Below are 57671 nucleotides of genomic sequence, written 5' to 3' on the forward strand. Positions count from 1 at the left end.
CGGCAGATGCGCGCCTTGGAACGCAAGGCACGCAAACTTGGATTGCAGCTGGTTAAAGCGGCTTAAATTTTAAGAGCAAAAACAATGAGTTATTTTTTGTTTGATAAGAGCTGGCTTGCCTGCGATGAACGATGACTCGGTTCAACTGACCGCCCACAAAAAAGCGCCCTTCGGGGCGCTTTTTTTCGACCGGAGTCGGCTTACTTAACGGTCACAGTACCTTTCATCATCGAGATGTGGCCTGGGAACGAGCAGAAGAACGCGTAATCAGTACCGGCGGCCAGCTTCGACACGTCGAAGGTTACCGAGTCTTTCTCGCCAGCACCGATGATCTTGGTGTGGGCGATGATGCGGTCATCGCCTGGCTTGAGGTAGTCTTTGTCGATGCCGGCGGCCATGCCGTCAGTGGCGACTGGCTGCATGTTGGCGGCGCTGGTCAGCACCCAGTTGTGGCCCATGACGTTTTTCGGCAGGTTGCCGGAGTGAGTCAGCTCGACGGTGAAGGTCTTGCAGCTCTTGTCGATTTCGATGGCTTTGGTGTTGAAGGACATTTGGTCAGTGGAGTCGACGGTGACCTTGCACTCTGCAGCAAGCAACTGGCCGCTCGCCAGAGTGAGCAGGGAAACAGCAACGAGTTTGGCAAACATGTGAATCTCCAAGGCAGGGTTTAAAAACGCGTATTGCGACTAGGGTGCCTGAAGCAGGCCGAAATGCTTATGATCTGAATCAAAAGATTGTATACAACTTTAGGCTATCAGACCTATCAACACAATCTACCAGCCAAAGTACCGGCACCTGCTTATGATCGGCTCATTCCCCCCTGGAGCCTACGCCATGCACCTCAACCAACTGTTCAACGGCCTGCTGGCTGCCTACGCCTGCGGTAAGTGAGGCACAAGCGCGCTGCTAAGCTGCTACCATAGCGACCCAAGGCAGCTGCCCGCCGCCCACCCTCACCTTCGACCCTAGAGGATCGCCCATGGCCAAACCTAATTACTCCTTCGCCAAACGTCAGAGAGACTTGGCCAAGGAACAGAAGAAAGAGGAAAAACTGCAACGCAAGAAAGCCGCTGCTGACGAAGAAGCGGGCGCACTGAGCCCGGATGCGGAAGGTGAAGTGGCAGTAGACGAAACGGAAACACCGAAAGATCCGGCTGAATAATTTCCTTTGTGCTGAGCCGGCCCGATCGGCGCGACCGGCTCGGCACAATCCACCTCTACTCCAGCGGCATCACCGTCACCCGAACCTCCGGGTCATGACTCCCTCCCCCCAGAATCACCCCTCGCAACGGCGACACATCGGAAAAATCCCGGCCCCAGGCCAGGGTGATGTGCTCCAGAGCCGGCTGCACATTGTTTGTCGGATCAAAATCCACCCAACCTGATACCGGGCAATACACCGAGACCCACGCGTGGGATGCATCGGCGCCGATCAGCCGTGGCTGGCCGGGTGGTGGCTGAGTAAGCAGGTAGCCGCTGATATAGCGCGCCGCCAGGCCCCGTGAGCGCAGGCACGCCAACATCAGGTGAGCAAAGTCCTGGCACACACCGCGCCGGCGCTCCAGCACTTCCACCAACGGCGTCGCGACCTGGGTGGCTTCGGCATCGAAGGTGAATTCGCTGAAGATCTTTTCCATCAGCGCCTGCACGCCCAGCAGTAAAGGCTGGCCAGGCGGGAAACAGCTTTCGGAGAACTCGACGAAGGTCTGCTTCAAGTGCACGTAGGGCGATTCGAAGCGGTAGCGGCACGCTTCGATCAGCTCAGGTGACATGGGATGGCTGCTGTAGGTCAGGCTGTCGCGGGTCTGGTCCCAGGCCGGCGATTGTTGGAAATCCAGCACCGGTCGCGCCAGCACTTCCACGGTCAGCCCGGCATTCACCAGCAATTCGTCATGGGGACGTTCGAACGCAAGACGGGTGATCGGGTTGCCGAACACATCCAGCTCATCACGGCGCGACGTTGGTTCCGGGCTGATCTCCAGCTGCTGCGAGCTGCAACGCTGCCAGGCGCACGGCCGTGGCCACAGGTGCGCCAACTGCTGGGCCAGGGACACCGGGCTGTCGTAGTGGTAATGGGTATCGTGAAAAATCTGGTAGCGCGCACTCATCACACCGACACCGTTTGTTGGCTGACATCATCCACATGGGCAAAGTGGCGCAAGGCCAGGCGATCCGACACTTGCCCACTTTCATCGGCCACCGCTTGCAGCAGGTCGGCCAGGCCGTCCAACGCGGCACGCACGCTGGATTCGCCAAACAGCGGGTTCTCCAGGCAGCCCAGGTCGAAACGCGACAGGCGCTCCACCAACGGCGCGAGACCGGTTTCCCGGGGTACGCCGAAATCGTCGTTGAGACGCCGCAGGGTACGGCTCACCAGTTTGAGCTGGAACAACACCGCATGCGGGTTCTGCTCGTCCAGCAGCAACAGGTCGAGCACAGGGATCAACTGCGGCACCGCCAGGTAGCGCGAGCGATAGGTGATGCTGCTGTTGCCCAGCTCCAACAACCACTCCAGCCCGGCCTGATCGAACACCGCCACACCCCGCAGGAAGGCGGCAAGGCTGCTGCTAAGAAATTGCAGGCGCTCGATGCGCCGGCCCATCATCAAAAAGCGCCAGCCTTCATCGCGTGTCATGTCGTCCAGGGCAAACCCGGACAGCGCCGCCAGGGACATCACCAGGCGGTTGAGGAAATCCAGCAATTCGCCAAAGTCCGGCGTCTCGCTTTCCAGTTCCAGGGCTTCGCGCTGCAGTTCCACCAGGGCCTGCCAGTTTTCCCGGGATAGCTTGCCGCGCACCTGGGACGCCGCCCACTGCAAACGTTGCAGGTTGGCGCGCAGGCTCGAGGGCCAGTCATCACCGAGCAAGGCCGCGAGCAGGCGCTCCGGCAATTCGCCCTCTTCTGGCAGAAGGCGCAGGTTTTCGCCCAACTCGACGGCCGCCTGCAAGGCCAGCGCGTCATCGCCATCGACATACCGCGCCAGCACAACGCGCAACCAGCGAGCGCTGTCATCACAGCGCTCGCAGTAACGACCAAACCAGAACAGGTTTTCCACTACCCGCGACGGCAGATACGGATCGCGGCGCACTAAGTCATGGGCACCAATGGCGCGTTGCGCACGCCAGTGTTCGCTACCGGCTGCGCGTTCGCCGAGCACCCAGGTGTCTTTGCTGGCGCCTCCGCGTTGCATCGACACCACTTCGGCATCGGCCTCGGCGGCCACGCGGGTCAGCCCGCCGGGAAGCACACGATAACCGTCGGCGCTGGCCACGGCATAAACACGCATGCCGATGGCGCGATGTTGCAGGTGGTCATCCACGGTGTGCCACACCGGTGCCTGGGACAATTGCGCCAGTTCCTGGGCGACGTAGGCGTAAGGCCGCGCGCGCATGCGTTCGGCCAGGGCTTGGCGCTCTTCGTCGCTCAGGTCACGGCCGAACACCGGCGCGAAACTTTGCGACGGGAAAGCCGGCTTTATCAGCAGCTCCGGCAACTTTTCCAGAGCCTCGGCCAGCACCGGCGCTTCACCGCACCACCACGTGGCAATGGACGGCAGGATCAGTGTTTCACCGAACAGAAATTCGTTGATCTTCGGCAGGAAGCCGAGCAAACCGGGCGACTCCAGCACACCGCTGCCCAAGGCATTGGCCACCAACACATTGCCTTGGCGCACCGCATCGAGCAGGCCGGGGACGCCGAGGGCTGAATCGGTGCGCAGCTCCAGTGGGTCGCAAAAGTCGTCGTCGAGACGACGCATGATTGCGTGCACCCGGCGCAGGCCGCTGAGGGTTTTCAGGAACACCGTGCTGTCACGCACGGTGAGGTCGCCGCCTTCCACCAGCGGGTAGCCGAGTTGGCGGGCGAGGTAGAGGTGTTCAAAGTAACTTTCGTTGAATCGGCCCGGCGTGAGCAGAACGATCAGTGGCTGTTGATCATTCCCGGGCGCCTGTCGGACCAATGTTTCCTGGAGCGTACGGAAGAACCCCGTGAGGTGCTGCACCTGCAGATCACGGTACAGCTCCGGGAACGCGCGGGACACGATGGTGCGGTTCTCCAGCGCGTAACCAGCACCCGACGGCGCCTGTGTGCGGTCGGCGGTGACCCACCAGCGGCCATCCGGGGTGCGCGCCAGGTCCACGGCGTACAGGTGCAGGAAAGCACCGTCCGGCGGCTGGATGCCCTGGCACGGCCACAGGAAGTTGTTGTGCCCAAACACCAGTTCGGCCGGCAGCAAGCCTTCCTTGATCAGGCGCTGCGGGCCATAGAGATCGGCCAGCACGGCATTGAGCAGCCGTGCACGCTGGGCAATACCGGCCGACAGGTGCTGCCACTCATCGGCTGCGAGCACGTGGGGCAACAGGTCAAGTTCCCATGGGCGGTCGGCGCCCTTGGGGTCGGCGTAGACGTTGTAGGTCACGCCGTTTTCCTGGATCTGCCGGGTCAGCAGCGCCTGGCGTTGGGCCAGTTGCGCGGGTGTGCTGCGTTTCAGGTGGTCGAGCAGGCGCTGCCAATGGGCACGCACCGCGCCGCTGTCGTCCAGCAGTTCATGATAGGTGCCCGCGGTCAGCGGGTAACGGTCGAGCAAATCGGACATGGAACGCTCGGCAGAGGCAAGGGGGCTCAGATTAACTCAACAAACACTGCAAATCCCCTCGCGGGAGCGGGTTTGCTCACGAATGCGGTGGGTCAGTCAATACCTGTATCGGCTGATCTACCGCATTCGCGAGCAAGCCCGCTCCCACATCAGGACCGGCGTTTAGTCATTTTTATTGGGGAAACGCCGTAAGTCCAAGGTCATCGGCAACTCATCGTTAATGACGACTGCCGGCACCGGAAGCTTCCCAGGGCTATGCCCCAACCGGAAAAACCTCGCCATGCGCCGGCTCTCCGCTTCATTGGCATTCACCGGCAAGCTGTCGTAATTGCGCCCGCCCGGATGGGCGACATGGTACTGGCAGCCACCCAGCGAGCGTTGCATCCAGGTATCCAGCAAATCGAACACCAACGGCGCATGCACCGCGATGGTCGGTTGCAGGCAGTTGGCCGGTTGCCAGGCACGGTAACGCACGCCCGCCACAAACTCGCCGACTCGCCCGGTGGGTTGCAAGGGCACCGGAATGCCGTTGCAGGTGAGCAGGTAGCGCTGCGGCGGCAGCCCGGTCAATTTCACCTGAAGGCGCTCAAGGGACGAATCGACATAACGCACCGTGCCGCCCACGGCGCCCTCCTCGCCCAGCACATGCCAGGGTTCCAGGGCCTGGCGCAGCTCCAGTTCGATACCGCTGACGGCATAGTCGCCGACTTTGGGAAAACGGAACCCCAGATGCGCCGCAAACCATTCGGCGCGCAGCGGGTAACCGGCGGCGTTAAGTTCGACGATCACGTCGGCAAAGTCTTGCTCGATGAAGTGCGGCAACAGGAAACGGTCGTGCAGCTCGGTGCCCCAGCGCGCCAGTTTCGGCGGCGCATAGGGTTCACGCCAGAAACGCGCGACCAAAGCGCGCAGCAGCAGTTGTTGGGTCAGGCTCATGCGCGCATGGGGCGGCATCTCAAATGCACGCAATTCCAGCAGGCCCAGGCGGCCGGTGGCGCCATCCAGCGAGTAGAGTTTATCGATGCAAAATTCGGCGCGGTGGGTGTTGCCCGTCACATCGATCAGCAGGTTGCGCAGCAGGCGGTCCACCAACCATGGTGGGCACTCTTCGCCGGGCTCCGGCATTTGCGCGAAGGCGATTTCCAGTTCGTACAGCGCGTCGTTGCGCGCCTCGTCCACCCGTGGCGCCTGGGAGGTCGGGCCGATAAACAGCCCGGAAAACAGGTAGGACAAGGAGGGATGGTTATGCCAGTAGCTGATCAGACTGCGCAGCAGGTCGGGCCGGCGCAGGAAGGGTGAGTCCTTGGGCGTCGCGCCACCGAGCACAAAGTGGTTACCGCCGCCGGTGCCGGTGTGGCGCCCGTCGATCATGAATTTCTCGGTGGTGAGGCGGGTTTGCCGCGCTTCCTCGTAGAGAAATTCGGTGCGCTCTACCAGCTCATCCCACGTGGCGGACGGCTGCACATTAACCTCAATCACACCTGGGTCCGGCGTGACGCGGAAGTTGCTCAAGCGTGTATCAGCCGGCGGCTCGTAGCCTTCCAGCAATACCGGGCAATGCAGCTCTTCGGCGGTCGCCTCGATGGCGGCCACCAGTTCCAAGTAGTCCTCGGCGCGCTCCAGCGGCGGCATGAACAGATAAAGGCGCCCGTCCCTAGCCTCCGCGCACAGGGCGGTTCGGGTCAGCCAATCGGCAGACTCGTCGACCTTCGGCACGCGCTCATCGCTGGGAGCGGGTTCGCCGTGGCTTTGCAGCTGAGTGGTGGTCGGCAGCGTCGGCTGATCCTGGTTGGGGTCGGTTGGATGCACAAACGGATATTCCGCCGCCGTGACCCAAGGCTGCGAGGCCAACGGCAGGCGATAGCCCAGCGGCGAATCCCCGGGCACCAGGCGGCAATGGTTATCGCGCAGGTACCAACGACCACTCTGCCAGCGATCATTAGCTGCCGTACGCGCCAGCGGCAGCACTTGGCCGATGACTTTATCCAGGCCCTGACTGAACACTTTGCGCAGGCGTTCGCGCTCCAGGTCGTCGCTCAGGCGCGGGTCTTGGGCGGTGACGTTTTGCGGCAGCGCGCCTTCGCGCCACAGGTAATAGAAATTGTCTTCGAAGGCCGGGAACACAAAGCGCGCCGGCAGCTTCAGGCGCTCGGCGACACTGGCCAGGAAGCGCCCGGCCATGACGCCGTCCGCGCCGTAATCTTCTTGTTCATCGGCAATCAACGCGCTGTTGTGCCAGATCGGCACGCCGTCACGGCGCCAGTAGCAGTTGAGTGACCAGCGCGGCAGTTGTTCGCCGGGGTACCACTTACCCTGCCCGAAGTGCACCAGCCCCTTGGGCGCGTAGTGTTTGCGCATACGCTGAAACAACTCGGCGGACAGGCGACGCTTGTCCGGCCCGAGCGCGGCGGTGTTCCACTCAGCGCCGTCGGGGTCGTCGATCGAGACGAAGGTCGGCTCGCCGCCCATGGTCAGGCGTACATCGTCTTTGAGCAGGTCGCCGTCGATCTGCCGGCCAAGCGCCTGGATCGCCAGCCATTGTTCTTCAGTGTAGGGCTTGGTAACGCGCGGGGCTTCCCAAATCCGCTCTACGGACATTTCGTGGGTGAATTCGCACTCGCATGGTTCCACCAGACCACTGATCGGTGCCGCTGAAGAGGGATCGGGACTACAGGCCAACGGTATGTGACCTTCACCAGCAAACAACCCGGAGGTGGCATCCAGGCCGATCCAACCGGCGCCGGGCAAATACACTTCGCACCAGGCATGCAGGTCGGTGAAGTCCACCTCAGTACCGGACGGGCCATCGAGGGCTTTGACGTCGGCGGTCAGCTGGATCAAATAGCCGGACACAAACCGCGCTGCCAAGCCGAGGTTGCGCAGCAACTGCACCAGCAGCCACGCTGAATCGCGACAGGAGCCGGAGGCGTTTTCCAGGGTGAATTCCGGCGTTTGCACGCCTGGTTCCATGCGTATCAGGTAGCCGATATCGGCCGCCAGACGCTGGTTGAGGCCGACCAGAAAATCCACGGCAGGCAACGGTGTGCGGTCGATGCCGGCCAGGTAGGCGGCAAACTTCGGCGTCAGCGGCAGCGTTTCCAGGTACGGCGCCAGCTCGCGCTGCTCATCGGCGGCGTAGCTGAAAGGGATTTTTTCGGCGTAAGGCTCAAGGAAAAAGTCGAACGGGTTGAACACCGCTATCTCGGCGACCAGGTCGACTTCGATGCGCAGTTCATCGGTCTTTTCCGGAAACACCAACCGCGCCAAGTAATTGCCCTGGGGGTCTTGCTGCCAGTTGATGAAATGCTGCTCGGGCAGCACTTTCAGCGCGTAGGACAAAATCCGCGTGCGGCTATGGGCCGCCGGGCGCAAACGCACAATCTGCGGGCCGAGTTCGACCGCGCGGTCGTAGCGGTAATGCGTAACGTGGTGCAACGCGACATGAATCGACACGGCGGCCTCCTGCGAGCCAGGGCATGGAAACAAAGCGCGCAAGACTTATGCCAGAGCGGCCGTCATTGCGCTTTATCGTGGGACCCGGTGCAGTACAGCACCAAAACGGCGCCAGTGGGGGTGCCGTGGTGCAAGTGACGCACATATTTGTGGCGCATGCATGAGGATGGGTGGTGAATCTACCCAGTCATCGGTGTTTGTGTTGGGCAATTATGGACTGGCGAAGGCGGCGGACTTCGACCAGCTTCTGGCGCATTTCGCGGTGGCGTTTGCTGTTGAGTAGCAGTAGCCCCAGCAGAGGGAAGAGCAGGCTTAATCCATAGGACAGCGGATTCGGACCAAAGGCGATAGTGGGCAGTACCGCCACCACACAAAGTGCGAGCAGCGACACCAGCGGCCATACCCACTGCGGTCGCCCGCGTACGATCATGAAATTGCAGTGCACGATGCCCCACGTCAGCGCGAGGCCGCCCAGGAAGGAATACTTGAGGTTGTCGTCCATCGGCAAGCGTGGGAAATAACTATCGAAAATCAGCGGTACCGCAAACACAAGGCTGAACACCGCCGCGAAAATCGCGCCCATGAAGACCGGAAAATACTGCGTTAGAAAACTACGAATGCCCGGTAGCTCCTTCATCGCTCATTTCCTCATACAGACCAACGGCAATGGTGCGCACAGTGCCCGAAATTGCGCTGCCGGTAAAACCGATGGCAGCGCCCAATGCATCCTGTATCTGGGTCACCGTCGCATGCTTGACCTGGACGGGCGTGAAACGCTTGGTCGCCTCGCGGGACAGTTGCTTCAACTTGAGTAGTTTGGCGCTCATGCGCGGGTCCTGGATGCTGAGCAGCTCTTTCGTAAGCTTGGCGCCCTCTTGCCGGGTTAATCCTCGCAACACGTCCCGCACACTTTTGCCGGTGGTCGCCTGGTTCAACCGCACCAGTTTTATTGTGGTCAACGTCGATGCACCGACCCCGATCAACGACGCCGCATCCAGCGCGATCATCGTGTACTGGTACCACTGCGAGCTATCAAGTTTGTCATTTTTGGAGGGGTCACTGATCTCATTGCTGACGCGATAGCCACTGGCAAAACACTGGAGCGTGCTAGCCGTAGCAGCGGTATAACCGATGGCCGTAATCACACTGCTGGCGCCCGCCGTGAAAGGCACAGCGACGGTGCCGCTGAGCACGACGATCCAACCGATGATCGCGCCCGCACAGGATAAAGAGGTGTTGATCGCCTCCCCCCACCAGGCGCGATTCGCGGGGGTTGTCCTGGACCTGTTGCGCAAACTGTGCCGGGGCGATGTATTTCTTTGCCTCACGCAAAATAATGCGCTTGGGGGGCAATGCTGCAGATGGGCTTGAATTCGCGCAGGGTGATCACGTTGAAATCGGCATCGATATACACGACGCCTGCCCAACGATATCTGGATCGGCGTCGATGGCCGCGAACAGGCGCGGGAGGTTGATCTGGCTTTCAATGCGCTGGCGCGCCATGAATTGGTAGCGATTGGAGTCCATGCCGATGCCGGCCAGGGGGTTGCCCATGTGTGTTCTTCCTTGAAAGTTAGGGTGATCAAACGGGCCCATCGCAGGCAAGCCAGCGATGGCGACCACATCATAGTCCAAGCGAGAATCGGAAAAGATCGCCATCTGATCGTCCCTATGAACGGGAAAACAGCGGGCGAGGAAACCATTTGTCGAAGGCGACTCCTTCACATGCGACTACTTGATCGGACCGCCTGCCGAATGCGACGGATTCCCACGAGTTTCGTGCGCATCTCTCGTTGAACCTTGCTGTTAAGTGTCAATAATCCGAGCAATGGGAATAACAGCGCCAACCCATAAAGGACTTTGTGAGGCTGGAATTGAACCATCGGAACTACAAACAGTAGACAGGCGATGTAGATACCGACCATTACCCACACCCAGGAGGGTCGGCCCCGCAAAATCATAAAGTTGCTATGGACCGTCAACAGAATGAGCAGCGCCCCGGCAGACATGATCTTGAGCCCCACTTGAGCAATGGGCGCATCACGAAAATAGGTGATGAACGCCAGCGCCACAGCCAACGCCAAAGAAAAACACGCAGCAAATACGCCGCCCATAAACGTCAGAAAGTATTGCCTGAAAAAGTCGCGTAGCGTCATCAATTCGCTCATTCGCTTACCTCCTCGTAGAGTCCAATCGCGATGGTGTTGACGTTTCCGGAGTAGGCACTCCCGCCAAACCCAACGCTTGCGCCCAGGACGTCTTTGTTCTGGTTAGTGGTGCTGTGCTTGAGCTGCGTAGGGGTGAAACGCTTGGTGAGTTCGCCCGACGCCTGCCTCAATTTGATCATCTTCGCGGTCAAGCTGGGATGGTTGATGCTCAGCAGCTCTTTCGTCAGCTTGGCTCTTTCCTGGCGATTCAAACCGCGAAGCACATCACGCAGGCTCTTGCCCGTCGATGCTTTGGCGGCCCTGACAAGCTTGACCGTCGTCAGGGCCGAAGCGCCCACGCCTGCCAGTGATACGGCGTCCAGCACGATGGACGCATTCTGGTACCAGCCTTCACTGTCGAGCGAATCCTTGACCTCAGGTTTGGCGACTTCCAGCGCTGTTCGGGCAATGCCGTTAAAGCACTGAAGCGTACTCGCGCCGGCAGCCGCATACCCCACTACAACGATGACGGAACTGGCGCCAGCGCTGAAAGGCACCAGAATGGTTCCACTGGCGATCGCAGCCCAACTGATGACCGCCCCCAAGCAGGAAAGTCCGGTATTCACGGCTTCGCCAATCAGTCTCGATTCTCGAGGATTGCTCACGACATGTTGAGCAAACTGCGTTGGCGCAATGTACTTCCGCGCTTCACGCAAAATGATGCGCTTGGGCTTGATGCTGCAGATGGGCTTGAATTCGCGCAGGGTAATGACGTTGAAGTCGGCGTCGATGTATACGACGCCTGCGCGAACGATACCTGGGTCGGCGTCGATGGCCGCAAACAGGCGCGGCAGGTTGATCTGGCTGTCGATGCGCTGGCGCGCCATGAATTGCGAGCGGTTGGAGTCCATGCCGATGCTGAGCAGGGGGTTGCCCAAGGGGTGATCTTCCTTGAAATAGGTGGTGTCTGAACTGACGCCTTCGCGAGCAAGCCCGCTCCCACAGTTGACCGGGTTTCAACATTGGAATGCGGTCCATTGCGGGAGCGGGCTTGCCTGCGATAGCAATCTAATGCGCGCCACCTTAACAAACAGCCTACCCACCCGCTAGAAAGCAAAACGCCAGCACGAGGCTGGCGTTTTGCATGTTCAGGCCGCGATCAACGCGGCACGACCGGGTTGCTGCCGTCGCTGCCACGTGGCGGCAGGCCGGTGTGCTGAGTGAGGATCTGGGTGGTGGTTTCCTTGGCGACCTTGTGGCTGCCGGCTGGCGTCGAGTTCTAAACGGCGCCGTCGTCAGTGCGACGGTGCATGCGCTGATGTGTGGCGTGCGTATGAGTCTAGGTGGTGAATCTACCCCGTCAGCGGGCTTTGTGCTTGGCGATCATGGCTTCGCGCAGGTGGCGGATCTCCAGTAGCTGACGGCGCATTTCCCGATGGCGTTTACTGTTCAGCAACAACAGTCCAAGCATTGGGAACAGTAACCCTATGACATAGGCAGCCATATGCGGCCGATAGCCATAGGTTGGTAATACGATCAAAAAGCACACCACGTAGAAGGCGACGATGGCCCAAACGCCCCAGGTTCTCCCCCTGATCATGACGAAGTGGCTGAACGCCAAGAGCAGCCCCAAGACAACCGCCGCCACAAAGGAATAACGCGCTCGCTCTGGTTCACCGCGAAAAAAGGTACTCGATGCCAATGAAATGGCAGCGGATAGGGAAAAACAGGCAAGGAAAAATGCGCAAATAAACGCAGGGAAGTACTCAGCCAAAAAAGCTTTTAACGAGACTTGGCGCACCATCACTCAAGCTCCTCGTATAACCCTACTGCAATGGTTCGAATGTTGCCGGACAAGGCACTCCCGGTGAAACCAATGGCGGCACCGAGGGAATCCCTGATCTGCGTAACGGTAGCGTGATTGATCTGCGTCGCCGAATAGCGCTTCACCAACTCACCGGAGCGCTGGCGCAACTTCAACAGCTTATTGCTCAGGCGTGGGTCTTTCAGGCTTAGCAACTCGTTGGTGAGCGCCTTACGTTGCTGCCGGGTCAAGCCCTTGGACAACTCGTACCAGCTTCTACCCGTCGTTGCTTTTCGAGCCTGCAACAGTCGAACAGTTGTCAGGGTAGAGGCGCCGACGCCCAATAGCGAAGCCGCGTCCAATACCGGCATTGCATAGCGATACCATTCCTCGTTGTCCATATCGTCGTTGGCGGTCGGGTCGTTGAGTTCGTTGAACGTTCTCATGCCTCCGACCACGCACTGCGCGGTACTGGCCGCCGCAGCGGTGGCGCCGAGGCCCGCCACTACCAGGCTCGCGCCACCCGTGAACGGTACGGCGACAGTGCCGCTGAACACCACAATCCAGCCCAGAATCGCACCGGCACAAGACAAGGTCGTATTGACGGCCTCCCCCACGAGTCGAGACTCACGCGGATTGTTGGTCACCTGATCGGCAAACTGTGCGGGGGCTATGTACTTCTGCGCTTCACGAAGAATGATGCGCTTGGGCTTGATGCTGCAGATGGGCTTGAATTCGCGCAGCGTCACGACATTGAAGTCGGCGTCGATATACACGACACCTGCGCCGACGATGCCGGGGTCAGCGTCGATGGCCGCAAACAGCCGTGGCAGGTTGATCTGGCTTTCAATGCGCTGGCGGGCCATGAATTGCGAGCGGTTGAAGTCCATGCCGATGTCGAGCAGGGGGTTACCCATGGGGTGATCTTCCTTGAAATAGGTGGTGTCTGAACTGACGCCTTCGCGAGCAAGCCCGCACACAGTTGACCGGGTTTCAACATTGGAAGGCAGTCCACTGTGGGAGGTGGCTTGCCTGCGATAGCAATCTAATGCGCGCCACCTTAACAAACAGCTTACCCACCCGCTAGAAAGCAAAACGCCAGCACGAGGCTGGCGTTTTGCATATTCAGGCTGCGATCAACGCGGCACGACCGGCTTGCGCGCAGGCTTCTTGCCTTTGCCCTTCGCCGCATCGGTGCGTTCTTTGGCCGCCTGCTTATTACGCGCCATGGCCGCAGCCTTGGCTTGCTCACGTTTATCCCACGGGTTGCTGCCGTCGCTGCCGCGCGGTGGCAAGCCGGTGTGCTGGGTGAGGATTTTGGTGGTGGTTTCCTTCGCAACCTTGTGGCTGCCGGCCGGCGTCGAGTTCTTGCGACGCGCGCTCTGGTAGCTGTCGGTGCTCGGCTGATGCAGCGGGATCAGTTGCTCCTTGCCCGGCCCGATCAGGTCGGCACGGCCCATGCGGGTCAGCGCTTCACGTAGCATCGGCCAGCCTTTCGGGTCGTGGTAGCGCAGGAACGCCTTGTGCAGACGGCGCTGATCTTCGCTCTTGACGATGGTCACCGCGTCGCTCTTGTAGGTGACCTTGCGCAGCGGGTTCTTGCCCGAGTGGTACATCGCGGTGGCGGTGGCCATCGGCGACGGGTAAAACGCCTGCACCTGATCGGCGCGGAAGCCGTTGCCCTTGAGCCACAGGGCCAGGTTCATCATGTCTTCATCGGTGGTGCCGGGGTGGGCGGCGATGAAGTACGGGATCAGGTACTGCTCCTTGCCCGCTTCCTTGGTGTACTTCTCGAACATGCGCTTGAACTTGTCATAGCTGCCAATGCCCGGCTTCATCATCTGGTTGAGCGGACCTTCCTCGGTGTGTTCCGGGGCGATCTTGAGGTAGCCACCGACGTGGTGGGTGACCAACTCCTTGACGTACTCCGGCGACTCGACGGCGAGGTCGTAGCGCAGGCCGGAGGCGATCAGAATCTTCTTCACACCCGGCAACGCACGGGCGCTGCGGTACAGCTGGATCAACGACGAGTGGTCGGTGTTCAGGTTCGGGCAAATACCAGGGAATACGCACGACGGCTTGCGGCACGCGGATTCGATTTCCGGGCTCTTGCAGGCGATGCGGTACATGTTCGCGGTCGGGCCGCCGAGGTCGGAGATCACCCCGGTAAAGCCCGGGACCTTGTCGCGGATCTCTTCGATCTCGCGAATGATCGACTCTTCGGAACGGTTCTGGATGATGCGGCCTTCGTGCTCGGTGATCGAGCAGAAGGTACAGCCGCCAAAGCAGCCACGCATGATGTTCACCGAGAAGCGGATCATGTCGTAGGCCGGAATCTTTTCCTTGCCGTACACCGGGTGCGGGACACGTGCGTAAGGCATGCCGAACACGTAGTCCATTTCTTCGGTGGTCATGGGAATGGGCGGCGGGTTGAACCACACATCCACTTCACCATGTTTTTGCACCAGAGCGCGGGCGTTGCCTGGGTTGGTTTCCAGGTGCAACACGCGGTTGGCGTGAGCGTAGAGCACTGCGTCGCCACGGACTTTTTCCACCGACGGCAGGCGGATCACGGTTTTGTCGCGGGTCATGCGCGGGCTGGCCAGGATCTGCACAACCTTGGCTTCGTCCGGATCATCAACCGGACCTTTTTCCTGCTCAATGGCGCAAGCCTGGGTGTCCTGGGTGTTCACGTACGGGTTGATGATTTTGTCGATCTTGCCCGGACGGTCGATACGCGTGGAGTCCACTTCGTACCAGCCAGCCGGGGTGTCACGGCGAATGAACGCAGTGCCACGCACGTCGGTGATGTCTTCGATCTTGTGGCCCCACGACAGGCGCTGGGCAACTTCGACGATGGCCCGCTCGGCGTTGCCGTACAACAGGATGTCTGCGGCGGCGTCGATCAGGATCGAGTTACGAACGCGGTCCTGCCAGTAGTCGTAGTGAGCGATGCGGCGCAGGGAGGCTTCGATGCCACCGAGCACGATCGGCACGTTCTTGTAGGCTTCCTTGCAACGCTGGCTGTACACCAGGCTGGCGCGGTCCGGGCGTTTGCCGGCCATGCCGCCGGGGGTGTAGGCGTCGTCGGAGCGGATTTTCTTGTCGGCGGTGTAACGGTTGATCATCGAGTCCATGTTGCCGGCCGCGACGCCAAAGAACAGATTCGGCTCGCCGAGCTTCATGAAGTCGTCTTTGGACTGCCAGTTCGGCTGCGCAATGATCCCGACGCGGAAGCCCTGAGACTCCAGCAGCCGGCCAATGATCGCCATGCCGAACGACGGATGATCAACGTAGGCATCACCGGTGACGATGATGATGTCGCAGGAATCCCAGCCAAGCTGATCCATCTCCTCCCTGCTCATTGGCAGGAATGGCGCAGGACCGAAACATTCGGCCCAGTACTTGGGATAGTCAAATAACGGCTTGGCTGTTTGCATGACGGTGACCGGTGTTGAGATGAAAAATCGCGGGCGCGGAATATAGCACAAAATTTGACCAATTCCGACCTTTGCAGTCGGAATTGGAGGCGTTCATTTACTCGTCTTCGAAGTTGTAACTGCCTGGCGCAAGGTTTTCGAACCGGGTGTATTTACCGATAAACGCCAGGCGCGTGGTGCCGATCGGGCCGTTACGCTGCTTGCCGATGATGATCTCGGCGATGCCCTTGTGCTCGGTTTCCGGGTGATACACCTCGTCGCGGTACACGAACATGATCACGTCAGCATCCTGCTCGATCGCTCCGGATTCCCGCAAGTCGGAGTTGATCGGGCGCTTGTTGGGCCGTTGTTCCAGGGAACGGTTGAGCTGGGACAGCGCCACCACTGGGCAGTTGAATTCCTTGGCCAGGGCTTTCAACGAGCGAGAAATCTCGGAAATCTCGTTGGTTCGGCTGTCACCGCTGGAGCCGGGGATCTGCATCAACTGCAGGTAGTCGATCATGATCAGGGCAATGTCGCCATGCTCACGCACCAGGCGTCGGGTGCGCGCGCGCATTTCCGACGGGCTGATACCGGCGGTGTCATCGATGAACAGCTTGCGGTCGTTGAGCAGATTGACCGCCGAGGTCAGGCGCGGCCAGTCATCGTCTTCCAGGCGACCGGCACGTACTTTGGTCTGGTCGATGCGGCCCAGGGATGAAAGCATCCGCATGATCAGCGATTCACCTGGCATCTCCAGGGAGTAAACCAGCACCGCCTTTTCACTGCGCAGAACGGCGTTTTCCACCAGATTCATCGCGAACGTGGTTTTACCCATCGACGGACGACCCGCAACGATGATCAAGTCAGACGGTTGCAGGCCGCTGGTCATGCCATCGAGGTCGGTGTAGCCAGTGGACAGGCCGGTGATCGCGTTGTCGGTGTTAAACAGGGTATCGATACGGTCGATGGCTTTGGTCAACAGGTCGTTGACGCTGACCGGGCCGCCCGTTTTCGGCCGCGCTTCGGCGATCTGGAAGATCTGTCGCTCGGCTTCGTCGAGGATTTCCTCGGCTGTACGCCCTTCCGGGTTGAAGGCACTGTCGGCGATTTCAGTGGCAATGCCGATCAATTGACGCAACGTTGCCCGCGCGCGGACGATCTGCGCATAGGCCTTGATGTTGGCGACCGACGGGGTGTTTTTTGCGAGCTCACCCAGGTAGCCGAGACCGCCCACCTGTGAGGTCTGACCTTCCTTGTCCAACTGCTCGGCAAGGGTCACGACGTCGATGGGGGAGTTCTGATCGGCCAGCTTGGCGATGGCGCGGAAGATCAAGCGGTGGTCATGGCGATAGAAGTCACCGTCCGAGACTTGATCCAGCACGCGCTCCCAGGCGTTGTTGTCCAGCATCAAACCACCGAGCACGGCCTGTTCGGCCTCGATGGAGTGCGGCGGCACCTTCAGGGCAGCGGTTTGCAGATCGTATTGCTCGGGAGCTGAAATATCGTTCATGGCCACTTGGAATTAGGGGTGTGTAAAAAAACAAAAGGCACGACCTGTAAACAGGATCGTGCCCGATGTTAACCGGCTGTCACGCAAGGTGCCAGCCAGTTGGGTCTTGCTTAAGCTGCTACCACGACAACGCGTACGGTGGCTTCAACTTCGGCGTGCAGGTGCACGGCTACGTCGAATTCGCCTACGTTGCGGATGGTGCCGTTCGGCAGACGAACTTCGCTCTTCTGCACTTCAACGCCGGAGGCGGTCAGTGCATCAGCGATGTCGTGGGTGCCGATCGAACCGAACAGCTTGCCTTCGTCACCGGCGGTGGCAGTGATAGTCACTTCCAGCTCAGCCAGTTGGGCAGCGCGAGTTTCGGCCGAAGCTTTTTTGTCTGCTGCTGCTTTTTCCAGCTCAGCACGACGCTCTTCAAACGCAGCCAGGTTGGCAGCGGTTGCAGCGGTGGCTTTGCCGTATGGCAGCAGGTAGTTACGACCGTAGCCGGCCTTAACGTTCACTTTGTCGCCCAGGTTGCCCAGGTTGGCGACTTTTTCCAGAAGGATCAGTTGCATGTGAAAATCCTCTAACTTTTAACCTTCACCGTTCGCGTTATCGGCGTCTTTCGGCGCCAGACGACCGCGAAAATCAATCAGGCCGTCGACAATGGCCAGAACCACGAGTAACGGATAGATCAGCTGCATGAACAGCAACATCGTTACGTACAACCCCACTAGCCAAAACTTGGCCAGGCGCTTCTGCGCGACCAGCCCGTGAATCAGGGCCAGTCCGGCGAACATCAGCGGTACGCTGCAAAACAGCACCATCAAGGCCATCTGCGAACCGAGGTTCGGTCCGATAACCATGAGTGCAAGCAGCAACATCGCTGGGCCCACGGGAATTCTGATACTGCGAAACTCGCGACCAAAACCACCCGGGTTGTACAACAACGCCTGCCAATATCGCCCAAGCATCAGGCTCAACAAGCTGACGACCTGCATCATTACCGCCATCAGGCCGATCAGGGCCGGCGTAATCAGTGTTGCCAGTCGCGCTCGCTCATCTACCGACAGCTGCTGGTAGAGTTCCCCGAGGGCCATCGGCAGGATCTTGACGATCTCTTGCGACAGCGCCTCGATTTGCGGGCGGAAAGCCGCGTCAATCAACACCGAAAACACCAACCCCAATGCCACACTGACCAGCAGCGTGCGGACCCAGGACTCACTTGCGCGCAACACCAACGCAAGGCTCGACGAACCCAGCAGCACCAGAAGCACCTTGGGTTCGCCCAGTTGCAGCCACCAGATCAAGGCGGCCAACACTCCCAGGGCCAGGACGCCAACGGCGCCCTGCAAACCGCGCCGCAGGAGCACAAGGCATCCAGCGGCAGCACCCAACCAATACAACAACGGCAATGCTGCACATCCAGCCACTACCAGAGTGGCCTGCACACGACCGCGCATGATGAACTCAGCTAAGGCGCGCATGCATTCAATCCCTTACTACTTGTCGACTGCCCGGTCTCAGCGGCCGTGGCTGTCGGTGTAGGCCAGCAGGGCCAGGAAGCGGGCGCGCTTGATAGCGGTGGCCAGCTGACGCTGATAACGTGCTTTGGTACCGGTGATACGGCTTGGAACGATTTTGCCGGTCTCGGATACGTAGGCTTTCAGAGTGTTGAGATCTTTGTAATCGATCTCTTTCACGTCTTCAGCGGTGAAGCGGCAGAATTTACGACGACGGAAGAAACGTGCCATTTGATAGGCTCCTTAAAAGGTCCGTGGATTACTCGTCAGCGTTATCGCTGTTGTCGCTGTCATCACTATCAGCGCTATCAGCGCCTTCGTGCTCAGGACGGTCGCGACGCTCACGGCGCTCACTGCGGTTTTCTTCAGCCTTGAGCATCTCGGATTGGCCGGTAACGGCTTCTTCGCGACGGATGACCAGGTTACGGATCACTGCATCGTTGTAGCGGAAGTTGTCTTCCAGCTCGGCCAGGGCCTTGCCAGTGCATTCAACGTTCAGCATCACGTAGTGAGCCTTGTGAACATTGTTGATTGCATAGGCCAGTTGACGACGGCCCCAATCTTCCAGACGGTGGATTTTGCCGCCGTCTTCTTCGATCAGCTTGGTGTAACGCTCTACCATGCCGCCGACTTGCTCGCTTTGATCCGGGTGGACCAAAAAGATGATTTCGTAATGACGCATGAATGCTCCTTACGGGTTGTAGCCTGCCGCTCAAAAACGGTCAGACAAGGAGTGAATGACACTTATGGATCTTGCCAAAGGGAGGCACATCGGTGCCCGCCAGGAAGGCAAGGGGCGCAATTGTAGAGAAGGGGGAGGAACGGCGCAAGGTGATTGGTGATTATTTGAACAATCCTCCAAACACCCTAAAACAGATGTGGGGGCGGGCTTGCTCGCTCCCACATTTTCGACCTGCGCCAGACTTGGTTATTTCTTAGGCTTGGTTTTGGCCTTGGCGCCACGCTGGCGCTGGGCTTCAAACAGGCACACGCCGGTAGCAACCGACACGTTCAGACTGCTGACACTACCCGCCATCGGCAAATGCACCAGGTAATCGCAGTGCTCACGGGTCAGGCGACGCATGCCCTTACCCTCGGCACCCATGATCAAAATGGTCGGGCCGGTGAGGTCCTGGTCATAAATGCTGACCTCAGCCTCGCCTGCCGTACCCACGATCCACAGGCCACGCTGCTGGAGTTTCTCCAGGGTGCGCGCCAGGTTGGTCACAGCCACCAGCGGAATCACTTCCGCCGCGCCGCAGGCCACTTTACGCACGACTGGCGTCAGGGTGGCCGACTTGTCTTTAGGCACAATCACTGCCAGCGCGCCGGCAGCATCCGCCGAACGCAGGCAAGCGCCGAGGTTATGCGGGTCGGTCACGCCGTCCAGCACCAGCAACAGCGGGGCACCTTCGGTACGGTCAAGCAGCTCGTCGAGCATGGCTTCGCCCCAGACCTGGCTCGGACTGACGTCTGCAACCACGCCTTGGTGAACGCCCTCAACCCACACGTCCATTTCACGACGCTCAGCCTGACCGATAGCCACCTTGTTTTGGGTGGCCAACTCGACCAGCGATTGCACGCGTGGCTCGCTGCGACCTTCTGCCAGCCACACTTGCTTGACGCGCTTAGGGTGGTGACGCAGCAGTGCTTCTACGGCATGCACGCCGTAGATTTTTTCCAGACTCATGACTTGGCCTTAGGTTTGCGCGACCCACCGCTTTTCGCGGGGGTCGAACCCGCTTTGGGCGGGCCTTTACGGTGCTTACTTGGTTTGCTCGACGGGTTTTCGTCCCCGCGAGACTTTCCCCCAGACACCGCTTTACCACCGCTTTTGGCTTCGTTGAGCAACTGCTGCTTCAACTCGCGGCTTTTGCGCAATTCGGCGTTTTTCGCCGCTGCGTCGCTTGGGCGGTAGGCCTCAGGAGCCTTTTCCTTGGTAGACGAGCGACGACCCGCCTTGGCTGGCGCAGGCTCGGCGGCTGCCGCTTTCGCGGAAGTGCCCCTGCCTTTGCCGGCTGGCGCAGTAGGTTCGCTGCCACGTTTTTTACGGCTGCCCGGCGCCTCGGCAGGCTTCTCAGGCATACCGAAGTCGATCTTGCGCTCGTCAAGGTCGACGCGCATGACCTGCACTTCAACCGTGTCACCCAAACGGAAGCTACGACCGGTGCGCTCGCCCGCGAGGCGGTGATGCACAGGGTCAAAGTGGTAGTAGTCACCCGGCAAGGCGGTGACATGCACCAGACCCTCGACGTAGATATCGGTCAGTTCAACGAACAGACCAAAGCCAGTCACCGCAGTGATCACACCCGGGAACGACTCACCCACGCGATCCTTCATGAACTCGCACTTGAGCCAGTTCACTACGTCGCGAGTGGCTTCGTCGGCACGGCGCTCGCTCATGGAGCATTGCTCGCCCAACTGTTCCAGCGCCGCTTCGTCGTACGGATAGATCCGCGCCTTCGGAATGGTCATCGCACCGGCACGTTTGACGTGCGGGGTGTTTTGCTTGGAATGGATCACGCTACGGATCGCACGGTGCGTGAGCAGGTCCGGGTAACGTCGAATTGGCGAGGTGAAGTGGGTATAGGCTTCGTAATTCAGGCCGAAGTGGCCTTGGTTATCAGCGCTGTACACCGCTTGACTCAGGGAACGCAGCATCACGGTCTGGATCACGTGGTAATCCGGACGGTCCTTGATGCTCGCGAGCAACGCCTGGTAATCCTTCGGCGATGGGCCATCTTTGCCTTTGTGCAGGGACAGGCCCAGCTCACCGAGGAATGCACGCAACTTCTCCAGACGCTCCGGCGGCGGACCGTCGTGCACCCGGTAGAGCGCAGGAATTTCGTGCTTTTTCAGGAATTCAGCAGTGGCCACGTTGGCCGCCAGCATGCATTCCTCGATCAGTTTGTGAGCATCGTTACGCGTGGTCGGGGTGATCGCGGCGATCTTGCGCTCGGAACCGAAGACAATTCGGGTTTCCTGCGTTTCAAAATCGATCGCGCCACGTACGTGACGGGCACCCAGCAACACCTTGTACAGCGCATAGAGCTGCTTGAGGTGCGGAACCACGCCTGCGTACTCGGTACGAAGGGCCTTGGCTTCGCTGGTTTTCGGCGTTTCCAGGATAGTGCTGACCTTGTTGTAGGTCAGGCGCGCCTGGGAGTGGATCACCGCTTCATAGAACTGGTAGTCGGTCATTTCGCCGGTTTTCGAGATGGTCATCTCGCACACCATAGCCAAACGGTCGACTTTCGGGTTCAGGGAGCACAGACCGTTGGACAGCTGCTCAGGCAGCATCGGGATCACGCGCTCAGGGAAGTACACCGAGTTGCCGCGCACCTGGGCTTCGTTGTCCAAGGCCGAACCGATTTTCACGTAGCTGGACACGTCGGCAATGGCTACAAACAGCTTCCAGCCACCCGAGAACAGGCGCAGCTTGCCAGGCTTGGCTTCGCAGTAAACCGCATCGTCGAAGTCGCGGGCATCTTCGCCGTCGATGGTGACAAACGGCAGATGACGCAGGTCGATGCGTTTTTCTTTGTCTTTTTCTTCAACTACCGGCTTGAGCTTGGCGGCTTCTTTCAGCACAGCGTCAGGCCAGACGTGAGGAATATCGTAGGTGCGCAGCGCAACGTCGATTTCCATGCCCGGCGCCATGTAGTTGCCGACCACTTCAACGATATCGCCCTGTGGCTGGAAGCGCGGGGTTGGCCAGTGGGTGATTTTCACCTCGACGAACTGACCAACCTTGGCAGCGCCATTGCGGCCCGGGGTAATCAGCACTTCTTGCTGGACCTTCGGGTTATCCGGCACAACAAAGCCGATACCGCCTTCTTCGAAGTAACGACCGACAATGGACTCGTGGGCGCGGGACACCACTTCAACGATCACACCTTCACGACGACCACGACGGTCCAGGCCGGAAACGCGGGCCAAGGCACGGTCGCCGTCGAACACCAGGCGCATTTGCGCCGGGCTCATGAACAGGTCGTCACTGCCGTCGTCCGGGATCAGGAAGCCGAAGCCGTCACGATGGCCGGCAATGCGGCCCAGGATCAGGTCGAGCTTATCCACAGGCGCGTAGGTGCCACGGCGGGTGTAGATCAGTTGAGCGTCGCGCTCCATGGCACGCAAACGGCGGCGCAGGGCTTCGAGCTGGTCTTCGGTGGTCAGACCGAATTCTTCAACCAGTTGCTCACGGCTAGCAGGCGAACCCCGATCGGCGAGATGCGCCAGGATCAGTTCACGGCTAGGAATAGGGTTTTCATATTTTTCCGCTTCACGAGCGGCCTCGGGATCGAGGGACTGCCAATCGGCCATTAGAGAGTTTTCACCTTGTCTATATACGGGTTAGTTTGGCATACGCGTATTGAAACGGGAAATTTCAGGCACGAACAAGCCGTTAAAAGCACTTTACAGCTTCCGAAATGCAGCTTGCACGCCCGGCGGTGATATTTTCCAGTTTTTTTTGATAGCGGGGGTTTACAGTACAAATACCACTCCGTATAGTGCGCGCCATCGACGACGGCAACGTTGTTGATGCTGCCCAGGTGGTGAAATTGGTAGACACGCCAGCTTCAGGTGCTGGTGATCGCAAGGTCGTGGAAGTTCGAGTCTTCTCCTGGGCACCAAATTCAGATAAAACCCGCGAAAGCGGGTTTTTTCGTTTCAAGCCTTTGATTTTTAAAGCAAAACCCGATTTATTTTTTCGAATCAGGGGTTTACAGATCAAAAACCCCGCCGTATAGTTCGCCCCATCGACAGCGGCAACGTTGCTTGATAATGCCCAGGTGGTGAAATTGGTAGACACGCCAGCTTCAGGTGCTGGTGATCGCAAGGTCGTGGAAGTTCGAGTCTTCTCCTGGGCACCAAATTCAGATAAAACCCGCGAAAGCGGGTTTTTTCGTTTCCGGGGATTGAAAACATTAGCGTGGAAACTTCCCCAGCGATTCCCCCCTCGCCCGCACTTGAGAAGTTTTATCGTTTATCCTTGTAAGTATTTGTTGAATACAAGTGAGGAACAACCCGGATGATGATCCGCGATACCCATCTCAAGACATCCCTTCTGCGTGGCCTGACCATCACTCTGCTCGGCCTGACCCTGCTCTCGCCCACCGCCTATTCCGCCGATAAGGCCTCCCTGACCCTGTACAACGGCCAGCACAAAGAAGTCGGTGATGAACTCGCCAAGGCCTTCGAAGCCAAGACCGGCATTCACGTCAACGTACGCAAAGGCAGCAGCAACCAACTGGCCAGCCAGGTCGTCGAAGAGGGTGACCGCTCCCCTGCCGACGTGATCTACACCGAAGAATCGCCACCACTGAACAAACTCGGCGAACAAGGCCTGCTGGCCAAAATCGACGCGAGCACCCTCAACGTATTGCCCAAGGATTATGTCGGCGCCAATGGCGACTGGATGGGCGTGACCGCACGCACCCGCGTCGTGGCCTTTAACCCAAAACTGATTGCTGAAAAAGACCTGCCGAAATCGGTGTTGGATTTCGCCGGCCCCGAGTGGCAAGGCAAGGTTGGCTTCGTGCCCACCAGTGGCGCATTCCAGGAGCAGGCCGTGGCGATCATCAAGTTGCACGGTCGCGAAGCCGCCGAAGAATGGCTGACCGGCCTGCGTGCCTTCGGCAAGGTGTACAGCAATAATATGGTCGCCCTCAAAGCCGTGGAGAACGGCGAAGTGGCCACTGTGCTGGTGAACAACTACTACTGGTTCGCGCTGAAGAAAGAAAAAACCAACCTGGACTCCCAGTTGCACTACTTCACCAATGGCGATGCTGGCGGCCTGATCACCGTGTCTTCGGCTGCAGCGCTGAAATCCAGCAAGCACCCCAAGGAAGCGCAGCAACTGTTGGCGTTCATGGCCAGCGAAGAAGGCCAACGCGTGATCACCAACACCTCGGCTGAGTACCCGCTGCGCAAAGGCATGGAATCAAAGCGCGGCCTCAAGCCTTTCAGTGAGCTGCAACCTCCGAAAGTCACCCCTGCCGACTTGGGCAACGCCGAAGAAGCCCTGGAACTGGAACGTGACGTTGGCTTGAACTGATGAACCCATCGCTATCCGCCCCTGCCACGCGCAGGGGGTTCAGCCCAAAGCGCAAGCGCCCTTCTATCTGGCTGTTACTGCCCGTGCTGTTGCTGGTTGGCCTGAGCCTGCTGCCGCTGGCGTATGTCGGGCTGAAGGCATGGCAGGCCGGCTGGGCGGAAGCGGTGCACCTGCTGTGGCGCCCGTACGTGTTCGGGCTGCTGCGCAACACCCTGGCGCTGATGGTCGGCGTGACGCTGGCATGCGGCGTGATCGGCCTGTCACTGGCCTGGCTGCTGGAGCGCAGCAACCTGCCGGGACGACGCATATGGGGCGTGATTTTATGCCTGCCATTTGCGGTGCCGGCATTTGTCAGCAGCTTTACCTGGGTCTCGCTGAGCGCCAACTTCGAAGGGCTCGGCGGCGCGATCCTGGTGATGAGCTTGTCGAAATACCCGCTGGTGTTTTTGCCAGTGGCGGCGACGCTGCGCAACCTTGATCCCTCACTGGAAGAGTCGGCCCGCACTCTGGGGCTGAATCGCTGGAGCGTGTTCTTGCGCGTCACATTGCCTTTGCTATGGCCATCGCTGCTGGCCGGGGCACTGTTGATCGCGCTGCACATGCTGGTGGAATTCGGCGCGCTCTCGATTATCGGACTGCAGACCTTTACCACCGCGATCTACCAGCAATTCGAACTGGAATTCAGCAATGCCAACGCCGCAATGCTCTCGGCAGTGCTCCTGGTGATGTGCCTGACGCTGTTGTGGCTGGAGTTGCGCGTGCGCGGCAACGGCCGACATGTGCGCATAGGCCAAGGCGCAGCGCGGCACGCCGAGCAGGTTCGACTAGGTAAGTGGGCACCGCTGGGCCAGGCGTATTGCCTGGTACTGGCGATAATCGGCAGCGGCATACCACTGGGGATGCTCGGTTACTGGTTGGCAGTGGGCTCTTCCGCCGCATTCCCGGTGGATGAGATCAGTGAAGCGTTGTTGTCTTCGTTGGCACTTTCTCTCGGCGGTGCGGCACTGTGCTTAGTATTGGCGGTGCCAGTGGGCCTGCTAGTGGTGCGTTACAAAGGCCAACTGGCAATCTGGGCCGAGCGCCTGCCGTATCTGTTGCACGCCCTGCCCGGGCTGGTGATTGCGCTGACGCTGGTGTATTTCGCCCTGCATTACGTGCCGGCGCTGTATCAGACATCGGCACTGTTGTTGATCGCTTATGCGTTGTTGTTTTTGCCACTGGCCCAGGCGCCGATTCGCACAGCACTGAACAGGGCCGCGCCGCAGCTGGAAGAGGCCGCACGTACGCTGGGGGCGTCGTCGCTCAGTGCGTTTTGCCGAGTGACGTTGCCAATTATTTTCCCGGCATTGGGTGCAGCGTTTGCGCTGGTGTTTCTGGATGCGATGAAGGAATTGACGGCGACGTTGCTGCTGAGCCCGACCGGGTTGAATACATTGGCGACGGCGGTGTGGGCGCACACTTCGAATGTCGAGTTTGCAGCGGCGGCGCCATATGCGGCGTTGTTGATACTGGTGTCGGGGTTGCCGGTGTACCTGCTGACGACCCGGATGTATCTGAGCCGCTGAGACCGCTATCGCGGGCAAGCCCGACACCCACATTTGGAATGCATTCCAAGGCGGGAGCCAGGCCTGCTCGCGATGACGCCGGAACAGGCGACGCTAGGCCCGGAACTGTCCCAGGCTTGCCTTCAATTGCGCCGCCAACCCATCCAGCACCTTGCCACTGGCCGTCGTCTCCACCACCGCCTGCGCAGCACGCTCAGCCTGGGCATGGATCACTTCAACGCGACCACGCACCGCATGCGCGCCCTGCGCCTGATGCTCAGCCGCGCGCGTCGCCAAGCCAATCGCCGCATGGACCTGCTCCACCGAGGCCTGCACCGTCTGCTGCAAGCGCACGCTATCGCGCAGCACCAGCAAACCCTCATCAGCCTGGCGTCCGGCCTTGCCGATGGTTTCCACCGCCTCACGAGCGCCTTGCTGCAACGCCACGATATGCGCCTGGATATCACCGGTGGAGCTCTGGGTTTTACTCGCCAGCGCGCGCACCTCGTCTGCCACTACGGCAAAGCCGCGACCGGTCTCACCCGCGCGGGCCGCTTCGATCGCCGCATTGAGCGCCAGCAGGTTGGTTTGCTCGGCGATGCCGTGAATCACGGTCAGCACCACCTCGATCTGCTCGCTTTGCTGGGCCAGACGCTCAATCACTTGGGAGCCTGCCTGCACCTGGCCCGCCAGCGCCTCGATCAAACTGCCGACCTGCGCCGAAGTCCGCGAGTTCTCATCCGTGGCCTGGCGAATATCCACCACCTGCTGCAGCGCCGCCTGCATCGCATGGCTTTCGGCTTGCGCTTCGTCTGCCATTTGCGACAGCGCGCGCAAGCTCTCGGCCACTTCATCACGCTGCAAGCCCGCCGCCGCATCAGCACCGGCATTGCGCAAGGTCATGGCGCCGATTTCCACGCCAGTACGCTGGGCCACATCCCCCGCCTCGCGGACGATAGGCTGCAACTTATCCACAAAGCGATTGACCGCCGAGGCCATGTCGCCGATTTCATCCTTGCTGCTGATCTGCACACGCTTGGTGAGGTCGCCCTCACCCGCCGCCAGGTCATCCATGGCTGCGATCAGCAGCTTCAAGCGGTTGACGACACGGCGCCCCAACACGATGGCGATCAGCAGCAATACACCAAGACCGACCAGCGCGAGCCCCATGCCGATGCGCCAGCGCAAGGTGCCAGCAGCCTCCTGAACGGCGCTGGCGGTATTGGCCGTCATCTGGGTGGCCGTAGCTTGCGCGGATTGCAGGCGGGCGCCCATGGCGGCCGCGCTATCAGCCGACGCGCCTTTGAGGCTGTCGCCGACCAGTTGATCGCCGCTGGCAATCAGCGCCGCGAAACGCTTGTCCAGTGCCTGCAGGTCGGCTTCAACCGACACGGTCGAAACGCCCATGCGGACTTTGCCAATTTCTACCCCATTGGGGCTGATAGACGCCTCGACGTAGTACACGGAAGGGTCGTTCTTGGCAGCGTCGAGCACCTTATCCAATGCGCGATCACCCACTCCCTTGGCCAGCAGCGCCTGGTTGATCGGATTCTCGCGATTCAGGTAGCGGGTCAAATGCTCACCCGCGGCGTCGTCATAAACTACAAATAGTACGTTGGGATTGCGCTGCGCACGGCGCGCAAACTCCGACAACGTCGGCACGTCGCTGTCCCACATGGCGCGAGGCGCTACAGAGGCCAGTAGTTGCGCCATGTCATTGGCGGAGTCTTGCAGGTCTTTTTCCAGGGTCGCACGCAGCTGCTTCTGCTCTTCTTGCAGACGGGTCGAAAGCCCTGCTGTCAGGCGCTGACGGGTGCTGGTAGACAAGCTATCCAGACTGGACGTGACTTCTTTACCAGCCTGCGCCAGTTCACCAGACAGTTTCTGGCTATCGATGCCCAGGCGATTGCCCAGATCAGCCTCCAGCGCCGTGACCGTGCTGCGTGTGAGAGCAACCGCTACCAGCACTTGCACCAAAAGAGCGATACCTAGGGTAACGAACACCGGCCGCAACAGACGGCTTTGTAACAATGAGAGAACGGCAGACATCGGGAATCCCTCGACCACGGGTGCCATTAATTTGATAGCACCGCGAAAGAGAGAACCAAAGCAAAGGTCGTGCCGCTAAGGCGACAGAAACGACAAAGGGCTCCATTAGGAGCCCTTTGCTTTTTACATCAACAGCTTATTAAGCGAACGGGTGACGCAGAACGATGGTTTCGTTGCGGTCCGGACCTGTCGAAATAATGTCGATGGGTGCTCCGATCAGCTCTTCAACACGCTTGATGTAGGCACGAGCGTTAGCTGGCAGCTCTTCCAGGGTTTTGGCACCCACGGTCGATTCGGTCCAGCCCGGCACTTCTTCGTACACAGGCTGCAGGCCCACGTAGCTGTCAGCGTCAGTCGGGGCAACGTCCTTGCCTTCTGCATCTTTATAGCCGATGCAGATATTGATGGTTTCCAAGCCGTCGAGTACGTCCAGCTTGGTCAGACAGATGCCCGAGATGCTGTTCACATCGATAGCGCGACGCAGGATAACGGCGTCGAACCAGCCACACCGACGAGCACGGCCGGTGGTTGCGCCGAACTCGTGGCCTTGTTTGGCCAGGTGCGCACCGACTTCGTCGAACAACTCAGTCGGGAATGGACCTGAGCCTACACGGGTGGTGTAAGCCTTGGTGATGCCCAGGATGTAGTCCAGGAACATAGGACCAACGCCCGAGCCAGTCGCAACGCCGCCCGCGGTGGTGTTGGAGCTGGTCACGTACGGGTAGGTACCGTGGTCGATGTCCAGCAACGAACCCTGGGCGCCTTCGAACATGATGTCCTTGCCAGCGCGACGCAGGTCGTGCAACTCAGCCGTCACGTCCAGCATCAGCGGCTTGAGCAGCTCAGCGTATTCCTTGCACTCGGCCAAGGTCTTTTCAAACTCGATGGCCGCCTCTTTGTAGTAACCCACCAGCATGAAGTTGTGGTAATCCACCAGCTCACGCAGCTTGTCTTCGAAGCGCGGCATGTTCAGCAGGTCGCCAACACGCAGGCCACGACGAGCCACCTTGTCTTCATACGCAGGGCCGATGCCGCGACCAGTAGTACCGATCTTCAGCTCGCCACGGGCCTTTTCACGGGCCTGGTCCAGCGCTACGTGGAAGGACAGGATCAGCGGGCAGGACGGGCTGATACGCAGGCGCTCGCGCACCGGCACGCCTTTCTCTTCCAGCTTGGTGATCTCGCGCAACAGGGCGTCAGGTGCAACCACCACGCCGTTGCCGATCAGGCACTGCACGCCTTCGCGCAGCACACCCGACGGGATCAGGTGCAAAACGGTTTTTTCGCCATCGATGACCAGGGTGTGGCCAGCGTTGTGGCCACCTTGGTAGCGCACTACGGCGGCAGCATGTTCGGTCAGCAGATCAACGATCTTGCCTTTGCCCTCATCACCCCATTGGGTGCCCAGGACTACGACATTCTTACCCATAACACTTGTCCTCATTCGCGCAAACTTGGTGCCGGCGATGGCCGGCAGGAAAACTCAAGAAGCCAGTGGCGATACTTGCCAAAGCCCGTTCTGCAGAATCAATTGCCGGTCGCAGTCCGCTTCACGGGCGGCGGCCAATGGCTGACCAGGCAAGGCCTGGACAACGCGCTGACCTTCACTGCGCAACTGGCAAACCCGCTGCCAGAGTGCTGCGTCCGTACTGTCGGGCATCCAGATGCCACCAGACGGCAGCTCGACCTCAGCACGCCCCAGGGTCACCAGGGTTTTCAAATCGGTGGAAAAGCCGGTGGCCGGGCGCGCACGGCCAAAATCGGCGCCGATATCGTCATAACGACCGCCTTGGGCGATGGCTTGGCCGACCCCTGGTACAAACACCGCGAACACCACACCGGTGTGGTAGTGATAGCCGCGCAACTCACCCAGGTCAAAATACAGCGGCAGCTGCGGGAACCGTGACGACAACTGCTCGGCAATCGCCAGCACATCGTCCAGCGCAGCCAGTACCGGTGCCGGCGCATTGGCCAGGCGCTCACGCGCAGCCACCAGCACTTCACGGCCGCCGCACAGGTTCACCAGCGCACGCAGCATGTCGGCCAGATCGGCAGGCACGCCAGCGGTCAGGGCAATCACTTCATCGATGGCCTTGCGTTGCAGGGCATCGAACAACTGTTGTTCCACTTCACCGGACAAACCGGCTGCGCGGGCCAGGCCACGGTAGATACCCACGTGGCCCAAGTCCATGTGGACATCAGGTACGTCAGCCAATTGCAGCATGGCCAGCATCAAGCTGATCACCTCAACGTCGCTGCTCGGGCTGGCATCGCCGTACAGTTCGGCACCCAATTGGATCGGGCTGCGCGAAGACGACAGTGCACGCGGTTGCGCATGCAGCACGCTGCCGGCATAGCAGAGGCGGCTCGGGCCTTCGCGACGCAGGGTGTGTGCATCGATGCGCGCCACTTGCGGCGTGATATCGGCACGAAAGCCCATTTGCCGGCCCGATTGCGGGTCGATGACTTTGAAGGTGCGCAGATCCAGGTCCTGGCCCGCGCCGGTCAGCAGGGATTCCAGGTACTCGATATGGGGGGTCACGACAAACTCGTAACCCCAGCTCTGGAACAGATCCAACACCTGGCGACGCGCTACTTCAATGCGCGCAGCCTCCGGTGGCAGTACTTCTTCGATGCCATCTGGCAGCAGCCAGCGGTCTACCGTTGCCATTACGCCATTCCCCTATGATCCGGGCGGCCAGCCCTCGGCCGAGCCTTGAGTAGAGCAGAAAATACCCGCCCCTTGCATAAACCACGCGCAAGAACGACGTGACGAACGACCTATCACCGGCCTCGTCGGGCACTTTCCTCGAAAAACCTGTAACGCCTGCCGAATCAAACATGCAGACGCAAAAAAGCCGGGAATTTCCCGGCTGCCGCATCATACACCCGTTTTCTGAAAGGATCACCCCGCCAGGCGTTTTAGCCGCCCGACGGGAGTGACACCTACAGAATCACAGGCTGGTTACTTGGACTTTTCCAGGTAGCGGAAGAAGTCGCTGCTTGGGTCCAGCACCATGACGTCGGTTTTGTTCGCGAAGCTTTCACGGTAGGCACGCAGGCTACGGTAGAACGCGTAGAACTCCTGGTCCTGGCCGTAGGCCTTGGCGTAGATCGAAGCAGCTTGGGCATCACCATCACCACGGGCCTCTTCAGACTCGCGATAGGCTTCGGCCAACAGTACACGGCGCTGACGATCGGCATCCGCACGGATACCTTCCGCCAACTCGTTACCCTTGGCGCGGTGCTCACGGGCTTCACGCTCACGCTCGGTGCTCATACGCTCGAACACGCTGCGATTCACTTCCTTCGGCAGGTCGATAGCCTTGACCCGAACATCAACCACCTCGATGCCCAGCTCTTTTTCCGCCATCGTGTTCAGCGATCGCGTGATGTCAGCCATCAGCGCATCACGCTCACCGGATACCACCTCGTGCAGGGTGCGCTTACCAAACTGGTCACGCAGGCCCGACTCCAGACGGCGCGACAAACGCTCGTCAGCAATCTGCTTGAGGCCGGAGGTCGCAGTGTAGAAGCGCTCGGCATCCTTGACGCGCCACTTGGCGTAGGCGTCAACCATCACGGCTTTCTTTTCCAGGGTCAGGAAGCGCTGTGTCGGTGCATCCAGGGTCATCAGGCGGGCGTCAAACTTACGCACCTGGTTGACGTAGGGAACTTTCACATGCAAGCCCGGCTGGACATCCGCCTGGACCACGCGACCGAATTGCAGCAGCACCGCACGCTCGGTCTGAGCCACGATGTAGAAGCAGTTCCAGGCAGCGATGACCACGACGACGCCCACAATCAGGGCGGTCAGCGATTTATTGCTCATCAACGACTCTCCCTGGTACGTGTTTGCTGTTGCGACAAGTCAGCGGCCGCACGGGCGCTCGCTTCGTTGGCAGCGGCATTGGAACCGGTGGACGGTGCGCCGGTGCTGCTACGTCCACCTTCGATCATCTTGTCCAGCGGCAGGTAGAGCAGGTTGTTCTGCCCGCCTTTGCTGCCAGTCACGAGAACCTTGCTGGTGTTGCTGAAGACTTCCTGCATGGTGTCCAGGTACAGACGCTCACGCGTAACTTCCGGCGCCTTGCGGTACTCGGCGACCAATTTGGTAAAGCGATCCGCCTCACCCTTGGCACGGGAGACCACTTCGTCGCGGTAACCATTGGCATCCTCAAGGATACGCTGGGCCTGACCACGGGCTTCCGGCACGACGCCGTTGGCGTAGGTTTCAGCCTGGTTGCGCGAACGCTGCTCGTCTTCACGGGCACGGATCACATCATCAAAGGCTTCCTGCACTTCGCGCGGCGCGGCCGCGTTCTGTACGTTGACCTGGGTGACGGTAATACCGGTGCGATAGGTATCGAGGAACCGTTGCAGGCGCTCCTTGATTTCGCTGGCCATCAACTCACGACCTTCGGTCAGCACCTGGTCCATGGCGGTAGAACCCACCACGTGGCGCAGGGCGCTTTCAGTTGCGTGTTGCAGGCTGATTTCCGGCTGGTCAACGTTCAGCACGTAGTCCTGCAGGTTGCTGATCTTGTACTGCACGGTCAGCGGCACTTCGACGATGTTCTCGTCTTCGGTCAGCATCTGGCCCTGCTTGGTGTAGGCACGCTCACGCGTGACATTCTCCATGTACTTCTTATCGATCGGCGGGAAGTAGATGTTCAGGCCCGGGCCGACGGTTTCGTAGTACTTGCCGAAGCGCAGCACCACGGCTTGCTCCTGCTCGTCCACCACGTAAACGGCGCTGTACAGCCATACGGCCGCCAGCACGACAAGACCCAGGCCAAGCAGGCCATAGCCACCGCCCTTGCTTGTGCGACCGCCGTCGTCACCACCACGTTTTTTCCCACCACCGAACAACCCATTCAGGCTTTCCTGCAGCTTTCGGAAGGCCTCGTCGAGATCTGGTGGCCCTTTGCGGTCGCCATTATTGCGGCGTTTACCACCCCAAGGATCCTGATTATTCGAGTTGCCACCCGGCTCATTCCAAGCCATAGCGCTCTCCATCTGATAAAGCAAAGACGCACCCACGGCGCGCCGACCAATGCTACAGAATGCCTGCCACCGCGGCACAACCGCTTTGGGAGGCTTTTATTGCAAAGTGTGTTGTTCGATGAACTCTGCCGGTATAACGCCTTCACGGCTGACCAGCCGATTCAGCTCCGAGCGCGGCAATCGAACGGCCAGCAAGCTGACCCCCTCTTCGTCGTGTTCTTCTTTCTGTACCGCGCCCAATTCGAAAAACTGTGCACGCAGTCGAGCAAAACGCTGCGGCAAGCGCAAGGTGCCAACGAACAAATCGCCGCCGAGCAATTCGGCAATGGCTTGTTCAAGCAACTCAAGACCACTGCCATCACGCGCCGATAGCCAGACCCGCTGGGGCTTGCCGTTCTCGTCGCGCTGGATTTGTGGCTCAACCCCTTCAAGCAAATCGAGTTTGTTATAGACCTCGAGGATCGGCAAGTCCTGGGCACCAATCTCGCCCAGCACCAGCATCACCTGTTCAATCTGCAACATGCGATCCGGTTCAGCCGCATCAATCACATGCAACAGCAGGTCGGAATTGCTCGACTCTTCGAGCGTAGACCGAAATGCCTCGACCAGCTTGTGCGGCAGGTGACGAATGAAACCCACGGTATCGGCCAGGACAATCGGCCCCAGGTCGTCCAGATCCAGACGGCGCAAGGTCGGGTCGAGGGTCGCGAACAGTTGGTCGGCCGCGTACACGTCCGATTTCGTCACGTTATTGAAGAGTGTGGATTTGCCGGCGTTGGTATAACCCACCAGGGACACGGTAGGGATATCCGCACGGGAACGGCCACGTCGCGATTGCTCGCGCTGGCTGCGCACCTTCTCGAGGCGACCCTTGATCTGGCGCAGGCGAACCCGCAGCAGACGTCGGTCGGTTTCGAGCTGGGTCTCACCCGGGCCACGCATGCCGATACCGCCACCTTGGCGCTCAAGGTGAGTCCAGCCGCGAACCAGCCGGGTACTCATGTGGTCAAGCTGGGCCAATTCAACCTGGAGCTTGCCTTCATGGGTACGGGCGCGCTGAGCGAAAATATCCAGAATCAGACCGGTACGGTCGATCACGCGACACTCGAAAACACGTTCGAGGTTACGTTCCTGACTGGGCGTGAGGACGTGATTGAAGATCACCAGATCAGCTTCTTCAGCGTGGACCAAGTCGCGAAGCTCCTCGACCTTGCCGCTGCCGATCAGGTATTTGGCGGTTGGCCGATGACGCGGCACGTTAAAAAACGCAACGGTCTCGGCGCCGGCCGAATTTGCCAACTCCTGAAACTCCTGCGGATCTTCGCGCGCCTCAGGGTCCTGTCCATCCAAGTGAACGAGGATTACTCGCTCACCACCACCGTGGCGCTCAAAGAACAAAGGAGACTCCTATCAGGCGTTACCTGGCTCAGCGTCAACTGCATCTTCACCTGCTGCGCTAGGCAGACGGATTGGACGAACAGGGACGACTGTCGAGATAGCGTGCTTGTAGACCATCTGGCTGACGGTGTTTTTCAGCAGGATCACGAACTGGTCAAACGACTCGATCGTGCCTTGAAGCTTGATACCGTTGACCAGATAGATGGAAACACCCACTTTCTCTTTACGTAAAGTATTCAAGTAAGGGTCTTGTAGCGAATGCCCTTTTGACATGTGCCGCACTCCTTTAAGGATCAATAATAAAAAATCGGAAAATAGATAACTTATGGCCGTCACACCCCCAAGGATAGACGGCTATTGCAAGGACTCAGCTCAATATGGAGACCGTTCCCAAGTATTTCAAGGCGCGTGACAGATTGTCGCTGTCCAGGCTGTCCAGCCAGTGCAAGTCGCTCCAGCTGCGCAACCAGGTGAACTGGCGTTTCGCCAATTGGCGCGTGGCAATGATGCCGCGCTCCTGCATTTCGGCTGACGTCAGCTTGCCATCCAGATGATCCCAGACTTGGCGATAGCCCACAGCACGTATCGAAGGCAACCCTGGATGCAGGTCACCTCTGGAACGCAGTGCTACGACCTCGTCGACAAACCCCTGTTCCAACATAATTGTGAATCTTTGTGCAATTCGATCATGCAGCACCTGGCGATTTGCCGGAGCGATGGCAAGATTCGCCACAGTATAGGGTAATTGTGGCTGTCCAGATGCGCCTGCGTCAGCACTTTGCGCACTTTGTTTCAGCCGATGTTCAGTCATGGTCTGGCCGCTGACACGCCAGACTTCCAAGGCACGCGTGAGGCGCTGGGGGTCATTGGGGTGGATGCGTGCAGCAGATACCGGGTCCACGACCGCCAACTGGTCGTGCAGGGCTTGCCAGCCAAGGCGTACAGCCTCTTCCTCAAGCTCGGCGCGCACCAGGGCGTCGGCGGGCGGCATGTCCGCCAGGCCTTCCTGCAAAGCCTTGTAATAGAGCATCGTGCCACCGACCAGCAGCGGAATATTGCCGCGTGCGGTGATTTCGGCCATGGCCGCCAGGGCGTCGGTACGGAAATCCGCCGCCGAGTAGCTCTCGCAGGGATCAATGATATCGATCAAACGATGCGGATACTCAGCCAACAGCGCTTTGGAAGGCTTCGCGGTGCCAATGTCCATGTCCCGGTAAACCAGGGCAGAGTCGACACTGATCAGCTCGCACGGCAGCACCTTGGTCAGCTCGATGGCCAGGTCGGTCTTGCCGGCGGCCGTTGGGCCCATCAGGAAGATCGCGGGGGGCGAGGCACTCATCAACGGCCGCGCAAGAACAGTTTGTCCAGATCGTCCAGGCCCATCTGGGTCCAGGTCGGTCGGCCATGGTTGCATTGACCGCTGCGCTCGGTGTTCTCCATATCGCGCAGCAGGCCGTTCATTTCCGGCAGGGCCAGGCGGCGGTTCGCGCGGATGGCGCCGTGGCAGGCCATGGTGCCGAGCAGTTCGTTGATGTGCGCCTGGATGCGGTCGCTGGTGCCGTATTCCATCAGGTCTGCCAGTACGTCGGCGACCAAACGGTTAGCCTCGGCCTGCTTGAGTAACGCGGGAATCTGGCGGATGGCCAGGGTTTCCGGCCCCAGTCGTTGCAATTCAAAGCCCAGCTTCTGGAACACAGCATGGTGCTCTTCGGCACAATCTGCCTCACGCTGGCTGACCGCAAGGGATTCCGGCACCAGCAACGGCTGGCCGCTGAGGCCTTCGCTGGCCATGGCAATCTTCAGGCGCTCGTACATGATCCGCTCGTGGGCGGCATGCATGTCCACCAGCACCAGGCCGTGGGCGTTTTCCGCAAGAATGTAGATGCCCTTGAGCTGCGCCAATGCATAACCCAGCGGCGGAATATCACCGCCACCCTCCGGCAAGGCCACAGCAGCGCCAGGCTCGGCCCCGGGCAGCGGCGCGAAAAACTCGCGATATGCCGCCTGGGCCTCGGCCACTGGCACTGCCGACTGCGGGCGTGGCGTGTATTGGTACTGGTAACCCGCACCCGAACCAGAACCCGGCGTGGTGTACGACGGCTGCGGCTGTGGCGATTGCAGCAGGTTTGCCGCCAGGCTCATTTCGCCCTGAGGGCCGAACTCACCCGCTTCCGGGCCGCTCGGGCGGACCATCGCCGTCACAATCGGTGCCGACAGTTGATCATCCGGACGCACGTCACCCAAGGTGCGGTGCAAGGTGCCGTAGAGGAAGTCATGCACCATGCGCCCATCACGGAAGCGCACTTCGTGTTTGGTCGGGTGCACGTTGACGTCCACCACCGATGGGTCGACCTCGAGGAACAGCACGAACGTCGGGTGCCGCCCATTGAACAACACGTCGCGGTAAGCCTGACGCACCGCGTGGGCCACCAGTTTGTCGCGCACAGCGCGGCCGTTCACAAAGAAGTACTGCAAGTCCGCCTGACTGCGGGAGAAGGTCGGCAAACCGACCCAGCCCCACAGCCGCAGGCCATTACGCTCGATTTCAATCGGCAGCGCCTGCTCCAGGAAACCCGCGCCACAAATCGCCGACACCCGGCGCGCGCGCGCGGCGTCATCATGGGCTTCATGCAGGCTGAGGATGGTCTTGCCGTTGTGGCGCAGGTGGAAAGCCACGTCGAAACGGGCCAGGGCCAGACGTTTGATGACTTCTTGCAGGTGATCGAATTCGGTTTTTTCGGCCTTGAGGAATTTGCGCCGCGCCGGTGTATTGAAGAACAGGTCGCGCACCTCTACCGATGTACCGACCGGATGGGCTGCCGGCTGAACCCGAGGCGCCATGTCGCGGCCTTCGGTTTCCACCTGCCAGGCTTGGTCGGCGTCACGGGTGCGCGAAGTCAGGGTCAGGCGCGCTACGGAGCTGATCGAGGCCAGGGCCTCACCGCGAAAGCCCAGGCTCATCACGCGCTCAAGGTCTTCCAGGTCGCGAATCTTGCTGGTGGCGTGACGGGCCAGGGCCAGCGGCAGGTCATCGGAGGAGATGCCGCTGCCATCGTCACGTACGCGCAGCAGCTTGACGCCGCCCTGCTCCACATCGACATCAATGCGCTTGGCACCGGAGTCGATACTGTTTTCCAGCAGCTCCTTGATCACCGACGCCGGGCGCTCAACAACCTCGCCCGCAGCAATCTGGTTAGCAAGGCGCGGGCTCAGCAGCTCAATGCGCGAGCCGCTGTTCAGGGTGGACTCACTCATTACTGCGCCGCCAATTCAGTGCCAGGGATGGTCAACACCTGGCCGACTTTCAACTCATCCGTCTTCAGTTTGTTAGCACTGCGCAAGGTAGCGGTCGACACTTGAAAACGCACCGCCAGCATGGCCAGAGTATCGCCCGGCTGCACGCGATGGTCACGCGGGCCTTGGGCGATTTTCCCCGAGTCACGCAGCCAGGCGATGTAAGTGCCCGGCGGTGGGTTCTGCTGGAAGAACTGGCGAATACCGGCGCTGATGGAGCGCGACAGGGCCTGCTGGTGGCTGGCGCTGGCCAGCTTAGAGGCTTCCTTGGCATTGGAGATGAACCCGGTTTCTACCAGGATCGACGGGATGTCCGGCGACTTCAACACCATAAACCCTGCTTGCTCCACACGATGCTTGTGCAGCGAAGTGACTCGACCGATATTGCTCAAGACCTTCTGGCCGACGTTCAAGCTGGAGGTCAGCGAAGCCGTCATCGACAGGTCGAGCAGCACCCCCGCGAGCATTTTGTCCTTGTCATCGAGGGACACGTTGCCGGCGCCGCCGATCAAGTCGGAACGGTTTTCACTGTCGGCCAACCAACGCGCGGTCTCGGACGTAGCGCCGCGATCCGACAGGGCAAACACCGAAGCACCGAATGCAGCGGTCGAGGGCGCGGCGTCGGCGTGAATCGACACAAACAGGTCGGCGCCTTTCTTACGGGCGATTTCAGTTCGGCCGCGCAACGGAATGAAGTAGTCGCCGGTACGGGTCAGCTCGGCGCGGTAGCCTTTCATGCCATTGACCTGGCGCTGCAGCTCACGGGCGATGGCCAATACCACGTCTTTCTCGTGCTGGCCGCGCGAACCGGAAGCACCTGGGTCTTCACCGCCGTGGCCGGCGTCGATCACTACAATAATGTCGCGCTTGCCTGCCGGGGCCGGTGGCGGCGGTGGCAGCTTGACCTGGGGTTGCGACGGGCTCACCGGTACTGCCGGCACCGTTGCCACGCTTGGCGTTGGGGCCGGCGGCGGCGCGGCATCGGCGGCGTTGTCGAACAGGTCGACCACCAGCCGGTTGCCATATTGGGCGTTTGGCGTCAGCGAGAAGCTTTTCGGCGTTACAACCTTTTTCAGGTCGATCACCACGCGCAGGTCAGTGGGCGTGCGCTGGGCCGAGCGTATAGAGGTAATCGGGGTGTTGGCAGTGGATACCTTCAACGGCGCGGCCAGGGTCGCGCCGTTGATGTCGATCACCAGGCGATCAGGAGACGTGAGAGTAAAGACGCTGTGCTGGACCGGGCCAGACAGGTCGAACACCAGCCGCGTGTTATCCGGCGCTCGCCACAGGCGAACACTCTTCACCTGTGAAGCAGCCAGAGCATTGACAGTCATTGCCGCAAGCAACACCCCCACGACAGCAACCAACGCGCGAAAGCGCATACCTAACCCCACCAATTATTTGAATTCCAATGCCAAAGCGGCGCACCACGACTGGCCGCGCGCGCTCTGGGGCAACAACTTCAACTGACGTCCGTGCTCATGCGGCGTAATGGTAATGGTCAGGTCCGGCTTTGGCAAAAAGCCTGTGCCTTTATCTGGCCACTCAATGAGGCACAACGCATCTTCATCGAAGTAATCACGGATGCCCATGTACTCCAGCTCTTCGGGGTCTACCAGGCGATAGAGGTCGAAGTGGAAGGCGCGTACTGCACCGATCTCATAGGGCTCGACCAGGGTGAATGTCGGACTCTTCACCGCCCCCGCATGACCCAAACCGCGAATAATCCCCCGGGACAACGTGGTCTTGCCCGCCCCCAAGTCACCTTCAAGGAAGATCAGCCCGGCCCCGGCCGCGACCTGAGCGATGCGCTGACCGAAGGCAACCATGGCGTCTTCATCGGCCAGGAAAAGAATTACTTCAGGCACGGCGACTGTTCCTCCAACAATTGACGAATGGCGGGTATCAGATCGCTCGCAGCCAGCCCTCGTCCAAAAGTACCCTGACGGTCCCCCGCCGTGGCGTGCAACCACACGGCCAGGCAGCTTGCTTCATAGGCGTGAATGCCCTGGGCCAGCAGTGCGCCCACCAGGCCGGCCAACACATCGCCGAGCCCTGCCGTTGCCATCGCCGGGTGGCCTTGGTCACATCGCGAAACACGTCCGTCTGGGCTGGCAATCAAACTGCCAGCACCCTTGAGGATAGTCACTGCGTTGAATGTCTGGCTCAACGCGCGCGCCACCTTAAGGCGATCGGCCTGAACCTCGGCTGTCGAAATGCCCAACAAGCGCGCGGCCTCCCCTGGATGCGGGGTGATCACACAGTTGGCCGGCAGAGCCACGGTGCCGGTGGCGAGTTGATTCAAGGCGTCGGCGTCCCAGACCTGCGCCTGTTTAGCGTTTGCGGCAGCAGAAAGCAGGCTTTTGCCCCAGGAGGCGTCTCCGAGCCCTGGCCCGATCACGATGACCGAGATCTTTTCCAGCAAGCCCATTAATTGATTAGCCGAGCTGACCCCCACGGTCATGACTTCCGGCAAACGCGCCAACGCAGCAGGCACATGCTCCAGGCGCGTTGCCAGGGACACCATGCCGGCGCCACTGCGCAAGGCACTTTCGGCGCTCAACAGCGCAGCGCCGCCAAAGCCGCGGTCACCGCCAATGACCAGCAGGTGACCGAACTGACCTTTATGGGCGTCCGGGGAGCGCGCAGCCAGTTGCGGCAAATGGCCGGGCAACAGGGTCTGTACGTCGGTTATTGCGTGTTTTGTCTGCGGCATGCGTCTTCAAGCTCCGATGTCTGGCAGAATTATACCTATCTAACCTGTGGTTTCCCGTGTCTCATGCCCGCCATTACCTCCGATCTGCCCGCCCTCGCCCAATCAATCAAAGACTGGGGCCGCGAGCTGGGCTTTCAACAAGTCGGCATCAGCGGCCTGGACCTGGCCGAGCATGAGCAGCACCTGCAACGCTGGCTCGACGCGGGCTACCACGGCGAGATGGAATACATGGGCGCCCACGGCAGCAAACGCTCCCACCCCGACGAGTTGGTGCCGGGCACGTTGCGCGTCGTCTCGCTGCGCATGGATTACCTGCCAGGCGATACGCAGATGGCTCAACTGCTGGCCCAGCCAGAAAAAGCCTACATCTCGCGCTACGCCCTGGGCCGCGACTACCACAAACTGATTCGCAAGCGCGTGCAGCAATTGGCTGACCGCATCCAGGCGCAGATCGGCCCCTTCGGTTTCCGTGCCTTTGTCGACAGCGCGCCGGTGCTGGAAAAAGCCATCGCCGAGCAAGCTGGCCTGGGCTGGATCGGCAAAAACACCCTGGTGCTCAATCGCAAGGCCGGCAGCTACTTCTTCCTGAGTGAGCTGTTTGTCGACCTGCCGCTACCGGTTGACGCCCCTCACAGCACCGAACACTGCGGGCGCTGCACCGCGTGCCTGGACATCTGCCCCACCAACGCCTTTGTCGGCCCCTATGTGCTGGACGCGCGGCGTTGTATTTCCTACCTGACCATCGAGCTCAAAAGCGCCATTCCTGAAGACTTGCGCCCATTGATCGGCAACCGAGTGTTCGGCTGCGATGACTGTCAGATCGTTTGCCCATGGAATCGTTTCGCCCGCGCCACCGCAGAAAACGATTTCAAGCCACGCCACAACCTGGATAACGCAGAATTGGCCGAGCTGTTTATGTGGGACGAGGATAAATTCCTCAGCAGCACCGAAGGCTCGCCCCTGCGCCGTGCCGGATACGAGCGCTGGCTGCGCAACCTGGCGGTGGGCCTGGGTAATGCCCCCTCAAGCATTCCGGTGCTGGAAGCCTTGAAGGCGCGTCGGGACTATCCGTCGGAACTGGTGCGCGAGCATGTGGAATGGGCACTGAACCAGCACGCCAACCGCTAGTGCACGTCGTCGTTATAGACGAACTTGGGCATTTCCCAATGGAAACGGATCGCCAGCAGGCGCAATAGAAAGCCGCTGAACAGGGTCAGGAGTATTGCCTGTTCGCTGGGCAGCTCCAGATAAAGGCACAGCAGGTAAAACCAGGCGGCGAGGAACGACACGCTGGCGTACAACTCGCGGCGGAAAATCAACGGAATGTCGTTGCAGAAGATGTCCCGCAGGATGCCACCGAACACGCCGGTAATCACGCCGCTGACCGACGCGACCAGCATGCCGTGGCCCATTTCCAGGGCGGTCATACAGCCGATCAACGTGAACGCCACCAGGCCGACGGCGTCCAGCGCCAGGAACAGCGAGCGTAGGTGGCGCATCAGCGGGGCAATAAAAATCGTCACTAACGCCGCGATGGAGGTCAGCACCAGGTATTCCGGGTGCTTGACCCAGGTCAGCGGATAATGGCCTAGCAACACGTCGCGCACCGAGCCACCGCCCAACGCCGTTACACAGGCGATCAGCACCACGCCAAACCAATCCATGCCACGCCGGCCGGCGGACAGGGCACCGGTCATGGCTTCGGCGGTGATGGCGATGAGGTAGAGCATCAGCAGCATGGTGGCGATCCTTGCGATTAGGCCGGCAGTCTAATCATTTGGTGGTGGCACCAAAAGGGGGCGCTAGTCGAAAGACCGAGTCGCCCCTATCGCAGGACCAGGCGCCACAGACTCAAGCCTTGATGAAATGCTTACGGTAATGCTGCAACTCGGCAATCGACTCGCGAATATCATCCAGCGCCAAGTGGGTGCTGCCTTTATGGAAGCTGTCTTTGACTTCCGGCGCCCAGCGCGCAGCCAGCTCTTTAAGCGTCGATACATCCAGGTTGCGGTAGTGGAAGTAACTCTCCAACGCCTTCATATGCGTATAGAGGAAGCGACGATCCTGGCAGATGCTATTGCCGCAGATCGGCGACTTGCCCTTCGGCACCCATTTTTCCAGGAAGGCGATGGTTTCAGCTTCGGCTTCGGCCATGCTGATGCGGCTGTCGCGCACGCGCTGGGTCAGGCCAGAGTTGCCGTGAGTGCGGGTGTTCCACTCATCCATGGTGGCCAATACGGCATCGCTGTGGTGGATGGCGATCACCGGACCTTCGGCCAAGGTGTTGAGGTTGCTGTCGGTGACAATGGTCGCCATCTCGATGATGACGTCAGTGTCGGGGTTCAGACCGGTCATTTCCAGATCGATCCAAATCAGGTTCTGTGGGTTTTGCATGGCTTGATTCTCTTGGCACCTTGGCGTAGCTGCGCAGTTTAGCAGGCAGGGCCGTGCTAGACTCGCGACCGTTTCACCTAAACCTTTGCATTATCGACACGGAACACCAATGGCCAAACGCCAGCTCAATCGACGCCAAAACTGGCGCATCGAAAAGATTCAAGGTGAGCGCGCCGCACGCGCCGCCAAACGTGAATCCTCCGCGGTAGAAGCGCTCGAGGGCGGCGACCTGGGGCCCGAACAGACGGGCCTGGTGATCGCGCACTTTGGTGTGCAGGTCGAAGTCGAGGCGCTGGAAGGCGAACTCGCAGGCTCGGTCTCCCGCTGCCACCTGCGCGCCAATCTGCCTGCGCTGGTCACCGGCGACAAAGTGGTCTGGCGTGCCGGCAACCAGGGCATCGGCGTGATCGTCGCCCAGTTGCCGCGCAACACCGAACTGCGCCGCCCCGACAGCCGAGGTCAACTCAAGCCGGTAGCGGCCAACGTCGATATGATCGTGATCGTGTTCGCGCCGTTACCTGAGCCGCATGCCAACCTGATCGACCGCTATCTGGTAGCAGCCGAACATGCCGGCATTCGCCCGCTGTTGCTGCTGAACAAATTCGACCTGATCGACGAGCAGAATGCCCCGGCGCTGAATGCGCTGCTGGCGGTCTACCGCACGCTGGGTTACCCGGTGCTGGAAGTCTCGGCGCATCACGGTAACGGCATGGAACAACTGCAACAGCAGTTGGACGGGCACATCAGCGTGTTCGTTGGCCAGTCGGGCGTGGGTAAATCCTCGCTGGTCAACAGCCTGTTGCCGGAAGTCGACACCCGCGTGGGCCCGCTGTCGGAACTGTCCGGCCAGGGCACCCACACCACCACCACCGCGCGGTTGTTCCACTTCCCCGGCGGCGGTGAGCTGATCGACTCCCCAGGCATCCGTGAATTCGGCCTCGGCCACGTCAGCCGCAGCGACGTGGAAGCGGGCTTCATCGAATTCAATGACCTGATCGGCACCTGCCGCTTCCGCGACTGCAAACACGACCGCGAGCCAGGCTGTGCGCTGCTCAAGGCGCTGGAAGATGGCCGTGTGCAGCAGCAGCGGATGAACAGCTATCGGTCGATTATTGCGAGTCTGCCGCAAAGCACTCACTAAACCGCTCCCAGAAGGTAGATACAACAAGGCCGCGATCATCGCGGCCTTGTTGTATGTGGACATCTACGAACCCGTACCAGGCACCGTAGGATCCTTCACGCCACCATCATCAAACAAATTCAGCTTCTGACGCAGCTCATGCGCCGGCAACGGCTCCTGCCCTGGCGGTATGGCGTTCGGGTCGGCCGGTACTTCACCCGGCGCACCTGCGCCTGGGGTGGGTTGCGGCGCCGGCGGCTGATCACCTTCAATCGCACGCTGGGCCTTTTTGGTCAGCACCACGATATCGATACGGCGGTTGGACGGGCTTAACGGGTCTTGATGATCAAACAGCTGCGAGGAGGCAAAACCCACCACGCGTGCCACTTGCGGGTCCGGGTAGCTGCCGGCCACCAACACGCGGCGTGCAGCGTTGGCGCGATTGGCCGAGAGTTCCCAGTTGCCGAAGTCGCCCTGGACCGCATACGGCTGGGCGTCGGTGTGGCCGCTGATGCTGATCTTGTTCGGCACCGTTTTGATGGTGTCGGCCATGGCCAGCAGGATGTCTTCAAAGTACGGCTTCAGGCGCGCGCTGCCGGAGTCGAACATCGGCCGGTTGGCCGCGTCGATGATCTGGATGCGCAGGCCTTCAGGCGTGATTTCGAACGAAATCTGATCCTTGAATTTCAGCAGTTGCGGGTTTTCCTCAACCTTGGTCTGCAACTCTTGAAGCAACAGCCCAAGGCGTTCCTGCTCGACCTGCTCAGCCATGGATTCGACAGTGTCGCGCTCGATCGGGATTTTTTCCTGCGGCGCTTCGGTCTTGACCTCTGGGTTAATGGTGCGCTCAGGCGCCAACTGCGGGGAACCGCCCAGGTCGATCACGAAGGGCGTGCCGCTTTCCGAGAAACCAATCGGGTCTTTGAAGTAGCCGGCGATGGCGATTTTTTGTTCGGGGGTGGCGGTGGACATCAGCCACAGCACCAGAAAGAACGCCATCATCGCCGTCGCAAAGTCGGCGAAAGCGATTTTCCAGGCACCGCCATGGTGCCCCGCGGCGAAGCGCTTGACGCGCTTGATGATTATCGGCTGGTTGTTTTCCATGGCTTAGCGACCGCGAACCGCTTGTTCCAGCTCGGCGAAGCTTGGGCGATGTTTCGGGTACAGCACCTTGCGACCGAACTCCACCGCCAGCGAGGGCGGCACGCCGGAAGCGGAGGCTACCAGGCTGGCTTTGATCGATTCGTACAGGTTGATTTCTTCCTTGGCATCATGGGCCAGCGAGGTGGCCAGCGGGCCGAAGAAGCCGTAGGCCGCGAGAATACCGAAGAAGGTACCTACCAGCGCCGCACCCACGTGCATACCGATGGCTGCCTGGTCGCCTTCGCCCAAGGAGGCCATGGTCACAACAATACCGAGTACTGCCGCAACAATACCAAAACCCGGCATGCCGTCGGCGATGCCTGTCACCGCGTGAGAGGGATGCTCCAGCTCTTCTTTAAGGCTGAACAATTCCATGTCGAACAGGCCTTCCAACTCATGGGGGGCCATGTTGCCGGAGGACATGATGCGCAGGTAGTCACAGATGTAGGCGGTCATGCGCTCATCTTTGAGCACGGCCGGGTACTTGGCGAAAATCGGACTGGCCGAGGCGTCTTCGATGTCGGCCTCGATGGCCATCATGCCTTCGCGGCGGCTTTTGTTGAGGATCTCGTAGACCAGCCCCAATACCTCCAGGTAGAAGGTGTGGGTGAAGCGCGAACCGAACATGCTCAGGGATTTCTTGAGCACGTGCATGGTCATGTAGCCAGGGTTCGCCTGCAAGAATGCGCCGAACGCCGCACCACCGATGATCAGCACTTCGAAGGGCTGGATCAGCGCAGCAATTTTACCGTGGGACAGGACGTAGCCACCTAGCACACTTGCGATGACGACGATGATGCCGATAATTTTAGCCATAGGAGATGAGTACTTGCGCCGTCGGGTTCATGGACATATTGGGGGGAACTGAAAACTCTTGTTCCTCTTATCGGCAAAACTGCGCCAGACTATAGCCCGTTAAGGCGAAAAGCCAGTTCGGCCCGCTCCGGGCGTGTTGACCGCAAGTGATGATCTCGCCCCAATCATGGCTAATGAAACGACAGTCCCAACTGCAAAACCTACTTCTCTCGCCGCTTGGATCAAGCGCCTGGACGATGTGCTGCTGCCTGTTCCCCAGGCCAGCCACGACCGCGTGTGCAAAGGCATCCGCGACAGCCGCAGCTCATTACGAGATATTGCCGAGCTGATGCAAGACAGCCCGGCCCTCGTGCTCAGCGTGATGCGCGAAGCCAACAGCCACACCCATGGCAGCCTGGCGGAACCGGCGGAAAACCTCGAAGTGGCACTCAACCGCCTGGGCCTCAAGCGCGCCGAGGAACTGTTGGCGCGCCTGCCTTCGGTGCCCGCCAACGAGATTCCCGTGGCGCTGCGCCAACTGTTGTTGATAAGTCAGCACGCTTCGCAGCAAGCCAACGGCTTGTTTGGCAGCCGCCTGGCACGACTGTGGCAGGACATTCACTGGGGCAGCCTGCTGTTTCTATCGCCGCTTTGGCCGATGGCGGTCGCCTACCCCAAGCTCCTGGAAGAATGGGAGCTGCGGGTTATCCACAAAGGCCAGCCAGCCCGTCTGGTCGAGCAGGAATTGTTCGGCGTGCGCCTGCTGGACCTGTGCGTCGGCCTGACCGAAGCCTGGCACCTGCCGATTTGGGTCTCCCAAGGCTACAAGCTGCTATTGAGCGAACAGCGCTTGCTGGTCAAGGCATTGCATATCGCCCGCGAAGATGACCCGCTGCACCATCAGCAATTGCTCGACGCCGAACCCAACCTGCGCCGCTGGCTGAACCAGCCGGCCAATACCGTGTTGCTGGCCAACGGCTTGGCGATGTCGGCGCAAGAGTCTTGGACCTGCCCGCACACCGAACGCTGGCAGCTCCTCACTGCGCTATACCTGCAGCAACCCTTGGGCGAGTTACAGCAACACGTCCATCAACAAGCCGTGACCAGCGCCCGCAGCACGCTGATGCCCGACCTGTGGCACCCGGCGCTGTCACTGATCTGGCCCTGGCATGTGCAGAAGATTCATCGCGGCCTGCTGCCGGCACCGCCGCCTACCGCCGAGTCGCTGGCCGTCTGGCGTAAACGTTGTACAGAACTGCTGGTAGAGCCGAGCCGTTTTGCCAACGCGATGCACCTGACCACCTGCGCCAAGGAGGCCCTGGTGGCCAGTGGCATGCAACGGGTCATGCTGCTGATGACTGATCGCGCCCAGAGTACTTTGCGCGTGCATCAGGTCGACGGCCTGCCGAAGGACGCCGCTAACCTGAGCCTGGACGTGGTCAACAGCACGCTGCTGCTGCGCCTGCTGGAAAAGTCCGCGCAGGTGCGTCTCAACCCTGAAAACCACACCCAGTTCTCAGCCTTGCTGCCACCGATCCTGCGCCGCCTGTTTACCGGTGAACACCTGCTACTGCGCTCCTTGAGCTGCAATGGCAAGGTGGTGATGCTGATGGTGGCCGACCAGGGTGGGGGACCGTTCTCGGAAACCACCGTGCAGGCCTTCGGCAAAACCGCCCAATGCATCGAGAAAGCCCTGCTCTGCTTTACCAACCGCAGCGCCTGATGCTTGCGCTACAATCGCCCTCTTTATATCGCCAACATTTGTGCCCAGGAGACCTCACATGCCTGACTTCTCTGGCTTGCCGCTGGTGATCGAACCCAGCGACCTGCTCGGTCAACTGGATGCCGAACACCTGATTCTGGTGGACCTCACCAGTGCCGCCCGCTACGCCGAAGGGCATATCCCCGGCGCGCATTTCGTTGACCCCAAGCGTACCCAATTGGGCCAGGCGCCGGCACCCGGCCTGCTGCCCAACAAGGCGGACCTGGAGAAGCTGTTCGGCGAACTGGGCCACACCCCGGACGCGACCTACGTGGTCTACGACGACGAAGGCGGCGGCTGGGCCGGGCGGTTCATCTGGATGCTCGACGTGATCGGCCATCAGAAATACCACTACCTGGATGGTGGCCTTCTGGCCTGGCTGGAAGAGGAACGCCCGGTCTCCACCGATGTACCCGCCCCGGTCGACGGCCCGGTCAGCCTGACGCTGCACGAAGGCCCCACCGCCACCCGTGAATACCTGCAAAGTCGCCTGGGTGCTGCCGACCTGGGCATATGGGACGCACGCGGCCCGCTGGAATATTCCGGTGAAAAAGTCCTCGCCGCCAAAGGCGGGCACATCCCCGGTGCCGTGAACTTTGAATGGACTGCTGGCATGGACCCGACACGCAACCTGCGTATCCGCCGCGACATGCCGCAGATCCTCGAAGGCCTCGGACTGACCAAAGATAAAGAAATCATCACCCACTGCCAGACTCACCACCGCTCTGGCTTCACCTACCTGGTGGCCAAGGCACTCGGTTATCCGCGAGTCAAAGGTTATGCCGGTTCGTGGGGCGAATGGGGCAACCACCCCGACACCCCCGTCGAGATTTAAGGTTTAAGGACAGTTATGAAAAAGCAGTTGTTTATCCTCAGCCAGTACTTGCTGCCACACCACTTGCTATCGCGCCTGGCCGGCTGCATCGCCGAGTGCCGCGTGCGCTGGTTCAAGAATGCCTTCACCACCTGGTTCGCCAAGCGCTATCAAGTGGACATGTCCCAGGCGCTGGTTGAAGACGTGACCGCCTACGAGCACTTCAACGCCTTCTTCACCCGCGCGTTGAAAGACGGCGCGCGCCCACTGGATCAAACCCCAGGCGCGGTGTTGAGCCCAGCCGATGGCGCGGTCAGCCAGCTCGGCCCGATCGAACATGGCCGCGTGTTCCAGGCCAAGGGCCACAGCTTCAGCGTGCTGGAGTTGCTGGGCGGCGATGCCGCTGTAGCGGCGCCGTTCATGGGCGGCGATTTCGCCACCATCTACCTGTCGCCAAAGGACTATCACCGGGTGCACATGCCACTGGCCGGTACCCTGCGCGAGATGATCTACATCCCGGGCCGTATCTTCTCGGTGAACCAGACCACAGCCGAAAACGTACCAGAGCTGTTTGCACGTAACGAACGTGTTGCCTGCATTTTCGACACCGAACGCGGCCCGATGGCCGTGGTTCTGGTGGGCGCGATGATTGTGGCGTCGATTGAAACCGTGTGGGCCGGCTTGGTGACCCCGCCGAAGCGTGAGCTGAAAACCTTCCGTTATGACGAAGCTGCGCGCGCGCCGATCCACCTGGAAAAAGGTGCGGAGCTGGGTCGCTTCAAACTGGGGTCGACGGCGATTGTGCTGTTTGGGCCGGATCAGGTGAAGTGGGCGCAAGAGCTGGTGGCAGGTACGCCGGTGCAGATGGGCCAAGGCATCGCTGCACCTAAAGCCTGACAAAAAACCCAATGCGGGCGCGGGCTTGCTCGCGAATGCGGGGTATCGGTCGACACATCAGTGACTGAACCACCGCTGTTCGCGAGCAAGCCCGCCCCCACATTTTTTACCGCACTTATTCAGTTACAGCTGACCGTCGCGATCGCGGAAGCCCAGCAGATACAACACCCCATCCAACCCCAGGGTCGAAATCGCCTGCTTCGCCGACTGCTTCACCAACGGCTTGGCGCGGAACGCCACACCTAACCCGGCAATTGCCAGCATCGGCAAGTCATTCGCCCCATCGCCCACCGCAATGGTCTGCTCCAGACGCAAACCTTCCTTGTGAGCCAGCTCCTTCAGCAGATCTGCCTTGCGCTGTGCGTCGACAATCGGCTCCACGGCCACGCCAGTCACCTTGCCATCCACCACTTCCAACTCGTTGGCGAACACGTAGTCGATGCCCAGCTTGGCCTGCAATTGCTTGGCGAAGTAAGTGAAGCCACCCGACAGGATGGCGGTCTTGTAGCCCAGGCGCTTGAGTTCGGCGAACAGGGTTTCTGCGCCTTCGGTCAGGCGCAGGGACGCACCGATGGAGTCCAGCACGCTGACGTCCAGACCTTTGAGCAGCGCCAAGCGCTCCTTGAAGCTGGCGCGGAAGTCGAGTTCACCGGCCATGGCGCGCTCGGTAATTTCCGACACCTGCTCGCCGACGCCAGCAGCCTTGGCCAACTCGTCGATAACTTCGGCCTCGATCAGCGTGGAATCCATGTCGAACACCGCCAGGCGACGGTTGCGGCGGAACAGTGAGTCTTCCTGGAAAGCGATATCCACGTTCAGTTCCTGCGCCACGCTGAGGAACTCGGCGCGCAGAGCTTGCGGGTCGGCTGGCTCACCGCGTACGGAGAACTCGATGCAGCCCTTGCCCTTGTCAGCGGGCGTGTCCAGCGGCATGCGACCCGACAAACGGTCGATATGATCGATATTCAAACCGTACTGCGCGGTGATCGAGCTGACACGCTGCAATTGCTCAGCGGTGACCTTGCGGGTCAACAGGGTCACGATGTGGCGCTTTTTGCCCTGACCGGCCACCCATTGCTGATAATCGGCTTCGGACACCGGGGTGAAACGCACCTGTTGATCCAGCTTGTACGCCGTAAACAGGATGTCCTTGAGTACCGATGACGCCTGTTCAGTGCTCGGGATCTCAACCAGAATGCCGAACGACAAGGTGTCGTGGATCACCGCTTGGCCGATGTCGAGAATGTTCACACCACCCTGGGCCAGCACACCGGTAATCGCTGCGGTCAGACCTGGGCGGTCTTCCCCCGTGATGTTAATCAGGACAATTTCGCGCAAGGCGCACCCCCAGGCTGGAAAAAAACCGCATTCTACCCACTTTCAGTGACCATCGGGCACAGCCAGCGCTTTGCCGGCCCTAGGGCTGTCGCTATACTGCGCGTCAACTTCACGGACCAAGAGCCGAGCGCAAGTGAACCGGCCCACGCCAGTAAAAACCGATAACTTCTTCCTGCTGATCTTCCGGGCACTGCGCCACCGCCGTGTACCGATCGCATTACGCATCGCCAGCCATAACGTGATCCTGGTCGCCCTGGCCCTGGTGATCTACGCCTGCGTGATGGGTTTGCAGTTCAAACAGGCCATGCACGAGCAAGCCGACGCCCTGGGCGAGAGCCTGACCACCCAGACCGCGACCTCGGCGACTGAGCTGCTGGTGTCCAACGACATCCTCAGCCTCAACGTGCTGCTCAACAACCTGACCAAAAACCCGCTGGTGGCCCACGCGGCCATCTATAGCGTGGACAACCGGATCATGGCTGAAGCCGGGCAACGCCCGAAAAACGGCCTGCTGGGTGAAGCGCAAGGGCTCTACCAGAGCAATATCACGTTTCAGGATGTAAAGGCCGGCCAACTGCGTATCAGCCTGGACATGCAGCAATTCCAGCAGCCGATGACCATCAGCCTACAAAGCATGGGCATCCTCAGCGCGATCCTGCTGGCATTGGCCCTGGCGTTGAGCCTGCGTCTGGGCCGGCACATCTCTACGCCGCTGATGCAACTGCGCATCTGGCTGCGGGACATCGATGAAAACACCCCGGCCACTGACCGCCAGGATGAAATCGGCGACCTGGCCCGCCAACTGCACGCCAGCTTCGCCCCGGAACCGATAGTGCGTGAGGTTGAACCTGAGCCTGAGTTCGACGATACGGACTACGACGACGAGCCCGAATTTGAAGTGCAAGACGCTCCGGTAGCGGGCTTGAAGCCTGCCACCCGCCGCACGTTCAAAGCTGAAGAAGACGAACTGGACGATGAAGACCCGTTCGCCGACCTGCGCGACACCTCGGCAAGCGCCCCGGCCATGGCGCCAAAACCGGCCCCGATCAAGAGCACTGAACCCCAGTACAGCGCCGTACTGGCTGTGCAACTGGGTGCGCAGGACCAACTGCGTCGCCTGCCCCGTGCGCGCCTGACCGAATTGCTGGAACGCTACCGTGACTGTCTCGACCAGGCCGCTTCGCTGTACCAGAGCGAACTGCACACCCTGAACGATGGCAGCACGCTGATGTTGTTCCACAGCGAAGACAGCGGTGAGGACTACCTGACCAACGCTATCTGCTGCGGTGAACTGCTGCGCGCCCTGGGTCACGCCCTGCAAATCGAAGTGGCTGACAGCGGCATTACCCTGCAATTGCAACTGGGCCTGACCGTAGGCGACGACCTGTTCGGCATGAGCCAGATCGACCTGTTGCTGACCGAGATCGCACAGGACGCCTTGGCCTTGTCGCAACATAGCCGCAATTTGCTGCTGGTGGAGCGCAAGATCAGCGAAGACACGCTGATCCGCCAACGCGCACGCATCCGCCCGATTGCCAGCCCAGAGGGCGCCAGTTGCGTGGAACGGTTGATGGAGCCGTATCCGTCGATGCTGGAGCGGCAGTTGGCACGGATGCACGAGACCCGCACCAAGAACTAACGCGCTCAGTCAAATCGTGTACAAACAAAAAGGCCCGCTGAGTCAGCGGGCCTTTTGTTTGTGCGCGATTCAGATCAGAACCTGAACACTTCCATATCTGTACGAATCGGCACCGCCATCGGCATCTTCGGCTTCTGCGGCTCTGCCGGTTTGGCCTGTGCCGGGGCACTTTGCTTGCGGGGTGCCTCGGCGATCGGCGGCTGGTTGGCCAACGGCTTGAGCGCCACCGACAATTGCTGCGCCAGATGCTGCAGCAGTACACCCTGGGCCTGGACCTGGGACGCAGTGGTGCCGGCGTGTTCTTCCTGCAGATGCACGATGCGGTTATCGCGCACCTGGCCACGACGGTCGATCAAGCGCCATTGCGCATCGAGGATCGCCGGTTGCGATGTACCAGAGTCAAGCCGGGTAATAGTCAGCAACACCTGCACATCCGGGCTAAACCCGGTGGGCGCAGGCGCGAGTACAACACGCTGGCTATCCAAATGCCCCGCCACCTGGCGCAGCATCAATTGGCTGATGTCGGAGGACAAACTGCCCGCCCAGCGCCCATCGGTGGAACCTCGCAGGCTGCCGTCGTTTTGACGTTGCAGCAGTGTTTCGCGTTGCAGGTAGTCGGCTACGACCACCGGCCCCAACAAAACGGCCAGGCCAGCGCTCTGTGCTGGCTGAGCCGGACTTCCGCTGTCCAGTTGGTACAGCGACACAGGCTGATGTGTGCTGCAACCCGCCAACCCCAAAAAGCCAGCGAGCACGAAAATAAAAGGAAGGCGTGGAGCAGTCATCATCCCATCCAGGTGGCTGCCACAAGGCGAACCACAATGTAATACTAAAAATAACCTAAACACGCTCGGCCACGCCGGCGCTGGAAAGGCCATATCATCCGTGAATATGCGCCATGACTCCAGCGCCAAAGCGTCGATCTACGCTTTAAATCCTAGATCGAGGGCTCTAAACCACCTTAAACAGGCGTTTCCACCAATAAAGCATCCACTCGCTGGAAGCCACGAGGCAATTTGTTACCACGGCGACCGCGCTCGCCCTTGTAATGTTCAAGGTCGTCAGGGCGCAGCGACAGGGTGCGTTTACCGGCTTGCAGCACCAGCGTGGAGCCTTCTGGTATGACAGCAATGTCGGTCACGTACTCTTCGCGGCTGGCAACCCGCTCGCCGGGGATACCAATAATCTTGTTGCCCTTGCCTTTACCCAGTTGCGGCAGGTCGCTGATCTTGAACACCAGCAAGCGCCCTTCGGTAGTGACCGACGCCAGCCAGTTGCTCTCGCGGTCGTCCACCGGCCGCGGGAGGATCACCTTGGCGTTGTTCGGCAGGTTCAGCAGGGCCTTGCCCGCCTTGTTCTTGGCCTGCAGGTCTTCACCCTTGACCACAAAACCGTAACCCGCGTCAGACGCAATCACGTATAGCGCATCGTCGTCCGGCAGCAGCACGCACTCGAAATTCGCCCCAGGCGGCGGTGTAAGGCGCCCAGTCAACGGCTCGCCCTGCCCCCGTGCAGATGGCAAGGTGTGGGCCGGCACCGAATAACTGCGCCCGGTGGAATCGATAAACACCGCAAACTGGTTGGAACGCCCGGCCGCAGCGGTCTTGAACCCGTCGCCAGCCTTGTACGACAAACCAGTGGCGTCGATATCATGCCCCTTGGCAGAGCGAACCCAACCCTTTTCCGACAGAACGACGGTGATTTTCTCGTTCGGCAGCAGCTCGGTCTCTGTCAGAGCCTTCGCTTCGGCGCGTTGCACGATCGGCGAACGGCGGTCGTCGCCATAGGTTTCGGCGTCTTTGATCAGCTCGCTGCGCACCAGTTTCTTCAGCTTGGCTTCACTGCCCAGCAGCGCTTGCAGCTTGGCTTGCTCCTTGAGCAGCGCGTCCTGTTCGTCGCGCAGCTTCATTTCCTCCAGTCGCGCCAACTGGCGCAAGCGGGTGTCGAGGATGTAGTCAGCCTGGATTTCGCTCAGTTCGAAACGCGCGATCAACTCGGCTTTCGGGTGCTCGGCGGTGCGGATGATGTGGATCACTTCATCCAAGTTGAGGTAGGCGATCAGCAAGCCGTCCAACAGGTGCAGGCGGCGCTCGACCTTATCCAGGCGGAATTGCAGGCGGCGGCGCACAGTGTTGACGCGGAATTCCAGCCATTCCACCAGCAGATTGCGCAGGTTTTTCAGCTGCGGCTTGCCATCCAGGCCAATGATGTTGACGTTGACCCGATAGCTCGACTCCAGGTCCGTGCTGGCGAACAGGTGCTGCATCAGCACTTCGTGGTCGACCCGGCTGTTGGTCGGGATGATCACGATGCGGCATGGGTTTTCGTGATCAGACTCGTCACGCAGGTCGGCAACCTGCGGCAGTTTCGACGGTTTCGCCTGCATCAACGCGGCGATCTGCTCCAGCACCTTGGCGCCCGACACCTGGTGCGGCAGCGCGGTGACAATAATGTCGCCGTCTTCAATGTGGTACACGGCGCGCATGCGCACCGAGCCTTTGCCGGTTTCGTACATCTTCAGCAGGTCGGCACGCGGCGTGATGATTTCCGCTTCGGTCGGGTAGTCCGGGCCCTGGATATGCTCGCAGAGCTGCTCGACCGTGGCTTTCGGCTCGTCGAGCAAACGCACGCAGGCCGTGGCAACTTCGCGCAGGTTGTGCGGCGGCACGTCGGTCGCCATGCCGACCGCAATACCGGTGGTGCCGTTGAGCAGGATATTCGGCAAACGTGCCGGCAACACCAGCGGTTCGTCGAGGGTACCGTCAAAGTTCGGCCCCCAGTCCGCAGTGCCCTGGCCCAGCTCGCTGAGCAACACTTGCGAATAACGCGACAGGCGTGCTTCGGTATATCGCATGGCGGCGAAGGACTTAGGATCATCCGGCGCCCCCCAGTTACCCTGGCCGTCCACCAGGGTGTAGCGGTAGCTGAACGGCTGGGCCATCAGCACCATGGCTTCGTAGCACGCCGAATCGCCGTGGGGATGGAACTTACCGAGCACGTCACCGACGGTACGCGCCGACTTCTTGTGCTTGGAATCGGCATCCAGGCCCAACTCACTCATGGCGTAGATGATGCGCCGTTGGACGGGCTTCAGGCCGTCGCCGATATGCGGCAAGGCACGGTCCATGATCACGTACATGGAGTAGTTGAGGTAGGCATTTTCGGTGAAGTCAGCCAGCGACCGGCGTTCTACGCCATCTAAGCTGTCTGCGAGGATGTCACTCATGCGGGCCTCATCATTGTCGGGTAAGGCGCAGCGGAACTGCCGCTGCGCCGGGTCAATTCAAAAAAACAGCGTTTCATGGCTGGGCGCTCCAACCACCGGCAGGGGCGGCCAAACGATAGACCACGGGGCGCTTTTCACCATCGGCACGCGGGCCGAAATTGTTGTCGATGCCCAGCCAGGCACCTTCTGCGTCCACCACCAGGGCTTCAGCCAGACCGTAAGGTTGGGGATAACGCCGCTCGGGCGTCAGGGTTTCGTCGGCAAACGACCAGCACCGCTCGACCTTGGCCGTGACCGCATCACGCCGGCAAATCTGGAACGCATTGCGCTCCAGTGTGAACAGCTTGCCGTTGAACAGCGCCAGGTCGGCGAAATCCTTGGACACCGCCTTGGCGTTAGGGAACTGCGCCGGTTGTACTTCCTGGCCGGCCTGGCTCAACAATACACAGGCGCCGTCACAGTCCCATAAGCTTTGCGGACGCTTGATCGAAATCAGGCCGCGCCTTTCACGCTCGGCTGCCAGCCAAATCTGATTGCCCTCGGGATTGATCGCCAACCCCTCGAATAACGCATTAAAGTGCAACAACATGCCGCTGGCTCGCGCTTCACGCACCATGCCCGGCGCGATCTTCAACCACTCAGGCGCGCCCGTCACCGGCACTTGCAGCACCGCCGCATGGGCTTCACTGACAATGTAACGATTACCCACGGCATCGCAGGCAATGCCTTCAAAATCCAGGTCGCCGCCACGAATGAACGAGGCGGCCTTGGTGCGCGAACGCAACCCCCAAGGCAACCCGGATTCCGGCACCGGTGGCACGTCGATCTTCACAACCTCGGCTTGCCAGGTCGGTGCGCTGATATCCAGGCGGTAGATCTGGTCGTCATCGCGGTCGGAAACTGTCCACAGCTCGTGACCGCAGATGGCCAGGCCCGACAGGTTACCGCCGCGCATGCCGTCCACTGGGTGTTCGGAGAGAAGCTTGAGCTCTGCAACGGGCGCGGCGACCACCTCGGTGGCCGCCAACCCGCTCAACATCAGGATCGCCAGGGCGAAACCTGTGCGCATCAGCCCAGCACCTCGGCCAGGTTGCCTTTGGATTCCAGCCAGGACTTGCGGTCCGGCGCGCGCTTCTTCGCCAGCAGCATGTCCATCATTTCCGACGTGGCGGCGTAGTCTTCCAAGGTCAACTGCACCAGGCGCCGAGTGTTCGGGTCCATGGTGGTTTCGCGCAGTTGCGGTGGGTTCATTTCACCCAGGCCTTTGAATCGCGTGACCTGCGGCTTGCCGCGCTTCTTCTCGGCCACCAGGCGGTCGAGGATGCCATCGCGCTCGGCTTCGTCCAGGGCGTAGTAAATCTCCTTGCCCAAGTCGATACGGTACAGCGGCGGCATGGCGACGTAGACGTGGCCGGCATCCACCAACGGGCGGAAGTGCTGGACGAACAGCGCGCACAACAACGTGGCGATGTGCAAGCCGTCGGAGTCGGCGTCGGCGAGGATGCAGATCTTGCCGTAGCGCAGCTGGCTCATATCGGCCGCGCCCGGGTCGACACCGATGGCCACGGCGATGTTATGCACTTCCTGGCTGGCCAGGACTTCGCTGCCATCGACTTCCCAGGTATTAAGGATCTTGCCGCGCAACGGCAGGATCGCCTGGAACTCCTTGTCCCGCGCTTGCTTGGCGGAACCACCGGCGGAGTCACCTTCCACCAGGAACAGCTCGGAGCGCATCGGGTCCTGCCCCGCGCAATCGGCCAGCTTGCCCGGCAGTGCCGGGCCCGCCGTGACGCGCTTGCGCTCGACCTTTTTACTGGCCTTGAGACGACGGCCGGCGTTGTTGATCGCCAGTTCCGCCAGGGCCAGGCCCAGCTCAGGGTGCTCGTTGAGCCACAGGCTGAATGCGTCCTTGACCACACCGGAGACAAACGCTGCCGCTTCACGGGATGACAGACGCTCTTTGGTCTGGCCGGAGAATTGCGGCTCCTGCATCTTCATCGACAGTACGAACGCAATGCGCTCCCACACGTCTTCCGGCGCCA

The 57671-nt window shown here is 60.4% G+C and carries 47 protein-coding genes, 2 tRNA genes and 2 pseudogenes (1 of these 51 running past the window's edge); 11 read left to right on the top strand and 40 right to left on the bottom strand.

What is annotated here, in order from left to right; all coding sequences use genetic code 11:
- Nucleotides 1–200: 200 nt before the first annotated feature.
- On the bottom strand, nucleotides 201–647 hold the full coding sequence (gene azu, locus AACY36_RS20095) for an azurin (protein ID WP_010213586.1): 447 nt from the start codon (nucleotides 645–647) through the stop codon (nucleotides 201–203).
- Nucleotides 648–979: 332 nt separating this feature from the next.
- On the opposite strand from azu, the gene AACY36_RS20100 reads away from it, so the two are divergent.
- Nucleotides 980–1162, top strand: a complete 183-nt coding sequence (locus AACY36_RS20100) for a hypothetical protein (protein ID WP_339415674.1) — start codon at nucleotides 980–982, stop codon at nucleotides 1160–1162.
- A 55-nt stretch (nucleotides 1163–1217) separates the two neighbouring features.
- Here the strand turns inward: AACY36_RS20100 and AACY36_RS20105 are convergent, their stop codons facing one another.
- From AACY36_RS20105 to rnr, 18 genes and pseudogenes are all read right to left on the bottom strand, one after another.
- Nucleotides 1218–2108, bottom strand: a complete 891-nt coding sequence (locus AACY36_RS20105) for a transglutaminase family protein (RefSeq protein ID WP_049710283.1) — start codon at nucleotides 2106–2108, stop codon at nucleotides 1218–1220.
- Nucleotides 2108–4594 carry a circularly permuted type 2 ATP-grasp protein gene (locus AACY36_RS20110; RefSeq protein WP_339455636.1) on the bottom strand — a complete coding sequence of 829 codons (2487 nt, stop codon included), beginning with the start codon at nucleotides 4592–4594 and terminating at the stop codon, nucleotides 2108–2110. The genes AACY36_RS20105 and AACY36_RS20110 overlap by 1 nt, the downstream gene beginning before the upstream one ends.
- Nucleotides 4595–4756: 162 nt before the next feature.
- Nucleotides 4757–8047 carry a transglutaminase family protein gene (locus AACY36_RS20115; protein ID WP_339497499.1) on the bottom strand — a complete coding sequence of 1097 codons (3291 nt, stop codon included), beginning with the start codon at nucleotides 8045–8047 and terminating at the stop codon, nucleotides 4757–4759.
- A 187-nt stretch (nucleotides 8048–8234) separates the two neighbouring features.
- Nucleotides 8235–8684: a hypothetical protein gene (locus AACY36_RS20120; RefSeq protein ID WP_339497501.1), complete on the bottom strand. Its 450-nt coding sequence runs from the start codon at nucleotides 8682–8684 to the stop codon at nucleotides 8235–8237.
- Nucleotides 8659–9601 (bottom strand): annotated as a pseudogene (locus AACY36_RS20125) (NAD synthetase). The gene AACY36_RS20120 and the pseudogene AACY36_RS20125 overlap by 26 nt, the downstream one beginning before the upstream one ends.
- 167 nt (nucleotides 9602–9768) lie before the next feature.
- Nucleotides 9769–10215, bottom strand: coding sequence for a hypothetical protein (locus AACY36_RS20130; RefSeq protein ID WP_339427248.1), 447 nt, complete (start codon nucleotides 10213–10215; stop codon nucleotides 9769–9771).
- The gene (locus AACY36_RS20135) at nucleotides 10212–11132 is read right to left on the bottom strand and encodes an NAD synthetase (protein ID WP_339427249.1); all 921 of its coding nucleotides are present in this window, start codon (nucleotides 11130–11132) and stop codon (nucleotides 10212–10214) included. The genes AACY36_RS20130 and AACY36_RS20135 overlap by 4 nt, the downstream gene beginning before the upstream one ends.
- A 236-nt stretch (nucleotides 11133–11368) precedes the next feature.
- Nucleotides 11369–11473: pseudogene (locus AACY36_RS28370) on the bottom strand (hypothetical protein); the annotation flags it as partial.
- A gap of 81 nt (nucleotides 11474–11554) precedes the next feature.
- The gene (locus tag AACY36_RS20140) at nucleotides 11555–11998 is read right to left on the bottom strand and encodes a hypothetical protein (RefSeq protein ID WP_339415669.1); all 444 of its coding nucleotides are present in this window, start codon (nucleotides 11996–11998) and stop codon (nucleotides 11555–11557) included.
- On the bottom strand, nucleotides 11998–12915 hold the full coding sequence (locus tag AACY36_RS20145; RefSeq protein WP_339415668.1) for an NAD synthetase: 918 nt from the start codon (nucleotides 12913–12915) through the stop codon (nucleotides 11998–12000). The genes AACY36_RS20140 and AACY36_RS20145 overlap by 1 nt, the downstream gene beginning before the upstream one ends.
- 219 nt (nucleotides 12916–13134) lie before the next feature.
- Nucleotides 13135–15438: a YgiQ family radical SAM protein gene (locus AACY36_RS20150; RefSeq protein ID WP_339415667.1), complete on the bottom strand. Its 2304-nt coding sequence runs from the start codon at nucleotides 15436–15438 to the stop codon at nucleotides 13135–13137.
- A 97-nt stretch (nucleotides 15439–15535) separates the two neighbouring features.
- Nucleotides 15536–16930: a replicative DNA helicase gene (dnaB, locus tag AACY36_RS20155; RefSeq protein WP_339415666.1), complete on the bottom strand. Its 1395-nt coding sequence runs from the start codon at nucleotides 16928–16930 to the stop codon at nucleotides 15536–15538.
- A 110-nt stretch (nucleotides 16931–17040) separates the two neighbouring features.
- Entirely contained in the window at nucleotides 17041–17487 is a 447-nt protein-coding gene (rplI, locus tag AACY36_RS20160) for a 50S ribosomal protein L9 (RefSeq protein WP_003171376.1), read from the bottom strand.
- A gap of 18 nt (nucleotides 17488–17505) precedes the next feature.
- Complete coding sequence (locus tag AACY36_RS20165) at nucleotides 17506–18399, bottom strand: hypothetical protein (RefSeq protein ID WP_339415665.1); 894 nt, start codon at nucleotides 18397–18399, stop codon at nucleotides 17506–17508.
- 36 nt (nucleotides 18400–18435) lie between these two features.
- Entirely contained in the window at nucleotides 18436–18666 is a 231-nt protein-coding gene (gene rpsR / locus AACY36_RS20170) for a 30S ribosomal protein S18 (protein WP_002551829.1), read from the bottom strand.
- A 28-nt stretch (nucleotides 18667–18694) separates the two neighbouring features.
- On the bottom strand, nucleotides 18695–19117 hold the full coding sequence (gene rpsF, locus AACY36_RS20175) for a 30S ribosomal protein S6 (protein ID WP_003236224.1): 423 nt from the start codon (nucleotides 19115–19117) through the stop codon (nucleotides 18695–18697).
- A gap of 246 nt (nucleotides 19118–19363) precedes the next feature.
- Nucleotides 19364–20125 (bottom strand): 23S rRNA (guanosine(2251)-2'-O)-methyltransferase RlmB, encoded by a 762-nt coding sequence (gene rlmB, locus AACY36_RS20180; RefSeq protein WP_339415664.1) that lies wholly within the window; start codon nucleotides 20123–20125, stop codon nucleotides 19364–19366.
- Entirely contained in the window at nucleotides 20122–22758 is a 2637-nt protein-coding gene (gene rnr / locus AACY36_RS20185) for a ribonuclease R (protein ID WP_339415663.1), read from the bottom strand. The genes rlmB and rnr overlap by 4 nt, the downstream gene beginning before the upstream one ends.
- A gap of 224 nt (nucleotides 22759–22982) precedes the next feature.
- On the opposite strand from rnr, the gene AACY36_RS20190 reads away from it, so the two are divergent.
- The 4 genes from AACY36_RS20190 (at nucleotide 22983) to AACY36_RS20205 (ending at nucleotide 26058) form a co-directional block, all read left to right on the top strand.
- Nucleotides 22983–23069, top strand: a tRNA-Leu gene (locus tag AACY36_RS20190).
- 153 nt (nucleotides 23070–23222) lie between these two features.
- Nucleotides 23223–23309: transfer RNA gene (locus AACY36_RS20195), tRNA-Leu, on the top strand.
- A 158-nt stretch (nucleotides 23310–23467) separates the two neighbouring features.
- Nucleotides 23468–24493, top strand: a complete 1026-nt coding sequence (locus AACY36_RS20200; RefSeq protein ID WP_339415662.1) for an iron ABC transporter substrate-binding protein — start codon at nucleotides 23468–23470, stop codon at nucleotides 24491–24493.
- Nucleotides 24493–26058 carry an ABC transporter permease gene (locus tag AACY36_RS20205; protein ID WP_339415661.1) on the top strand — a complete coding sequence of 522 codons (1566 nt, stop codon included), beginning with the start codon at nucleotides 24493–24495 and terminating at the stop codon, nucleotides 26056–26058. Before AACY36_RS20200 ends, AACY36_RS20205 begins: the two co-directional genes overlap by 1 nt.
- Before the next feature lie 93 nt (nucleotides 26059–26151).
- Here AACY36_RS20205 and AACY36_RS20210 read toward each other — a convergent pair whose 3' ends face one another.
- From AACY36_RS20210 to AACY36_RS20265, 12 genes are all read right to left on the bottom strand, one after another.
- Nucleotides 26152–28086, bottom strand: a complete 1935-nt coding sequence (locus AACY36_RS20210) for a methyl-accepting chemotaxis protein (RefSeq protein ID WP_339415660.1) — start codon at nucleotides 28084–28086, stop codon at nucleotides 26152–26154.
- 139 nt (nucleotides 28087–28225) lie between these two features.
- Nucleotides 28226–29515 carry an adenylosuccinate synthase gene (locus AACY36_RS20215; protein ID WP_339415659.1) on the bottom strand — a complete coding sequence of 430 codons (1290 nt, stop codon included), beginning with the start codon at nucleotides 29513–29515 and terminating at the stop codon, nucleotides 28226–28228.
- 54 nt (nucleotides 29516–29569) lie between these two features.
- Nucleotides 29570–30757 (bottom strand): ATP phosphoribosyltransferase regulatory subunit, encoded by a 1188-nt coding sequence (locus AACY36_RS20220; RefSeq protein WP_339435817.1) that lies wholly within the window; start codon nucleotides 30755–30757, stop codon nucleotides 29570–29572.
- Nucleotides 30758–31051: 294 nt separating this feature from the next.
- Entirely contained in the window at nucleotides 31052–31918 is an 867-nt protein-coding gene (gene hflC / locus AACY36_RS20225) for a protease modulator HflC (RefSeq protein ID WP_017849753.1), read from the bottom strand.
- Nucleotides 31918–33093, bottom strand: a complete 1176-nt coding sequence (hflK, locus tag AACY36_RS20230; protein ID WP_339415654.1) for an FtsH protease activity modulator HflK — start codon at nucleotides 33091–33093, stop codon at nucleotides 31918–31920. The genes hflC and hflK overlap by 1 nt, the downstream gene beginning before the upstream one ends.
- A gap of 96 nt (nucleotides 33094–33189) precedes the next feature.
- The gene (gene hflX / locus AACY36_RS20235) at nucleotides 33190–34491 is read right to left on the bottom strand and encodes a ribosome rescue GTPase HflX (protein ID WP_339415652.1); all 1302 of its coding nucleotides are present in this window, start codon (nucleotides 34489–34491) and stop codon (nucleotides 33190–33192) included.
- 12 nt (nucleotides 34492–34503) lie between these two features.
- The gene (gene hfq / locus AACY36_RS20240; RefSeq protein ID WP_049710299.1) at nucleotides 34504–34764 is read right to left on the bottom strand and encodes an RNA chaperone Hfq; all 261 of its coding nucleotides are present in this window, start codon (nucleotides 34762–34764) and stop codon (nucleotides 34504–34506) included.
- A gap of 94 nt (nucleotides 34765–34858) precedes the next feature.
- Nucleotides 34859–35830 (bottom strand): tRNA (adenosine(37)-N6)-dimethylallyltransferase MiaA, encoded by a 972-nt coding sequence (gene miaA, locus AACY36_RS20245; protein WP_339438043.1) that lies wholly within the window; start codon nucleotides 35828–35830, stop codon nucleotides 34859–34861.
- Nucleotides 35830–37746, bottom strand: coding sequence for a DNA mismatch repair endonuclease MutL (gene mutL, locus AACY36_RS20250; protein WP_370467826.1), 1917 nt, complete (start codon nucleotides 37744–37746; stop codon nucleotides 35830–35832). The genes miaA and mutL overlap by 1 nt, the downstream gene beginning before the upstream one ends.
- The gene (locus AACY36_RS20255; RefSeq protein ID WP_339497503.1) at nucleotides 37746–39167 is read right to left on the bottom strand and encodes an N-acetylmuramoyl-L-alanine amidase; all 1422 of its coding nucleotides are present in this window, start codon (nucleotides 39165–39167) and stop codon (nucleotides 37746–37748) included. The genes mutL and AACY36_RS20255 overlap by 1 nt, the downstream gene beginning before the upstream one ends.
- A 15-nt stretch (nucleotides 39168–39182) precedes the next feature.
- On the bottom strand, nucleotides 39183–39653 hold the full coding sequence (gene tsaE, locus AACY36_RS20260) for a tRNA (adenosine(37)-N6)-threonylcarbamoyltransferase complex ATPase subunit type 1 TsaE (protein ID WP_339493302.1): 471 nt from the start codon (nucleotides 39651–39653) through the stop codon (nucleotides 39183–39185).
- Nucleotides 39641–40501 (bottom strand): NAD(P)H-hydrate dehydratase, encoded by an 861-nt coding sequence (locus tag AACY36_RS20265; RefSeq protein ID WP_339415647.1) that lies wholly within the window; start codon nucleotides 40499–40501, stop codon nucleotides 39641–39643. The genes tsaE and AACY36_RS20265 overlap by 13 nt, the downstream gene beginning before the upstream one ends.
- Nucleotides 40502–40564: 63 nt before the next feature.
- On the opposite strand from AACY36_RS20265, the gene queG reads away from it, so the two are divergent.
- The gene (queG, locus tag AACY36_RS20270) at nucleotides 40565–41629 is read left to right on the top strand and encodes a tRNA epoxyqueuosine(34) reductase QueG (protein ID WP_339497505.1); all 1065 of its coding nucleotides are present in this window, start codon (nucleotides 40565–40567) and stop codon (nucleotides 41627–41629) included.
- On the opposite strand, the gene AACY36_RS20275 is transcribed toward queG, so the two are convergent.
- Together AACY36_RS20275 and orn are read right to left on the bottom strand one after the other, a co-directional pair.
- Nucleotides 41626–42240: a trimeric intracellular cation channel family protein gene (locus AACY36_RS20275; protein WP_069075149.1), complete on the bottom strand. Its 615-nt coding sequence runs from the start codon at nucleotides 42238–42240 to the stop codon at nucleotides 41626–41628. The two genes, queG and AACY36_RS20275, sit on opposite strands and share 4 nt — an antisense overlap.
- A gap of 112 nt (nucleotides 42241–42352) precedes the next feature.
- On the bottom strand, nucleotides 42353–42895 hold the full coding sequence (orn, locus tag AACY36_RS20280) for an oligoribonuclease (protein ID WP_010213620.1): 543 nt from the start codon (nucleotides 42893–42895) through the stop codon (nucleotides 42353–42355).
- A gap of 109 nt (nucleotides 42896–43004) precedes the next feature.
- Between orn and rsgA the strand changes: the two genes are divergently transcribed.
- Nucleotides 43005–44036, top strand: a complete 1032-nt coding sequence (rsgA, locus tag AACY36_RS20285) for a small ribosomal subunit biogenesis GTPase RsgA (RefSeq protein ID WP_339415645.1) — start codon at nucleotides 43005–43007, stop codon at nucleotides 44034–44036.
- A 63-nt stretch (nucleotides 44037–44099) separates the two neighbouring features.
- On the opposite strand, the gene motB is transcribed toward rsgA, so the two are convergent.
- Both motB and motA read right to left on the bottom strand, forming a co-directional pair.
- Entirely contained in the window at nucleotides 44100–45119 is a 1020-nt protein-coding gene (gene motB / locus AACY36_RS20290; protein WP_339415644.1) for a flagellar motor protein MotB, read from the bottom strand.
- Nucleotides 45120–45122: 3 nt separating this feature from the next.
- A complete protein-coding gene (gene motA / locus AACY36_RS20295) occupies nucleotides 45123–45974 on the bottom strand; it encodes a flagellar motor stator protein MotA (RefSeq protein WP_339415643.1) in 852 nt (283 codons plus the stop codon).
- Between the two features lie 166 nt (nucleotides 45975–46140).
- Between motA and AACY36_RS20300 the strand changes: the two genes are divergently transcribed.
- From AACY36_RS20300 to asd, 3 genes are read left to right on the top strand one after another with little or no spacing between them, the layout of a single operon-like run.
- On the top strand, nucleotides 46141–47676 hold the full coding sequence (locus AACY36_RS20300; RefSeq protein ID WP_339415642.1) for an HDOD domain-containing protein: 1536 nt from the start codon (nucleotides 46141–46143) through the stop codon (nucleotides 47674–47676).
- Between the two features lie 58 nt (nucleotides 47677–47734).
- A complete protein-coding gene (locus tag AACY36_RS20305; RefSeq protein ID WP_339435812.1) occupies nucleotides 47735–48550 on the top strand; it encodes a rhodanese-like domain-containing protein in 816 nt (271 codons plus the stop codon).
- A gap of 15 nt (nucleotides 48551–48565) precedes the next feature.
- On the top strand, nucleotides 48566–49426 hold the full coding sequence (asd, locus tag AACY36_RS20310; RefSeq protein ID WP_339415640.1) for an archaetidylserine decarboxylase: 861 nt from the start codon (nucleotides 48566–48568) through the stop codon (nucleotides 49424–49426).
- A gap of 123 nt (nucleotides 49427–49549) precedes the next feature.
- Here asd and serB read toward each other — a convergent pair whose 3' ends face one another.
- Nucleotides 49550–50764 carry a phosphoserine phosphatase SerB gene (gene serB / locus AACY36_RS20315; RefSeq protein WP_027604912.1) on the bottom strand — a complete coding sequence of 405 codons (1215 nt, stop codon included), beginning with the start codon at nucleotides 50762–50764 and terminating at the stop codon, nucleotides 49550–49552.
- Between the two features lie 133 nt (nucleotides 50765–50897).
- Between serB and AACY36_RS20320 the strand changes: the two genes are divergently transcribed.
- Nucleotides 50898–52403, top strand: coding sequence for an AhpA/YtjB family protein (locus AACY36_RS20320; RefSeq protein ID WP_339435811.1), 1506 nt, complete (start codon nucleotides 50898–50900; stop codon nucleotides 52401–52403).
- A 74-nt stretch (nucleotides 52404–52477) separates the two neighbouring features.
- On the opposite strand, the gene AACY36_RS20325 is transcribed toward AACY36_RS20320, so the two are convergent.
- The 4 genes from AACY36_RS20325 to parE all read right to left on the bottom strand — a co-directional run.
- Nucleotides 52478–53188, bottom strand: a complete 711-nt coding sequence (locus tag AACY36_RS20325) for a PqiC family protein (RefSeq protein ID WP_339415638.1) — start codon at nucleotides 53186–53188, stop codon at nucleotides 52478–52480.
- Nucleotides 53189–53364: 176 nt separating this feature from the next.
- A complete protein-coding gene (parC, locus tag AACY36_RS20330) occupies nucleotides 53365–55629 on the bottom strand; it encodes a DNA topoisomerase IV subunit A (protein ID WP_339415637.1) in 2265 nt (754 codons plus the stop codon).
- 73 nt (nucleotides 55630–55702) lie between these two features.
- Nucleotides 55703–56698 (bottom strand): esterase-like activity of phytase family protein, encoded by a 996-nt coding sequence (locus AACY36_RS20335; protein WP_339497507.1) that lies wholly within the window; start codon nucleotides 56696–56698, stop codon nucleotides 55703–55705.
- Nucleotides 56698–57671 carry the 3' portion of a DNA topoisomerase IV subunit B gene (gene parE / locus AACY36_RS20340; protein ID WP_339427250.1) on the bottom strand. It continues 931 nt past the right edge of the window, so the window shows 974 of its 1905 coding nt (coding positions 932–1905); its start codon lies beyond the right edge, outside the window; the stop codon is at nucleotides 56698–56700. Before parE ends, AACY36_RS20335 begins: the two co-directional genes overlap by 1 nt.

The sequence above is a fragment of the Pseudomonas sp. EA_15y_Pfl1_P101 genome (genome assembly GCF_963970835.1).
In the GTDB taxonomy this organism is placed as follows: domain Bacteria; phylum Pseudomonadota; class Gammaproteobacteria; order Pseudomonadales; family Pseudomonadaceae; genus Aquipseudomonas; species Aquipseudomonas tritici.

Coding starts and splice junctions, on each gene's coding strand:
- azu (WP_010213586.1), bottom strand. CDS start 647: ATGTTTGCCAAACTCGTTGCTGTTTCCCTGCTCACTCTGGCGAGCGGC.
- AACY36_RS20100 (WP_339415674.1), top strand. CDS start 980: ATGGCCAAACCTAATTACTCCTTCGCCAAACGTCAGAGAGACTTGGCC.
- AACY36_RS20105 (WP_049710283.1), bottom strand. CDS start 2,108: ATGAGTGCGCGCTACCAGATTTTTCACGATACCCATTACCACTACGAC.
- AACY36_RS20110 (WP_339455636.1), bottom strand. CDS start 4,594: ATGTCCGATTTGCTCGACCGTTACCCGCTGACCGCGGGCACCTATCAT.
- AACY36_RS20120 (WP_339497501.1), bottom strand. CDS start 8,684: ATGAAGGAGCTACCGGGCATTCGTAGTTTTCTAACGCAGTATTTTCCG.
- AACY36_RS20130 (WP_339427248.1), bottom strand. CDS start 10,215: ATGAGCGAATTGATGACGCTACGCGACTTTTTCAGGCAATACTTTCTG.
- AACY36_RS20140 (WP_339415669.1), bottom strand. CDS start 11,998: ATGGTGCGCCAAGTCTCGTTAAAAGCTTTTTTGGCTGAGTACTTCCCT.
- AACY36_RS20145 (WP_339415668.1), bottom strand. CDS start 12,915: ATGGGTAACCCCCTGCTCGACATCGGCATGGACTTCAACCGCTCGCAA.
- AACY36_RS20150 (WP_339415667.1), bottom strand. CDS start 15,438: ATGCAAACAGCCAAGCCGTTATTTGACTATCCCAAGTACTGGGCCGAA.
- dnaB (WP_339415666.1), bottom strand. CDS start 16,930: ATGAACGATATTTCAGCTCCCGAGCAATACGATCTGCAAACCGCTGCC.
- rplI (WP_003171376.1), bottom strand. CDS start 17,487: ATGCAACTGATCCTTCTGGAAAAAGTCGCCAACCTGGGCAACCTGGGC.
- AACY36_RS20165 (WP_339415665.1), bottom strand. CDS start 18,399: ATGCGCGCCTTAGCTGAGTTCATCATGCGCGGTCGTGTGCAGGCCACT.
- rpsR (WP_002551829.1), bottom strand. CDS start 18,666: ATGGCACGTTTCTTCCGTCGTCGTAAATTCTGCCGCTTCACCGCTGAA.
- rpsF (WP_003236224.1), bottom strand. CDS start 19,117: ATGCGTCATTACGAAATCATCTTTTTGGTCCACCCGGATCAAAGCGAG.
- rlmB (WP_339415664.1), bottom strand. CDS start 20,125: ATGAGTCTGGAAAAAATCTACGGCGTGCATGCCGTAGAAGCACTGCTG.
- rnr (WP_339415663.1), bottom strand. CDS start 22,758: ATGGCCGATTGGCAGTCCCTCGATCCCGAGGCCGCTCGTGAAGCGGAA.
- AACY36_RS20200 (WP_339415662.1), top strand. CDS start 23,468: ATGATGATCCGCGATACCCATCTCAAGACATCCCTTCTGCGTGGCCTG.
- AACY36_RS20205 (WP_339415661.1), top strand. CDS start 24,493: ATGAACCCATCGCTATCCGCCCCTGCCACGCGCAGGGGGTTCAGCCCA.
- AACY36_RS20210 (WP_339415660.1), bottom strand. CDS start 28,086: ATGTCTGCCGTTCTCTCATTGTTACAAAGCCGTCTGTTGCGGCCGGTG.
- AACY36_RS20215 (WP_339415659.1), bottom strand. CDS start 29,515: ATGGGTAAGAATGTCGTAGTCCTGGGCACCCAATGGGGTGATGAGGGC.
- AACY36_RS20220 (WP_339435817.1), bottom strand. CDS start 30,757: ATGGCAACGGTAGACCGCTGGCTGCTGCCAGATGGCATCGAAGAAGTA.
- hflC (WP_017849753.1), bottom strand. CDS start 31,918: ATGAGCAATAAATCGCTGACCGCCCTGATTGTGGGCGTCGTCGTGGTC.
- hflK (WP_339415654.1), bottom strand. CDS start 33,093: ATGGCTTGGAATGAGCCGGGTGGCAACTCGAATAATCAGGATCCTTGG.
- hfq (WP_049710299.1), bottom strand. CDS start 34,764: ATGTCAAAAGGGCATTCGCTACAAGACCCTTACTTGAATACTTTACGT.
- miaA (WP_339438043.1), bottom strand. CDS start 35,830: ATGAGTGCCTCGCCCCCCGCGATCTTCCTGATGGGCCCAACGGCCGCC.
- mutL (WP_370467826.1), bottom strand. CDS start 37,746: ATGAGTGAGTCCACCCTGAACAGCGGCTCGCGCATTGAGCTGCTGAGC.
- AACY36_RS20255 (WP_339497503.1), bottom strand. CDS start 39,167: ATGCGCTTTCGCGCGTTGGTTGCTGTCGTGGGGGTGTTGCTTGCGGCA.
- AACY36_RS20265 (WP_339415647.1), bottom strand. CDS start 40,501: ATGCCGCAGACAAAACACGCAATAACCGACGTACAGACCCTGTTGCCC.
- queG (WP_339497505.1), top strand. CDS start 40,565: ATGCCCGCCATTACCTCCGATCTGCCCGCCCTCGCCCAATCAATCAAA.
- AACY36_RS20275 (WP_069075149.1), bottom strand. CDS start 42,240: ATGCTGCTGATGCTCTACCTCATCGCCATCACCGCCGAAGCCATGACC.
- orn (WP_010213620.1), bottom strand. CDS start 42,895: ATGCAAAACCCACAGAACCTGATTTGGATCGATCTGGAAATGACCGGT.
- rsgA (WP_339415645.1), top strand. CDS start 43,005: ATGGCCAAACGCCAGCTCAATCGACGCCAAAACTGGCGCATCGAAAAG.
- motB (WP_339415644.1), bottom strand. CDS start 45,119: ATGGAAAACAACCAGCCGATAATCATCAAGCGCGTCAAGCGCTTCGCC.
- motA (WP_339415643.1), bottom strand. CDS start 45,974: ATGGCTAAAATTATCGGCATCATCGTCGTCATCGCAAGTGTGCTAGGT.
- AACY36_RS20300 (WP_339415642.1), top strand. CDS start 46,141: ATGGCTAATGAAACGACAGTCCCAACTGCAAAACCTACTTCTCTCGCC.
- AACY36_RS20305 (WP_339435812.1), top strand. CDS start 47,735: ATGCCTGACTTCTCTGGCTTGCCGCTGGTGATCGAACCCAGCGACCTG.
- asd (WP_339415640.1), top strand. CDS start 48,566: ATGAAAAAGCAGTTGTTTATCCTCAGCCAGTACTTGCTGCCACACCAC.
- AACY36_RS20325 (WP_339415638.1), bottom strand. CDS start 53,188: ATGACTGCTCCACGCCTTCCTTTTATTTTCGTGCTCGCTGGCTTTTTG.
- parC (WP_339415637.1), bottom strand. CDS start 55,629: ATGAGTGACATCCTCGCAGACAGCTTAGATGGCGTAGAACGCCGGTCG.
- AACY36_RS20335 (WP_339497507.1), bottom strand. CDS start 56,698: ATGCGCACAGGTTTCGCCCTGGCGATCCTGATGTTGAGCGGGTTGGCG.